58 protein-coding genes and 8 tRNA genes (2 of these 66 only partly in view) are annotated in these 56267 nt (G+C 45.2%); 24 read left to right on the top strand and 42 right to left on the bottom strand.

Translation table 11 applies throughout. The features are described 5' to 3' along the window. A protein-coding gene (gene argB / locus ACZ5V1_RS05235) for an acetylglutamate kinase (RefSeq protein WP_464390942.1) crosses the window boundary here: on the top strand, positions 1 to 429 show its 3' portion. 465 nt of this gene lie to the left of the window's left edge; the window shows 429 of its 894 coding nt (coding positions 466-894); the start codon falls outside the window, past its left edge; its stop codon occupies positions 427 to 429. A gap of 278 nt (positions 430 to 707) precedes the next feature. Here argB and ACZ5V1_RS05230 read toward each other — a convergent pair whose 3' ends face one another. The 8 genes from ACZ5V1_RS05230 to ACZ5V1_RS05195 all read right to left on the bottom strand — a co-directional run bounded on the left by ACZ5V1_RS05230 (position 708) and on the right by ACZ5V1_RS05195 (position 12018). After that, positions 708 to 2036, bottom strand: coding sequence for a hypothetical protein (locus ACZ5V1_RS05230; RefSeq protein ID WP_464390941.1), 1329 nt, complete (start codon positions 2034 to 2036; stop codon positions 708 to 710). Positions 2037 to 2649: 613 nt separating this feature from the next. Continuing rightward, positions 2650 to 5772 carry an efflux RND transporter permease subunit gene (locus ACZ5V1_RS05225; protein WP_464390940.1) on the bottom strand — a complete coding sequence of 1041 codons (3123 nt, stop codon included), beginning with the start codon at positions 5770 to 5772 and terminating at the stop codon, positions 2650 to 2652. Then, the gene (locus tag ACZ5V1_RS05220; protein WP_464390939.1) at positions 5769 to 7142 is read right to left on the bottom strand and encodes an efflux RND transporter periplasmic adaptor subunit; all 1374 of its coding nucleotides are present in this window, start codon (positions 7140 to 7142) and stop codon (positions 5769 to 5771) included. Before ACZ5V1_RS05220 ends, ACZ5V1_RS05225 begins: the two co-directional genes overlap by 4 nt. A gap of 4 nt (positions 7143 to 7146) precedes the next feature. After that, positions 7147 to 7839, bottom strand: coding sequence for a CerR family C-terminal domain-containing protein (locus tag ACZ5V1_RS05215; RefSeq protein WP_464390938.1), 693 nt, complete (start codon positions 7837 to 7839; stop codon positions 7147 to 7149). Positions 7840 to 8064: 225 nt separating this feature from the next. Next, positions 8065 to 8556: a nuclear transport factor 2 family protein gene (locus ACZ5V1_RS05210; protein WP_464390937.1), complete on the bottom strand. Its 492-nt coding sequence runs from the start codon at positions 8554 to 8556 to the stop codon at positions 8065 to 8067. A 393-nt stretch (positions 8557 to 8949) separates the two neighbouring features. Further along, on the bottom strand, positions 8950 to 9801 hold the full coding sequence (locus tag ACZ5V1_RS05205) for a 2-oxoacid:ferredoxin oxidoreductase subunit beta (protein ID WP_464390936.1): 852 nt from the start codon (positions 9799 to 9801) through the stop codon (positions 8950 to 8952). Positions 9802 to 9806: 5 nt separating this feature from the next. Then, complete coding sequence (locus ACZ5V1_RS05200) at positions 9807 to 11495, bottom strand: 2-oxoacid:acceptor oxidoreductase subunit alpha (RefSeq protein ID WP_464390935.1); 1689 nt, start codon at positions 11493 to 11495, stop codon at positions 9807 to 9809. A 166-nt stretch (positions 11496 to 11661) separates the two neighbouring features. Continuing rightward, on the bottom strand, positions 11662 to 12018 hold the full coding sequence (locus ACZ5V1_RS05195) for a winged helix-turn-helix transcriptional regulator (RefSeq protein WP_464390934.1): 357 nt from the start codon (positions 12016 to 12018) through the stop codon (positions 11662 to 11664). Positions 12019 to 12464: 446 nt separating this feature from the next. Here ACZ5V1_RS05195 and ACZ5V1_RS05190 point away from each other — a divergent pair, with 446 nt between their 5' ends. Beyond that, on the top strand, positions 12465 to 13619 hold the full coding sequence (locus ACZ5V1_RS05190; protein ID WP_464390933.1) for an iron-containing alcohol dehydrogenase: 1155 nt from the start codon (positions 12465 to 12467) through the stop codon (positions 13617 to 13619). A gap of 454 nt (positions 13620 to 14073) precedes the next feature. Here the strand turns inward: ACZ5V1_RS05190 and ACZ5V1_RS05185 are convergent, their stop codons facing one another. Beyond that, positions 14074 to 14496, bottom strand: coding sequence for an N-acetyltransferase (locus ACZ5V1_RS05185; RefSeq protein WP_464390932.1), 423 nt, complete (start codon positions 14494 to 14496; stop codon positions 14074 to 14076). A 351-nt stretch (positions 14497 to 14847) separates the two neighbouring features. On the opposite strand from ACZ5V1_RS05185, the gene ACZ5V1_RS05180 reads away from it, so the two are divergent. Beyond that, the gene (locus ACZ5V1_RS05180; protein WP_464390931.1) at positions 14848 to 15411 is read left to right on the top strand and encodes a DJ-1/PfpI family protein; all 564 of its coding nucleotides are present in this window, start codon (positions 14848 to 14850) and stop codon (positions 15409 to 15411) included. Positions 15412 to 15508: 97 nt separating this feature from the next. Beyond that, complete coding sequence (locus ACZ5V1_RS05175; RefSeq protein ID WP_160713514.1) at positions 15509 to 15790, top strand: ribbon-helix-helix domain-containing protein; 282 nt, start codon at positions 15509 to 15511, stop codon at positions 15788 to 15790. 66 nt (positions 15791 to 15856) lie between these two features. Here ACZ5V1_RS05175 and ACZ5V1_RS05170 read toward each other — a convergent pair whose 3' ends face one another. After that, entirely contained in the window at positions 15857 to 16363 is a 507-nt protein-coding gene (locus tag ACZ5V1_RS05170) for a ferritin (protein WP_464386114.1), read from the bottom strand. Positions 16364 to 16640: 277 nt separating this feature from the next. Here ACZ5V1_RS05170 and ACZ5V1_RS05165 point away from each other — a divergent pair, with 277 nt between their 5' ends. After that, positions 16641 to 16847, top strand: a complete 207-nt coding sequence (locus ACZ5V1_RS05165) for a dual CXXC motif small (seleno)protein (protein WP_464390930.1) — start codon at positions 16641 to 16643, stop codon at positions 16845 to 16847. Here the strand turns inward: ACZ5V1_RS05165 and ACZ5V1_RS05160 are convergent. Next, entirely contained in the window at positions 16844 to 17521 is a 678-nt protein-coding gene (locus ACZ5V1_RS05160; protein WP_464390929.1) for a phosphoadenosine phosphosulfate reductase family protein, read from the bottom strand. The genes ACZ5V1_RS05165 and ACZ5V1_RS05160 overlap by 4 nt on opposite strands. A gap of 485 nt (positions 17522 to 18006) precedes the next feature. Between ACZ5V1_RS05160 and ACZ5V1_RS05155 the strand changes: the two genes are divergently transcribed. The 6 genes from ACZ5V1_RS05155 (at position 18007) to ACZ5V1_RS05130 (ending at position 19650) form a co-directional block, all read left to right on the top strand. Then, a tRNA-Arg gene (locus ACZ5V1_RS05155) sits at positions 18007 to 18083 on the top strand. Between the two features lie 242 nt (positions 18084 to 18325). Next, positions 18326 to 18402 (top strand) — tRNA-Arg (locus ACZ5V1_RS05150). A gap of 223 nt (positions 18403 to 18625) precedes the next feature. Further along, positions 18626 to 18702: transfer RNA gene (locus tag ACZ5V1_RS05145), tRNA-Arg, on the top strand. Between the two features lie 277 nt (positions 18703 to 18979). Then, positions 18980 to 19056: transfer RNA gene (locus ACZ5V1_RS05140), tRNA-Arg, on the top strand. Between the two features lie 220 nt (positions 19057 to 19276). Beyond that, positions 19277 to 19353: transfer RNA gene (locus ACZ5V1_RS05135), tRNA-Arg, on the top strand. A 220-nt stretch (positions 19354 to 19573) separates the two neighbouring features. Further along, positions 19574 to 19650 (top strand) — tRNA-Arg (locus ACZ5V1_RS05130). Between the two features lie 483 nt (positions 19651 to 20133). Here ACZ5V1_RS05130 and ACZ5V1_RS05125 read toward each other — a convergent pair. After that, complete coding sequence (locus tag ACZ5V1_RS05125) at positions 20134 to 21276, bottom strand: arginine deiminase family protein (RefSeq protein WP_464390928.1); 1143 nt, start codon at positions 21274 to 21276, stop codon at positions 20134 to 20136. A 511-nt stretch (positions 21277 to 21787) separates the two neighbouring features. Between ACZ5V1_RS05125 and ACZ5V1_RS05120 the strand changes: the two genes are divergently transcribed. Then, positions 21788 to 21864, top strand: a tRNA-Arg gene (locus ACZ5V1_RS05120). 183 nt (positions 21865 to 22047) lie between these two features. Here the strand turns inward: ACZ5V1_RS05120 and ACZ5V1_RS05115 are convergent. The 5 genes from ACZ5V1_RS05115 to ACZ5V1_RS05095 all read right to left on the bottom strand — a co-directional run bounded on the left by ACZ5V1_RS05115 (position 22048) and on the right by ACZ5V1_RS05095 (position 27232). Then, positions 22048 to 22938: a DMT family transporter gene (locus tag ACZ5V1_RS05115; protein ID WP_464390927.1), complete on the bottom strand. Its 891-nt coding sequence runs from the start codon at positions 22936 to 22938 to the stop codon at positions 22048 to 22050. A 236-nt stretch (positions 22939 to 23174) separates the two neighbouring features. Next, positions 23175 to 24146, bottom strand: coding sequence for a class II fructose-bisphosphatase (gene glpX / locus ACZ5V1_RS05110; protein ID WP_160713502.1), 972 nt, complete (start codon positions 24144 to 24146; stop codon positions 23175 to 23177). 279 nt (positions 24147 to 24425) lie between these two features. Beyond that, positions 24426 to 25070: an OmpH/Skp family outer membrane protein gene (locus ACZ5V1_RS05105; RefSeq protein WP_464390926.1), complete on the bottom strand. Its 645-nt coding sequence runs from the start codon at positions 25068 to 25070 to the stop codon at positions 24426 to 24428. Between the two features lie 173 nt (positions 25071 to 25243). Further along, positions 25244 to 26239, bottom strand: a complete 996-nt coding sequence (locus tag ACZ5V1_RS05100; RefSeq protein ID WP_464390925.1) for a hypothetical protein — start codon at positions 26237 to 26239, stop codon at positions 25244 to 25246. A gap of 48 nt (positions 26240 to 26287) precedes the next feature. Further along, complete coding sequence (locus tag ACZ5V1_RS05095) at positions 26288 to 27232, bottom strand: hypothetical protein (RefSeq protein ID WP_464390924.1); 945 nt, start codon at positions 27230 to 27232, stop codon at positions 26288 to 26290. Between the two features lie 110 nt (positions 27233 to 27342). Here ACZ5V1_RS05095 and ACZ5V1_RS05090 point away from each other — a divergent pair, with 110 nt between their 5' ends. From ACZ5V1_RS05090 to ACZ5V1_RS05070, 5 genes are all read left to right on the top strand, one after another. Next, positions 27343 to 27648: a hypothetical protein gene (locus ACZ5V1_RS05090; protein WP_464390923.1), complete on the top strand. Its 306-nt coding sequence runs from the start codon at positions 27343 to 27345 to the stop codon at positions 27646 to 27648. 46 nt (positions 27649 to 27694) lie between these two features. After that, positions 27695 to 28705 (top strand): hypothetical protein, encoded by a 1011-nt coding sequence (locus ACZ5V1_RS05085; RefSeq protein WP_464390922.1) that lies wholly within the window; start codon positions 27695 to 27697, stop codon positions 28703 to 28705. A gap of 683 nt (positions 28706 to 29388) precedes the next feature. Beyond that, a complete protein-coding gene (locus ACZ5V1_RS05080; RefSeq protein WP_464390921.1) occupies positions 29389 to 29799 on the top strand; it encodes a hypothetical protein in 411 nt (136 codons plus the stop codon). Between the two features lie 855 nt (positions 29800 to 30654). After that, the gene (locus ACZ5V1_RS05075; RefSeq protein WP_464390920.1) at positions 30655 to 32346 is read left to right on the top strand and encodes an anaerobic carbon-monoxide dehydrogenase catalytic subunit; all 1692 of its coding nucleotides are present in this window, start codon (positions 30655 to 30657) and stop codon (positions 32344 to 32346) included. Positions 32347 to 32552: 206 nt separating this feature from the next. After that, positions 32553 to 34166, top strand: a complete 1614-nt coding sequence (locus tag ACZ5V1_RS05070; protein WP_464390919.1) for a sigma-54-dependent Fis family transcriptional regulator — start codon at positions 32553 to 32555, stop codon at positions 34164 to 34166. A gap of 227 nt (positions 34167 to 34393) precedes the next feature. Here the strand turns inward: ACZ5V1_RS05070 and miaA are convergent, their stop codons facing one another. Genes miaA through rsmD form a run of 3 tightly spaced genes read right to left on the bottom strand, consistent with a single transcriptional unit; the run spans position 34394 to position 36378 of the window. Continuing rightward, the gene (miaA, locus tag ACZ5V1_RS05065) at positions 34394 to 35314 is read right to left on the bottom strand and encodes a tRNA (adenosine(37)-N6)-dimethylallyltransferase MiaA (RefSeq protein WP_464390918.1); all 921 of its coding nucleotides are present in this window, start codon (positions 35312 to 35314) and stop codon (positions 34394 to 34396) included. A 6-nt stretch (positions 35315 to 35320) separates the two neighbouring features. Beyond that, a complete protein-coding gene (gene coaD / locus ACZ5V1_RS05060) occupies positions 35321 to 35830 on the bottom strand; it encodes a pantetheine-phosphate adenylyltransferase (protein ID WP_160713488.1) in 510 nt (169 codons plus the stop codon). Then, entirely contained in the window at positions 35806 to 36378 is a 573-nt protein-coding gene (gene rsmD, locus ACZ5V1_RS05055) for a 16S rRNA (guanine(966)-N(2))-methyltransferase RsmD (protein WP_464390917.1), read from the bottom strand. The genes coaD and rsmD overlap by 25 nt, the downstream gene beginning before the upstream one ends. 195 nt (positions 36379 to 36573) lie before the next feature. On the opposite strand from rsmD, the gene ACZ5V1_RS05050 reads away from it, so the two are divergent. From ACZ5V1_RS05050 to ACZ5V1_RS05035, 4 genes are all read left to right on the top strand, one after another. After that, positions 36574 to 37239 carry an LOG family protein gene (locus ACZ5V1_RS05050; protein ID WP_464390916.1) on the top strand — a complete coding sequence of 222 codons (666 nt, stop codon included), beginning with the start codon at positions 36574 to 36576 and terminating at the stop codon, positions 37237 to 37239. 3 nt (positions 37240 to 37242) lie between these two features. Beyond that, positions 37243 to 37803, top strand: coding sequence for a tRNA adenosine(34) deaminase TadA (gene tadA / locus ACZ5V1_RS05045; protein ID WP_464390915.1), 561 nt, complete (start codon positions 37243 to 37245; stop codon positions 37801 to 37803). A gap of 64 nt (positions 37804 to 37867) precedes the next feature. Beyond that, positions 37868 to 37962, top strand: a tRNA-Ser gene (locus tag ACZ5V1_RS05040). 192 nt (positions 37963 to 38154) lie between these two features. Then, complete coding sequence (locus tag ACZ5V1_RS05035; protein ID WP_464390914.1) at positions 38155 to 38958, top strand: phospholipase D-like domain-containing protein; 804 nt, start codon at positions 38155 to 38157, stop codon at positions 38956 to 38958. Positions 38959 to 39016: 58 nt separating this feature from the next. Here the strand turns inward: ACZ5V1_RS05035 and ACZ5V1_RS05030 are convergent, their stop codons facing one another. The 13 genes from ACZ5V1_RS05030 to ACZ5V1_RS04970 all read right to left on the bottom strand — a co-directional run bounded on the left by ACZ5V1_RS05030 (position 39017) and on the right by ACZ5V1_RS04970 (position 48366). Then, a complete protein-coding gene (locus tag ACZ5V1_RS05030; RefSeq protein WP_464390913.1) occupies positions 39017 to 39223 on the bottom strand; it encodes a hypothetical protein in 207 nt (68 codons plus the stop codon). A 118-nt stretch (positions 39224 to 39341) separates the two neighbouring features. After that, positions 39342 to 40328 carry a contractile injection system protein, VgrG/Pvc8 family gene (locus ACZ5V1_RS05025; protein ID WP_464390912.1) on the bottom strand — a complete coding sequence of 329 codons (987 nt, stop codon included), beginning with the start codon at positions 40326 to 40328 and terminating at the stop codon, positions 39342 to 39344. Further along, positions 40322 to 40522: a tail protein X gene (locus tag ACZ5V1_RS05020; RefSeq protein WP_464390911.1), complete on the bottom strand. Its 201-nt coding sequence runs from the start codon at positions 40520 to 40522 to the stop codon at positions 40322 to 40324. Before ACZ5V1_RS05020 ends, ACZ5V1_RS05025 begins: the two co-directional genes overlap by 7 nt. Further along, positions 40519 to 40929, bottom strand: a complete 411-nt coding sequence (locus tag ACZ5V1_RS05015) for a phage tail protein (protein ID WP_464390910.1) — start codon at positions 40927 to 40929, stop codon at positions 40519 to 40521. Before ACZ5V1_RS05015 ends, ACZ5V1_RS05020 begins: the two co-directional genes overlap by 4 nt. Positions 40930 to 40950: 21 nt before the next feature. Beyond that, positions 40951 to 42858 (bottom strand): phage tail tape measure protein, encoded by a 1908-nt coding sequence (locus ACZ5V1_RS05010; RefSeq protein WP_464390909.1) that lies wholly within the window; start codon positions 42856 to 42858, stop codon positions 40951 to 40953. Positions 42859 to 42981: 123 nt separating this feature from the next. Beyond that, positions 42982 to 43224, bottom strand: coding sequence for a phage tail assembly protein (locus ACZ5V1_RS05005; RefSeq protein ID WP_464390908.1), 243 nt, complete (start codon positions 43222 to 43224; stop codon positions 42982 to 42984). Between the two features lie 8 nt (positions 43225 to 43232). Beyond that, positions 43233 to 43742 (bottom strand): phage major tail tube protein, encoded by a 510-nt coding sequence (locus ACZ5V1_RS05000; RefSeq protein ID WP_464390907.1) that lies wholly within the window; start codon positions 43740 to 43742, stop codon positions 43233 to 43235. Beyond that, entirely contained in the window at positions 43742 to 44944 is a 1203-nt protein-coding gene (locus ACZ5V1_RS04995; RefSeq protein WP_464390906.1) for a phage tail sheath C-terminal domain-containing protein, read from the bottom strand. Before ACZ5V1_RS04995 ends, ACZ5V1_RS05000 begins: the two co-directional genes overlap by 1 nt. 12 nt (positions 44945 to 44956) lie before the next feature. Then, complete coding sequence (locus ACZ5V1_RS04990; RefSeq protein WP_464390905.1) at positions 44957 to 45430, bottom strand: hypothetical protein; 474 nt, start codon at positions 45428 to 45430, stop codon at positions 44957 to 44959. A gap of 8 nt (positions 45431 to 45438) precedes the next feature. Next, positions 45439 to 46578, bottom strand: coding sequence for a phage tail-collar fiber domain-containing protein (locus ACZ5V1_RS04985; RefSeq protein WP_464390904.1), 1140 nt, complete (start codon positions 46576 to 46578; stop codon positions 45439 to 45441). An 8-nt stretch (positions 46579 to 46586) separates the two neighbouring features. After that, on the bottom strand, positions 46587 to 47141 hold the full coding sequence (locus tag ACZ5V1_RS04980) for a phage tail protein I (RefSeq protein ID WP_464390903.1): 555 nt from the start codon (positions 47139 to 47141) through the stop codon (positions 46587 to 46589). Continuing rightward, positions 47141 to 48031, bottom strand: a complete 891-nt coding sequence (locus ACZ5V1_RS04975; protein WP_464390902.1) for a baseplate assembly protein — start codon at positions 48029 to 48031, stop codon at positions 47141 to 47143. The genes ACZ5V1_RS04980 and ACZ5V1_RS04975 overlap by 1 nt, the downstream gene beginning before the upstream one ends. Next, positions 48028 to 48366 carry a GPW/gp25 family protein gene (locus ACZ5V1_RS04970; protein WP_464390901.1) on the bottom strand — a complete coding sequence of 113 codons (339 nt, stop codon included), beginning with the start codon at positions 48364 to 48366 and terminating at the stop codon, positions 48028 to 48030. Before ACZ5V1_RS04970 ends, ACZ5V1_RS04975 begins: the two co-directional genes overlap by 4 nt. Positions 48367 to 48475: 109 nt before the next feature. Here ACZ5V1_RS04970 and ACZ5V1_RS04965 point away from each other — a divergent pair, with 109 nt between their 5' ends. Next, a complete protein-coding gene (locus ACZ5V1_RS04965) occupies positions 48476 to 49039 on the top strand; it encodes a hypothetical protein (RefSeq protein WP_464390900.1) in 564 nt (187 codons plus the stop codon). Positions 49040 to 49061: 22 nt separating this feature from the next. After that, entirely contained in the window at positions 49062 to 49229 is a 168-nt protein-coding gene (locus ACZ5V1_RS04960) for a hypothetical protein (protein ID WP_464390899.1), read from the top strand. A 47-nt stretch (positions 49230 to 49276) separates the two neighbouring features. Here the strand turns inward: ACZ5V1_RS04960 and ACZ5V1_RS04955 are convergent, their stop codons facing one another. Together ACZ5V1_RS04955 and ACZ5V1_RS04950 are read right to left on the bottom strand one after the other, a co-directional pair. Further along, entirely contained in the window at positions 49277 to 49504 is a 228-nt protein-coding gene (locus ACZ5V1_RS04955; protein WP_464390898.1) for a hypothetical protein, read from the bottom strand. Next, complete coding sequence (locus ACZ5V1_RS04950; RefSeq protein ID WP_464390897.1) at positions 49491 to 50336, bottom strand: phage antirepressor KilAC domain-containing protein; 846 nt, start codon at positions 50334 to 50336, stop codon at positions 49491 to 49493. The genes ACZ5V1_RS04955 and ACZ5V1_RS04950 overlap by 14 nt, the downstream gene beginning before the upstream one ends. Positions 50337 to 50858: 522 nt before the next feature. Between ACZ5V1_RS04950 and ACZ5V1_RS04945 the strand changes: the two genes are divergently transcribed. Then, positions 50859 to 51776 carry a hypothetical protein gene (locus ACZ5V1_RS04945; RefSeq protein WP_464390896.1) on the top strand — a complete coding sequence of 306 codons (918 nt, stop codon included), beginning with the start codon at positions 50859 to 50861 and terminating at the stop codon, positions 51774 to 51776. A gap of 28 nt (positions 51777 to 51804) precedes the next feature. On the opposite strand, the gene ACZ5V1_RS04940 is transcribed toward ACZ5V1_RS04945, so the two are convergent. The 7 genes in view from ACZ5V1_RS04940 to ACZ5V1_RS04910 are tightly spaced (at most 8 nt apart) and all read right to left on the bottom strand, a layout consistent with a single transcriptional unit that may run on beyond the window. Continuing rightward, on the bottom strand, positions 51805 to 52485 hold the full coding sequence (locus ACZ5V1_RS04940) for a phage baseplate assembly protein V (protein ID WP_464390895.1): 681 nt from the start codon (positions 52483 to 52485) through the stop codon (positions 51805 to 51807). Further along, positions 52466 to 53047, bottom strand: a complete 582-nt coding sequence (locus tag ACZ5V1_RS04935; RefSeq protein ID WP_464390894.1) for a hypothetical protein — start codon at positions 53045 to 53047, stop codon at positions 52466 to 52468. The genes ACZ5V1_RS04940 and ACZ5V1_RS04935 overlap by 20 nt, the downstream gene beginning before the upstream one ends. Continuing rightward, a complete protein-coding gene (locus tag ACZ5V1_RS04930; protein WP_464385807.1) occupies positions 53017 to 53550 on the bottom strand; it encodes a hypothetical protein in 534 nt (177 codons plus the stop codon). The genes ACZ5V1_RS04935 and ACZ5V1_RS04930 overlap by 31 nt, the downstream gene beginning before the upstream one ends. Further along, positions 53540 to 53833, bottom strand: a complete 294-nt coding sequence (locus ACZ5V1_RS04925) for a head-tail joining protein (protein ID WP_464390893.1) — start codon at positions 53831 to 53833, stop codon at positions 53540 to 53542. Before ACZ5V1_RS04925 ends, ACZ5V1_RS04930 begins: the two co-directional genes overlap by 11 nt. Positions 53834 to 53837: 4 nt before the next feature. Then, on the bottom strand, positions 53838 to 54026 hold the full coding sequence (locus tag ACZ5V1_RS04920; RefSeq protein WP_464390892.1) for a hypothetical protein: 189 nt from the start codon (positions 54024 to 54026) through the stop codon (positions 53838 to 53840). Between the two features lie 8 nt (positions 54027 to 54034). Continuing rightward, on the bottom strand, positions 54035 to 55909 hold the full coding sequence (locus tag ACZ5V1_RS04915; RefSeq protein WP_464390891.1) for a phage major capsid protein: 1875 nt from the start codon (positions 55907 to 55909) through the stop codon (positions 54035 to 54037). Continuing rightward, positions 55878 to 56267, bottom strand: the 3' portion of a protein-coding gene (locus ACZ5V1_RS04910; RefSeq protein ID WP_464390890.1) for a phage portal protein. 1185 nt of this gene lie beyond the right edge of the window; the window shows 390 of its 1575 coding nt (coding positions 1186-1575); its start codon lies off the right edge, out of view; it ends in the stop codon at positions 55878 to 55880. The genes ACZ5V1_RS04915 and ACZ5V1_RS04910 overlap by 32 nt, the downstream gene beginning before the upstream one ends.

Raw genomic sequence — 56267 nt, 5'->3', positions numbered from 1 at the left:
AAAGTTGGCGAAGTAATAGGTGTAGAATCGGGTCTGTTAACCGGTCTGCTCTCGGAAGGGTACACACCAGTTATCGCACCAGTGGGCGTAGATGCAGAGGGTAACACCTACAACATCAACGCAGACTCCGTAGCCGGTGCAATCGCAGGCGCATTGCCCGCTAAGAGACTTCTGTTACTTACAGACGTTGCCGGTATCCTTGACGCGGATAAAAACTTGCTCGAAGAGCTGACCATAAAAGAAACTCTCGAACTCTTCGAGGACGGAACGCTGCAAGGTGGCATGATCCCGAAAGTGAAATGCTGCCTCGATGCCATCAATGATGGCGTGTCACGCGCTACTATTCTCGATGGTCGTGTAGAAAACTCCGTACTGCTGGAGCTGTTTACAAACAGCGGCATTGGTACACAGATTCTCGGTAACAAGTAGGCAAGACGTTGCGAGAGTAATATGTTGGAGAGCGATATGTAGTTATTGCCTCCGGCGGGTCTCCGACGGGCAAGGGTTCTCCCCCTTGCATCCCCGCAAGAGGAACTTCCTCTTGACTGCGATTAACGAGTCAGTCATCAGGCCTTGCGCAGGCTCCGGCTTATCTGGGTTTCGACTTATCTGGGTTTCGATACTAAACAAAAAAGCGTGGGCTTATGGCTCACGCTTTTTTGTTTAATCAACCTTCGGGAAAAGATATCAAAAAGTTTGTTAAGACGTTAGGCATCCGTGGCAGCATCCTTATAGATAGCCTTTGCAGCTACTTCTTGCTGTTTTTTCACAGTGCTGCCGGCTACAACCAGCTTAGTGGTATTCTCATCCGCATTATGCAACATAGCCTCTCGAACAGCCTTAGTAAATTCTGCTCGATGATCGCCTTTTTCTGCTATTTCACCTTTGAAATCAGGTTGCACATACCCTTTCTTTTTTAGTTCTGGGGGAGTCTCATATTCTTCCACAACAGTAACATTATCTGCACCGTCCTCATTGCCCTTTAATTCGAGATTATAAGCCTTCCCTACGACAACAGAATCCGCGCCAGTACCAGTATCAATGGTGCCGCCAACTTCATCTGTCGGAATATTCGACTCTGAACCGACACGGCTTACATAAATCTGGTCCTTGCCAGCGCCTGTAGAGAGATATGTATCGCCTATAGTCATATCGGAAGATTCTGTTCTGTCCACATTAACAGAATCATCACCGTCCCCGGTACGAATCTTTAAGGCAGCACCACTATCAGTTGTTACAGAGACAGTGTCATCACCACTACCGGAATCAACAACGCCTCTAACACCAACGTCGCCAATCTTTACGAAGTCATGACCAGCGCCTGAATTTGCATCTAAAGATGCGTTACCAGCATTCACATTAATATAGTCATTACCAGCGCCGCCTTTCAGGGTAACAAACCCAGCATCAGTGGTTGAATAGATAATATCGTTACCAGCGCCACTATCTATGGACACACGGCCTTTTCGCCGCAATGTGCTCTCATTCGCAACGGACACAATAAAGTCGTCACCCGCGCCAGAATCTACATCACCTGAAAAATCAACGATGATGTCATCTTCACTTCCGCTAAGTCCTGAGAATTTACTGAAAGATAATGTGCCATCTTTGTTTTCATTAATTATGGTATTCTCGGCAACTTTTGCGTGAAAGTGGTTCCCGTTCGAATCATTAACTTCAATCAACACAAACGGCTTGTTTGCCCTGTCCATTCCATGCTTAAAAGTAAGCTTACTTCCCAGCTTGGTAACCAGTGATGCAACATCTGACGTAGACGATGAATCGATATCCACAACAGTGCGTTCGATCCCTCTACTCGCCTTCTCAGTAAGGCTTTTTTCCAATGCCTGCTTTGACAGCTCTTTTGCTTCAGACGAAATTTCTACGACATACGCAGGAGCCGATGTCGATGCAGAGTTACTACTGGAACTTGCAGAAGCAACTGGCGAACCAGCCTCACGCGATGCCAGTACACGATCCTTTGCGTACCGTGCATCCATTCCCTTTTGAAGTTCAGCAATGCCCATACCTGACATATGAAGTGTCCTCCCTAATTTTTTGAAACTCTACGCAGCTATTCTCAATAAATGGAACATACCTGCGCCCTACTTATTGGATCGTCAATATTGCAGAAACCTTTATTAATACGTTCTTTATATTTATATTTTATCTCTATATTTTAGATACATAGAAGCACAATACATAACCATTGCCGTAGACAATCTCTCGTGAAAATTTCACTTACAATAAAAAACACGCGTCATCCTATTTTTAATTTTCTACATTTAGAAATATCAATCTCTTCTACAGCAACTTAACCCTTTTTGTGACCATGCCCTTGTTCTCCTTAGAACCAGAGACGAGGACACAAAAAATCAGGCTCCCCCATACACTTTGTATGAAATAGCCTGACGTTCTCATTGCTGATGGCAACATACCGATCTTACGCGTTTAATTGCGACTCCCTATGCAATATTAGGTATTGTTTGAATAAGAAAAGGTCTGTTCCAGTTATTCTGGAACAGACCTTTTCTTATTGTATGGTAAAAGAGTATTCATTCTAAGGTGAAAGCCAACTGTTTACCATCTTACTATTTTTCAACATAAGATACTTACCAGACTTTTTGACCACCTAATTAATGATATCAGCTAGTTTACTGAAGTGCTTTGCCGTGCGGTAAGCCCTAGATCATCGAGTATCGTATACAGCGACGGTACAACGAACAAAACGAGCAAGGTAGACGCAAGAAGCCCGAATACAAGGCTTGTTGCCAGTGGAATGAGCACCTGTGCTTGCAAGCTTCGCTCGCTGAGCAACGGCACCAGCCCCACTATGGTGGTAAGTGATGTAAGCAACACGGCTCTAAATCTACTTCTACTTGCAGATGTGGCAGCCTGAGATGCAGATGCTCCTTCACGCAGGCGTATTTTCACAAACTCCACCAATAAAATGGAATCGTTCACCACTACCCCTGCTAGGGATGCAAATCCCATTATGCTGACCATTGAGAGATCCAGCCCCATGAGCACATGCCCCCATACCACGCCAATAAATGCCAGCGGGATGGTGCTAATGACTACAAGTGGTTCTATGTAACTGCGAAACTGAAAACTGAGTAGAATAAAGATACCGAAAATGCCGAACAGCAGCGCGTCGCGCATGGATTCGCCTGTCTTGGCACCTTCTTTTGCTTGCCCTTCCAGATCAAACTCAATTGCGGGATATTTCTGCATGAGAGCGGGGAAGAATGTTGCCTTTGTTTCTGCAAGAATTTCGTTGGAGTTCGCCACAGCCGTATCTATGTCACCCTGTATTGTTACAGTACGAACAGAATCAATACGAGCGATACGGGCATAGCCCCTGCCGTTTTCCAATACTGCCACAGTGCCTAGCGGAATCTGTGCACCGGAAGGCGTGGTTACATGGAAGTATTCCAAATCGCCGAGACTGTTCCTATCTGCATCTGCTAAACGAACGCTCACGTCATATGCTTCTGCGCCATTTTGAATCTGCGCCGCTTCTTTGCCATAAAATGCAGCACGAAGCTGCTGTGCAATAGTTCCTGCACTCATTCCCAAAACAGTAGCACCTGATTTCAAATGCACCTGAATTTCCGGTTTTCCCGGTCGCAGGTCATCTGTCAGATCAAACACTCCTTCAAAGCTAGCAAGCCAGATTTGAAGCTCGCGCGATGCGGCTTTAAGCTGCGACAGATCGTTTCCTTTAATACGGATATCAATAGGAAGCCCCGCTGGCCCCAGCGCCGGTTCCTTATATGTAATAGTGACTACATCCGGAATATTTTTTGCCTTCTTGCGCCATTCTTGTGTGAGTTCATCGATAGATGTTGTTCGCAGCTCTGCACTCAGTAAGTCGAGCGTAAGCGTCACTACATGCGCCCCCACTTCGTTGGCATCCGTATTCTTATTGTATTGAACCGCAATATTCTGCACCAGTGGCTGTCCATCCGGTTGCTGTGGGCTGTAATGGCTATTTATGACATCCAGACTGCTGATGAGTTTTTCTACAACAGATTCTGTACGTTCTAACGGAGTTCCCTGCGGCAACAGCACACGAGCTTGCAGCACATCGCCTTCTACATCGGGAAACGCACTTGTTTTAAGCACGCCGCCCGCAAGCATAGCTACAGAGATAAGAAGCAAACAGAATACGCTACTTACAAACAGATAACGCCACGAAATGACGGTATCTACAGCACGTCCCAAAACATCTTCGCGAATGCGTTCAAATTTTGTATCGAACCATGCACGGAAGCGAGTTTTGGTTTCCGGTGCATGCTCCAAAGAATGCACAAGGTGACTCGGCAGTATAAGGAAGGCTTCAATTAGGCTTACAAAAAGGGTTAAGATAAGCACAGCGGGCATTACCCATAGCACTCTGCCGATATTACCGCTCACCTGAATTGCAATGGCACCGAAGATAAGCAAAGTGGTGGCGAAGGAAGAGAATACCCCCATTGCCACTTCGCTTGTACCATCCACAGCAGCACGCAACGCACTTTTCCCTCGTGCCATATGCGCCGCAACGTTCTCGGCGATAACAATGGCATCATCCATCACCAGCCCGAGAGACAGCAGCATACCGACCATGGTAATCATATTCAGCGTCAGCCCCGCTGCATCTATGGCAAACACAGCGCCAAGAAAGGACACAGGCAGCCCCATAACAACCCAGAATGAAAGCCGGATGGAAAAGAAAAGCCACATGACCAAAAACACCAAAACAAGTCCTTCTATGCCGTTGATAACAAGCATTTGCAGACGATCGCGTACAATGGTTGTGGTGTTGTCTGTTAAGGCTAAAGACACGCCCTGCGGAACCACTGACAGTTCTTCGTTCATAATTTTTTGAACAGAATCGAGAATTCGCAGCGAATCCTGTTCTACAGTCTTTTTAATAACCAGCTTGCCTGCACGATTGCCGTTGAAGATGTACTTATCCTCGTCGAGCTCAAAGGTATCGCTAATGTGTGCAATATCACCGAGTCGAATCTCTGCTCCGGTTTTACCGGATGCGACAATCAGGTCTTCGAACTCATAAATTTTTCTACGTTGATCAGCGAAACGGATTAGAATGTCTGCGTCGTGTGTTTGTACTGTACCCGCTGGTAAATCAATACTCTGACGGCTGATGACATCGGTAATATCCGACATGGAAAGCCCGAACTGCATTAACGTTGCCGCTGGCACTTCAATACGAATTTGATGCTCCGAAAAGCCTTCAACATCCACAAGCGTAATGAGCGGATCTTTCAACAAGCGGTCTTTCAACTGCTCGCAGTACAACTTCAAATGCGGCAACGACATAGGACCACTGACAGCTATGGATACCACATTATGTTTACGACCAAGCCGTTGCACTACAGGCTCATCCGCTTCCATTGGAAAGTCATCAATAGCGTCGATCTCTGTTTTCACATCATCAACAAACTGCTTTACGTCGCCGCCTTCGAGCATTTTTACAACAACTCTGCCCCTGTTTTCGCGGGCTTCGCTTCGCACTTCCTCCACGTTGGCAACGCCATCCACGGCATCTTCAATTCGCTGACAAATAGATTCTTCCACATCTTCCGCAGTAGCACCGGAATACTTAACTACAACTTCCACTTCTGAAGGGGAAAAGTCTGGAAACGTTTCGCGCACCAATTTTGGCGCAGTGACAATACCAAGTACCAGCAAGATCAGCATAAGCAGATTCGACGCAGTAGGATGCCCTGCAAAATACCGGATAAATCCTATCTGCCGGCTCATTTTACGCTCCCTTCACCTGTTGCCTCGGCAACAAGACGCTGGAGAGCTTTAGCATCGTCCACTGTTTTTAAAAGCATACCGTCGATGGCTGGCACTACGTCACTCAGTACGATTACATCGCCAGCTTTGATGCCGCTTGAAATAGAAACAAATCCGGACTGCGGAGAATGCGTTACCACTGTGCGCAAACGCAAACGGTTCTGTGTATCTACCACATACACAATCTGGTCGTGCACGGCAGAGCGGGGGACAATGACAGTATTCGGACGCGGAGCACCGCGCAGTTCTACTTCTGCATAAATGTTTTTAAGCAAAGGAGGTCGCTTGCCGCCTTCTACTTTTAGGTACGGATCATCCACCGCAACATAAATACCTATGGTGCGAGTTGCAGTATCCACGGCATCACTCAAGCGCACAACTTTGCCTGTCCATTCCACAATGCTATCCGGCAATTTTAGACGAATAATAGCATCCAGCTTAACAAAATCGCGCACAACTTCTGTAGATTTCCCGCCTTCGAAATTTGGCCGTTCTCCGCGGGGCACTACGTTTTTGAAAAGATACAACGGAACCTGCGCAAGAGCTTCAGAGCGTCCCATGCTATCCAGCGTTGCCAGCAGCTCCCCTATTTTTACTGCTTGACCAATTTCCACTTTCTCGTCTGCAACACGGCAATCAAACGGAGCACGGATAACAGTCTTTGCTTCGTCGTGCTTTGCATCTGCCACCTGCGAACGAGCTGACGAAAGACGCGCACGCAACTGTTGGCGTTCCGCAGGAATAGTATTCAAGGTAGAAGAGTAATTCTGCACAGCATTGCTCTGTGTCAGGTAATTGTGTTCGACCGTGTCCTGTTCTGATTTAGAAATTACATTGTTTGCAAACAATATAGAATTACGATCAAGCTCACTACGACTTAGTTTCAGCTTGTCTTGCTCAATTTTCAACTTGCGTCGGGTATCTTTTTCGGTTTGATCCAGTCTGCGAATCTGCGCGAGAACATCCTGCACATTGGCTTCGTCACGCTGCCGCGCGTTTCCTTGTTCAACAGGATCTATGCGTAAAAGCACTTCACCCTTGCCGATAATATTACCTTTCTTCAGCGCCGGATGCACAGCTACAATCTTGCCACTCGTTTCAGCAACAGCGTCCCACACCTGCCCCGGCTGCACATAGCCATAGCCCAGAGCACGCGGCACAACACTCACCGCCGGAACAGTAAGAGTGCGTACAACCTGCACTCGCTCCTGCGGCGGCACTCTTTGTGGTGCTTTTTTTGTCTTAACCATGCCCACAAAGACCAGCACACCAATGAGCAGTACTGGCACCACTACAAGCTTTCTCGTCTTCAAAATATCGAGCACCCGCATGATATTAATCCTTCAGAGCACTGTTCAGACACAGCATATTCAACGCCATTTCTGTTACCGCTGTGTTTATCTTAGCAATATTCTGCGGGGTGTATTCATCCCACCCTGCCCGCTTCAGCACTACAGGACGACCAAACAAATAAATGAGCATCATACCCGCCAGGGAGTTTGCCCGCAGCTTGGCTTCTTCGGATTCTTCCAGCAGCGAGAAGCATGTAGATACCAATGCTGTGAGAAATTTGTGCACATGCTGAATCACTCGTTCATAAATGATAGTGAACCCATCACTCGGGCGCAGATATTCCTGATTGATAAACTGGAACCGCAGCTCATTCACAGAGTTCCCCAGAACCGTATTCAAAAAGATATTAATAAAGGCAGTAAGTGTTTCTGCAATTGCCTTCTTGTCACCATTTGCTGTGTGTAGATCTTTATTCAACATTTCCACCATGGAACCAAACTGCTTCGAAACATCTTCCACAATGCTTTCTGCCACAGCGATGTAGAGTTCTTTCTTGCCGCCAAAATGATACGGGATGGCAGCCTGATTCACTCCGGCTTCTTCAGCCAAAGCCCTAGTTGTCACATTTTTATATCCATCCCGACCAAACAGCATAAGTCCTGCATCCAGTAGAGACTGGCGAGTTTCTTCTGGTGTTTTTCGTACTTTTCGTTCTTTCCACACTTTTGCAGACATATATTCATCCTTAGAATTAATTCACTTGATTCATTCATTTGATTTATTCATTTGATTTATTCATTTGATTAGTTTGATTTCAACTTTTCGTCAACACTCTTTCACAACACTCTTTCTGCAAAGACATTGTGTCTCAGAAAGCACAAAAAAAGGCTCCTGCATTTTGTATGCAGAAGCCTGATTCATTTTTTCCGAGAAATATTTGTCAATCAAAGCAATACGTTTCTACTCGTTCATATTGCATTTTCCTTTTTTATCTACCAGCTCCCGAGCTTTTTGAAGAATATCCCGTTTGCCTTTTTCGCTCTCAAAATTAAATTGCAGTTTGTTAATCTTCCAGCCATCTGCGGTAAAGCGACAGCCGAACACATAGCGACCTTTGCCTTCCCATATGTGTTCATTCAAAAAATATGTGGCGGTGGCATCAGCCTTTACTGTGGCTTCCTGCCCTTTTAATTCTACAATAATATTTTCTATTTTATGCTGTGTAGCATCAAACCCGCACAGAGATTCTTTCCAGCGACGGATTACACCCTTTGGTGTTTCCTCGTGTGGTTCTCCACCGACCAGCGAGGTGTAATCAACAACAACCTCATCTGTAAGCAATGTTTCAAGCACGCTGAATAACCGTAAATCCGGCAACACAGCCATGCTTTGCACAAGGGTTTCGATAAGTGCAATGTCTGTTTTTTCTCTGCGCTCTATATAGGTAAGCATACACACCCGTCCTTTCGTTTATGTCTTTCAACTTCCCGCACCATAAAAAGTACGTTCAGTATATCCAAAATGAAGAAGGAAAGAATGGATATATTATTCTTCCAAAGAGACAACACGCGCATCCCACTATGTTTTAACAATAACCGAATTACTAAAAAATATAGACGGGGTTAAGGAGATAGTATCCATGTACGGGGCGTTGGGGACAGGGGCAGTCAACCGTTCGCGAATCTAGAAGCGTTACGGAAGCAATTTCCGTAGGGTGAACTTCCGACCTTCGGAGACATTTGCATGCTTCGTCAGAGACCTACGAAAATCTCGTCGAGGAAAAACGGGGAACAAAAAAGGCTGCCTCCCAATATGGAAAGCAGCCTGTATGTATTTTATCTGACTCTAGGAATACTTTTTCACGATGCTATCAAACTTTTCATTGTTAACTTCGCCGGAACCAAGCGGATACTCGAGATCTTTAGGAAGATGTCCACCGTAGGAAGGACGATCATTAGTGTAGAGCACACCTATAGGAATCTGCTCATCAAACTCGTTTGCTTTTTCAATAGCAGCATGCCAGTTTGTTGAATCGTACTCTTCACCCAGCTCGTAACAACGTTTTTTATACCAACCAAAGGTATTCACCTTGTTAAAGGAAACACATGGCTGGAACACATCCACAAGAGCGAATCCCGGGTGCGCAATAGCGGCCTTTAATGTTTCCACCAGATGCGGCACATTACCGGAGAAAGAACGTGCAACAAAGTTTGCGCGCATGGCAATGGCTACTTCCACTGGATTAAACGGTGCATTTGTTACACCAAACGGCTGCGTCTTTGTTATCTGCCCTTCTAGAGTTGTCGGGCTTGCCTGCCCCTTGGTGAGTCCATACACCTGATTATCGTGCACGAGTGCTACCATATCCACATTGCGTCTGATGGCGGCAAGAAAATGGTTACCGCCCTCACCGTAGGTACAGCCGTCACCGCTGGTGGCGATAACTGTGAGCTCCGGATTAACAATCTTTACCGCCTGTGCCGGTGGTAACGCTCTGCCGTGCAGCCCGTTAAATCCGTTGGCGGTTATGTAATGCGGCATTTTGGCAGCCTGCCCAATTCCTGAAATAATGGCCGCTTGATGCGGTGCAATATCCAGTTCAGCAAGTGTCTGCTTTAATGCCTTTAAAATATCAAAGTTACCACAGCCGGGGCACCAAGCTTCGTTGTAATGACCATATTCGTTGATATCGCGCATAGTGCCTACTCCTCGTACATCTTACGGATAATGTAACCAGCGGTTAGCGGACGTCCGTCGTATCTGCTGACTATTTTCTGAATAGGAACACAGGTAAGCCCTTTCAACAGCCATGCAAACTGCGCATTGGAGTTTCCTTCAATGCACACCCGTTCTTTGGCATTTTCCAGATACGGCATAAACTGCTCCACATCCAATGGCCAAACTTGTGAGAAGCTAAGCACTGCGACGTGTTCGCCACGTTCTGTCATCTCTGCTGCTGCCTCACGCACGGCGCCTTCTACTGAGCCCCAGCAAATAAGCAGCCTATCCGCATTTTCGTTTCCGAAATACCGCGGAGGAAGCACATCTTTACGGATACAGGACTCTTTCAGCAGCATTTTTTCCACCATCACATTGCGGAGCTGCCTATCTTCCGTAATATTGCCACGTTCGTTATGTGCATGGCTGTCTGCCAGAACAATGGATTTACCGTAGCCTGGAATACGGCGCGGTGAAATACCATCGTCCGTCAGCAAATAACGTTTGTAGCCTTCTGAATGAGTATCAGAATAGTCCGGTCGTGCCACTTCCGGCAGATCGTGCAGGTCGTATGTTTCTAGACTCTGCAACCCATCTGCGAGGAATTGGTCCGTAAGAATAATAACCGGACTTTGATACTGTTCTGCGCACCTGATGGCGCGATGCCCCATTTCGAAGCATTCTTCGACTGTGCTTGGGGTCAAAATTATACGCGGAAATTCACCGTGTCCGCCGAACATGGCAAACAGCAGGTCACCCTGCTCTGTACGAGTCGGCATACCTGTTGCGGGGCCTGGACGCTGTGCAATAACAACCACAATTGGCTGTTCCATGATCCCCGAAAGACTCACGGCTTCCGTCATAAGTGCAAACCCGCCGCCCGATGTAGGAACTATCGAGGCTGCGCCAGCGTATGAAGCACCGAGTGCCATATTCAACGCTGCAATTTCATCTTCCACCTGCTCAACCACGATACCCATTTCTTGGGAGTGGTTAATGAGCGTTTGTGCGACAGAAGATCCCGGTGTCATAGGGTAAAATGAACAAAACTTTACGCCTGCCGCCATAGCACCCAAGGCAATGCTGGTATTGCCGTTGATAAGGATACGTTCCGGATGCATGTGCATTTTAGGTAACTGTGAACATTTGTCTGTGAAGTTTAAACTCCAGTCGTACGCGCCGCCGAGTGTTTCAATATTATCTGCAACAACTTTTTCCCCCTTAGGAGTAAAGCGTTCAGACAACAATTGTTCCGGCAACGAACGATCCAGTCCAAGCAATGCACACAAAACACCTAAAGCCACCACGTTTTCATATAGGGGTTTAGAAGCGAGCGTATCAAAAGGGATGCTTACGCACTGCTTGTTCATGGCATTAAGCTTATCGCTTAAAATAACGGTTCCGCTTTCGTGCAGCATTTCAAAGTGCTGTGCGACTGCATCCTGATCGAATGCAAACAAAATATCGCATTCATCTGCTGAAGCAAACTGCGGCATATCGCTTATACGGATTCGAAAGGAGTTATGACCTCCACGAATGCGCGACATGTAATACTGTGTTGCAAATACTTCATACCCTGCGCGGGTCAAAATCTTACTGAGCAACTCACCAACAGTGACCAGTCCCTGACCAGCCGCTCCGGCGATTATGATTGTTCTGTCGAATGTGGGCACAAAACCTCCAATACAGGAATAACTGAGGTTGTAGAAAATGTAGTCTCCACGATAGCAGATAAGTCAACTCGGCAAAAGATATTATGAAAAGACATATTTCCGTAACATTCAGCCAGCTCGGAAAAAAACTGTTCAGCGTGCAACTTGCGGAATTATAATACTCTTTTTATTCAGCCTGCCCGTCTCTATTTTTCAAATACTCCACAGCCCATGCATCAAGGCTATCAAATGAAGGTATTAACTTTTTTCCAATCTCCGTAAGTGAATACTCCACCACGGGAGGAACTTCCGGATAGGCTTTTCTGTTGATAATGCCATTCTTTTCCAAACTGCGAAGCTGCTGGGTGAGCATTTTTTGCGTCACTTTCGGCATCAACTTTCGTAGCTGCCCAAAACGCTGCTCTCCTTTAGCCAAATGCCAAATAATTTGCGGCACCCATTTGCCTGAAAGAATTTCAAAAGCAATTTCAAGTTCGTACGTATAGCTGCTGCAACTAATCTTATTCGTTCTATCTTCAGGCATTAAACCAACCTTTACATAAATATCGTAATCAGCAATCGCGAAAGGGGCTGATCATTCATTGACTGCAAGTTCATTTTACTACGCACATGACGTTCTACATCCACATGCTTATCGGGATATCAATAGCATATTCGCCAAGTATTGGACACCCCCACAAATGCATTTCTAGGTAGTTACCTTTTGTAAACCAGTATCTAAATGCACACTACTGCACCGAAAAGTGCGTACTTTACAGAAAAATCGAAATACTGTTTATACAACTTGGCTGTGTATCCAAGGTGGGTACAGCACCTATTTCTCTTTGTGCATTGTTTTTGTATTGCCGACTCTTTCCCCCTGCAAGCAGCAAGATAATGTGATTCACTAAGCGCATCGACAATGCAATTGGCACAAAGAGAAACATAACTAAATTTACAATACTATTTATACAATAGGGAGACTTACACATGGCTCGTTTTACTATTCCTAGAGATGTTTACTTTGGTGAAAATACTATTGAAGAACTTAAAACACTTGATGGTAATAAAGCTGTTATTGTTATCAGCGGTGGCTCCATCAAAAAAAATGGTGCGCTAGAAAAAATTGAAAGCTACCTTAAAGAAGCCGGTATTGAGACTCGTCTTTTTGAAGGCGTCGAAGCTGATCCTTCTGACGAAACCGTTATGCGCGGCGTTGCCGTGATGAACGAATTCCAGCCGGACCTCATTCTCGGTATCGGTGGCGGCTCACCTATTGATGCTGCTAAAGCAATGTGGATTTTCTACGAAAACCCTGATTTCACCTTTGAAGAGGCAGCAATTCCTTTCAACCTGCCGCAGTTACGCCGCAAAGCTCGCTTTGTAGCTATTCCTACAACTAGTGGAACAGGTACAGAAGTTACTGCATTTTCAATCATTACTAGTAAAAAAACTGAGTTGAAATACCCTATTGCGGACTTCAACATCACCCCTGACATGGCTATTGTAGATTCCAATCTCGCACAGACAATGCCCGGTCAACTGGTTGCCCACACCGGCATGGACGCGCTAACTCACTCATTGGAAGCCTACGTTTCCATTATGGCAAACGAACTTACTGATGCCCTTGCTATGAAATCCATCGAAATGGTTCAGGATCATCTTGTAGAGTCTTACGAAGGTGACGAGAACGCACGCGCAAAAATGCACCTTTCACAGTGCCTTGCAGGTATGTCTTTCTCCAACGCAATTCTTGGAATCGTTCACAGCATGGCACACAAGACCGGTAAAATGTTCAGCATTCCTCACGGCTGCGCTAACGCAATTTATCTTCCGGCTGCTATTCGCTTCAACGCAGAAGTTGCTGGTGAAAAATACGCAGACATTGCAAAGCGCCTTGGCCTTGAAGGCAACACAACGGAAGAACGCGTTAACGCACTCATCGGCTTTGTAGAATACTTGAACAACGCACTCCACATTCCAACTTCATTGAAAGAATTCGGCGTACCGGAAGAAGCTTTCCTTGCAAGCCTTGATGTTATCTCTGAAGGCGCTGTAGGTGACCCTTGCACCAGCACTAACCCAAGAGAAATCTCTGTTGAGCAGATGAAAGAACTCTTCAAAACAGCATACTACGGCAAATAAACAACAGACGTAGTTTCCAAAACACATAGAAAAGCCCCTGCATAGTTCGTATCAAACTGCGGGACATAAATGCTGATTTTGGGATCAATTAAAACTAAAGCCCCTGCTATCAATCGATAACAGGGGCTTTAGTTTTAAGAAAATCATCTTCAGATATGGTGCGAAATAACTTCATTGCATATTCGGACTGTTAGCAAAGCTCCAACCCTATTCTTAAAACTTGCTTTTATGCTGACGGTTAAGCTCTCTAGCATTGCCGGAAACAGTTCTCAGCCTAAGTCTATCGGTATAACATCTCAAATTCATATTTCTACGAGCATCTAAAATAACCGGCCAAACACGTTACATGTGTCTGACCGGTTTTCGAAATCAATGTCCCACAACGTATCTGAAGTCACCCTCAGTTTATTGTGCTGAGGTATTGCGAAAGCGTTGAGGGTAGCTCGTAAGGAGGTTATGGAAAACTCATTAAAAATTCAGAAGCTCCGGTATGAGTATCAACTTGTTCGCGTATAATTTCAAAACCGCATTCCTTATAAAAAACAATGCTGTTGTGGTTCTGTTTGTAGACAGAAAGAGATAATTGCGAACGAACGTCCTTAGATTTGGCAATAAGTTGCTTGCCAATACCTAGTCTTTGATGATCGGGGGAAACAAAGATCGAAGCAATCGTATTTTCATACAACGCAACAAAGCCTTTGATTGTCTCATTTTCTTCATAAACATAGGTTTCAGCAGATGGAATATATATTTCACGCATATCGTTAATCTTAGATTCCCAGAATGTACGCGCTATAAAGTCATGAGCTTGGATTGAAGCATCAAGCCATATTGCTATAACCTGATCCATGTCAGCTTGTTGAAATGCTCTTATCATTGTCCTTACCTGCATTGTTTATCTTACCCCATACAGTGTTATCTGTGTTGTACAGACACAATGGGATGGCTAGGAGTAAAGGTGATTGAGCAGATTAGCCCTTTCCCTTTTAGCTGTCTATCCGCTGTGAGCCTTTCACCATTATACGTATCTTAACCAGCTCAAACCGAATAGAAGTCTCCCCCGCCCTTCAGAAATACAAAAATCTCAGCAACACTTTTTACACTGTGTCCCTAAGATTTCTTATCTGTGTAGTACTGGAATATTACCACCGCATCGCAAAAACACTATATACATGTTGCAAATCACAAGAGCTAAGCACCACCAGAACATGGAAACTAGGAGAGACATATGGAAAAGAAATTACTTCTTATTTGCGGCGACTTTGTTGAAGATTACGAATTGATGGTTCCTTTTCAGGCATTGCAGGCTATGGGTTTTCAGGTAGACGCTGTTTGTCCTGACAAGAAATTCGGCGATTTTATTGCAACCGCTATTCACGACTTTGAAGGGCATCAGACATACACTGAAAAGCCCGGCCACAACTTTATGCTGAACAAAGATTTTGCTTCTGTTGTTGTTGAAGAATATGCCGGTTTAGTCGTCCCTGGTGGCCGTGCGCCTGAGTATCTTCGCCTTAATCCTGAAGTGCTCGCCATGGTACGCCACTTTGACAGCACTAAAAAGCCGATTGCAGCTATCTGCCACGGCCCACAGATTCTTGTCGCTGCTGATGTTCTCAAAGGACATAAAGTTTCAGCATACCCTGCTTGCGCCCCTGAAGTGGCAGCCGCTGGTGGTGAATACTGCGAAATCGCGCTCGATTCCGCGCTTACTGACGGCCATCTCGTAACTGCGCCTGCATGGCCTGCACACCCAGCATGGCTCAAGCAGTTTGTGGCGCTTCTTAGCTAGCAACCGTTTTTACAGACAAATAGACAACCCAATCGGGGTAGATAATCCACATAAAAAGCGATACAATATGTTCACATCCCTAGATGAGGAAAAACATATGTGCCTAATTTATGCGTCTACTCCACCACAGGAATACATGCAACAGACCCGCTCCATACGCCTAAACGGAGCAGTTACAAGCATACGCCTAGAAATGCGTTTTTGGAGCATTCTCGAACGCATTTCACAACAGGAAAACACCACGATTGGTCGGTTCTTATCGACCTTGCATAATGAAGCCACGTCTATCCATGGGGAAATTGACAACTTTGCCTCATTACTTCGTGTTGTTTGTACTACATCCCTTGAGCCACTGCTTGCAGAGCAAGCGACCGCATAAAAAAATCCCCGCATACAGTCTGTATGCGGGGATTTTTTAATAACTATTTTTTGAAAGAGAAGGCGCTTATTTTACAGGCGGAGTAAACACGCGCTGTCCAAGCTCTCTATCGAGCATAAGCATGCCCTGACCTTCACCACCAATCATTTTAAGCTGACCGAGAACATCGTTCACAGTATCTTCTTCTTCAACCTGTTCGGAAACGAACCACTGGAGGAAGATGTTGGTTGCGTGGTCACGCTCATCGATCGCAAGGTTTACGAGATTATTGATGAGGGAAGTAACGCTCTGTTCGTGCTTAAGAGTCTCTTCAAACACGTCGATGGTGCCTGCCCATTCGTTCTGAGGCGCATCAATTGGCTGAAGAATAACACGGCCGCCGCGTTCATTAATGTAGTCATAAAATTTTGTTGCATGGAAGAGTTCTTCCTGAGCCTGTGCACGCATCCATTTTGCAAAGCCGCCCATGCCTTTATCAGCAAAGTAAGCGGACATGGAGAGATACAGGTAGCTGGAGAACATTTCCCATTTCACTTGGTCATTCAAAGCTTGGTTCATTTTTTCAGACAACATTAGAATTCTCCTTATGGTAACTGGAAGTGCAAAATATCATTTTTTAATGAACCAGTCTTGTTGTGCAATGCAGGTTCATCATCAAAACGGTTAGACGAACTTTTTGGCATGTTGCTATCTAAAAAGCAACAAGCGAGGGATATTGTGATGGCATGAGCAATAATTCATCACATAAGTCAATTGCAGTGTGAAAAATTATGCGGTATCAGCGTGTTTCGCAAACAACCATCAAATATTCAGACCAAGGCGTACTTTGGGTCTAATCAGGAGTTTACATATGTGGGGATCTAGCTGGAAGCGAAGCGCTGAGACAACTATTCCATGCAAAAAATGCAAAAAACCGCTTACTGTAAAACGCAGCTGCCAGCATGTGTATATGGAATGCACCCATTGCGGTGATAAAAGCGACATTGCAGCTTATCTGCGTGAAATGGATGACGCTTTGGAAACCTTTATGGAAGGTGTTTACTGCGACCGGATCTAAAAGTATCCGAGGCTTCGCAGCATATCCATTTTAGCTTCTTTTTCACCATCACGTCCGGCACGTTCGCCAGTTTGACTACCAAAACCGTCACACGGTTTGGTACATGGCACACACCCTAATGAACGGTAGCCGGAATCGTACAGCGGGCAGTACGGTAGATCATGCTGCATTGTGTACGCCCAGATATCCATCTCACTAAAATCCAGTACTGGATGCATCATAAGGCAGTTGGGCCGATCTCTTTGCTCGCGCATAGGGCGGTCCCTGTCCGGATGCTCATCCTTACGGATACCGGTCAGCAACACTTCAATATCCTGCTGTTTGACACCGCGGCTTAGCGGTTCAACTTTCAAATCTGCACAACAAGTAACCTTATTCTGCGCCACTGGATATTGTGACATATCCACTTCCGGTCGCACGATGGTGAGGTCAATACCCCAGTCCTGAGCCAACGTATCACGCTGATCCAGCACTTCCGGAAATTTACAGCCTGTATCGATGTTCAGAGCCGTTACGCGCTCCACACCCATTTCAGCCAAAATATCCTTCCAGATATGGAGGGTAACGGTAGAATCTTTACCGCCTGTCCATGCCACGGAAATGTTATCTGCACCGTATTCGGCAGCTATTTGTCTCAGCTCATTCCGAGCTGCTTCTATTTTTCTCTCGAGCATATTTTTCTCTAGTTGATATCCCATAGTGATTGAATGTCGCGCTACACTGTAACACAAGTAATCGTACAATCAAGATGTGATATTTGATTGATAACAGACCGGCATTATAATGCGGGCTGTTTCTTTTTAAGCACTATGTAATTAGTGCCGTCTGCGTGCTTTAGTATATGCACAAAGCAATTTGCTGCATTATAATTATCGGCAACAGCGCCGATACAAAGATAGTTTCTACGGGAGACACAACAAAAGCATTGTTCCCCTACCCACTTCTGCCGTAGTAGGCAATAGACAAAAAACGTAAAAAAAGAACTGTACACACAAAAAATGTAGTACTCCTTCTTCACGCCGTCGATTCTGTATCATTATATACGGCTTTTAGTGTCACTCACTCTTCAGAGAACATTCAATTTTTTTAAAATTTCACCTTGACTGGCTGAACAATGCTGCATATAACCCTCCTCACGTTGTTAGCAACGCTTTGTTGTGGGGATGTAGCTCAGTTGGATAGAGTAGCTGGCTACGAACCAGTTGGTCGGGAGTTCGAATCTTCCCATCCCCACCATTTGCTTATAAGGCCTGTCAGTTTTTTTCTGACAGGCGTTTTTCTTCCAAAGAAAAACAAACAAAGCTAGCAACACAGAGGCAGTCGGTTTTAGAAAAAAAACTTTTTTTTCAAAAAGCACTTGACCTTGCAGAGGGTTGAACATATACCCCCTCTCGCTGTGACGAAAGTCACTTCACAAAATTTTGATTGAGTCGGATTGAGGCACCTAGAAGTGAAGAAATCAGGCATCAATATCTAGTGGGGATGTAGCTCAGTTGGATAGAGTAGCTGGCTACGAACCAGTTGGTCGGGAGTTCGAATCTTCCCATCCCCACCACTTTGATTATATGCGGCTGTTTACGCAGACGTTTTATACGAGAGTTATCCAAGCTCTCGCCAAGTGATGATTTAGTTCATCACACATATATATTTGGATTGAGACAAGTTTGTGCAGCGCAAGGCACGAGCAGTGATCAAGGCCGAAGCATATCTAAACATATGTGAGGGTTTGAGAACTGCGAAGTAACGCAGCGATGTGCAAGGTTGGCATCAATACAAGTGGGGATGTAGCTCAGTTGGATAGAGTAGCTGGCTACGAACCAGTTGGTCGGGAGTTCGAATCTTCCCATCCCCACCACTTTGATTATATGCGACTGTTTACGCAGACGCTTTATACGAGAGTTATCCAAGCTCTCACCAAGTGATGATTTAGTTCATTACACATATACATAGAGATTTTGATAGTTTTGCGTAGTGCAAGGCACGAAAAAATGACAAGGTCGAAGCATATCTAACATATGTGAGAGTTTGACGCTTTTGAAGTAACGCCAGCAAGCCGTAGGTGAGGTAACGAACCGTACGGATGCAAGTGCCCTAGGGGTGCGCTGCAATACGCGAAAATAGCAAATCGAAGTGGGGATGTAGCTCAGTTGGATAGAGTAGCTGGCTACGAACCAGTTGGTCGGGAGTTCGAATCTTCCCATCCCCACCACTTTGATTATATGCGACTGTTTACGCAGACGCTTTATACGAGAGTTATCCAACACTCTCACCAAGTGATGATCTTTTTCATTACACATATACATAGAGATTTTGATAGTTTCGTGTAGTGCAAGGCGCGAAAAACGACAAGGTCGAAGCATATCTAACATATGCGAGAGTTTGACGTTTTTGAAGCAACACAGCAGTACGCGAAAATAGCAAATCGAAGTGGGGATGTAGCTCAGTTGGATAGAGTAGCTGGCTACGAACCAGTTGGTCGGGAGTTCGAATCTTCCCATCCCCACCACTTGATTATATGCGACTGTTTACGCAGACGCTTTATACGAGAGTAATCCAACGCTCTCACCAAGTGATGATCTTTTTCATCACACATATACATTGAGATTTTGATAGTTTTGTGTAGTGCAAGGCGCGAAAATACGACAAGGTCGAAGCATATCTAACATATGCGAGAGTTTGACGTTTTTGAAGTAACGCCGCAATACGCAAAAATAGCAAATCGAAGTGGGGATGTAGCTCAGTTGGATAGAGTAGCTGGCTACGAACCAGTTGGTCGGGAGTTCGAATCTTCCCATCCCCACCATTGAGAATATAGGCTGCTAGTTTTTTAACTAGCAGCCTTTTTTTTATGCAAAATACCCTACTCACCAAATCTCAAAATACCTCGTCACCAATCCGCACCAAAAAATCCACTTTGCGCCCTTGTCTGAACGTTTCATTTAAGCAAATAAAAAAATAAATCGAACACTAACCAAGCACTAAAGTGTTTTTTGCACGAGACGCTGCCTTATCACCCATCAATTGGAAATTGACTTTTTCCAGCAAAAAAATGGCTGCTTTTCTCTATCCCCCCCCTGCACTCAGTTACCAGTATTCGTGTTGTCATGAATAAAATTCAAAAGACGTGCTTCAGTTCGACAACACATCTAGTCAGATTGAAAATACTGATGACTCTCATTGGCATTTTCCCACTGTCCACGAATTACTAAAACCGACATCTAGCATCTGCGTTACGACACGCCTGTACCCTACGCTATCATTCGATCAAAATTCTAAGACTCAAATTCTAAGACTCACGGATGAGCGGATGATGCCAACATCTAAATGCACCGGCATATTGATATACAGCATCGAACGGTGTTTCAATAACCTCCTGCCCTGCTTCACGAAGCCCTTTTGCCAGATAATCGAGTCCTGATGCTATTAAAATAGTTTTGTCATCGAGAACCAGTCCATTACAAGCCAGCTTTTCTTTGGCGTCCTTGAATGGAACATCAATAAGATCCCATCCATTCAAAAATTCAGGCAGGCCATCAATAAACGCTTCTCGACACACAATGGCTAAACCATGCCTCGGTGTTGCAAGACAGCAGTCAAGGTGCAGGAATTTATTGGACAACTTGATTTCGTGAACATTGTAACTGTCGCCGAGATACTGTGCTAACCACTGCACTCCTGCTGTGTTACTTGCGTTCCCGGTGTTGCCCACATAAATATCTTTACCGAGAAGGAATACATCTCCCCCTTCAAGGAAAGGCCCAGCCCCCCATGAACCATCTTGCTGTTCTTGAACAGGATCAGCTATCGGAACTGAAACAACCTGTGCATCACTATCGGCCAGTCGCTTTGCTAATGCACGCCGGACACCAAACCGTTCCCGACGCCTCAGGGGTAAAAAAAGCTCTGTTTCAATAAATTTGTTTCCAATGACAAGCATTGGATCTCGAGGAAAAAACTGTACAATGCTTGGTGGGAAAATTCTGGACAAATACGCATTCTCATCATCGGTAACCTCTTTGAGCCTATGCACCTTTATGCCGCGTTTTTCCAAAATTTTAACTGCACCATCCATCTGTTCGGAAATAACGTTATAAACGTCTGGATCGGCTTCTTTAAGATTCTTCCCAAGATTTGCTTCTAGAAATTTAATTCCGTCGGTGGGGGCATATTTGTAAACGGCATCCGGTAGCTCTGTGGGAATTCGAATATTAGGAATGCCACACACAACCTCTTTCAATGTCCCCCATTCGTGATGAACTGACACCTTGTTTGCGCCTACCTTACTGGGGGTCGCCGCATGAGCTTTTATTCCGGCATTAACAAAGTTATAGCCAGAAGCTGTTACTGCCGCGGCAATCACAGTCTTTTTGCAAAAATCGCGGCGCGGATATGTGTTACTCATTATATTGTTGTTTGTCGCATTACTCATATCTTCCCTCAACGGTTAGCATTCATTAAAAAACGTGGTGCATTAAAAATGTACATATTTCCCAGCCTCTATGGTTCCATGCAAGAACAATAGGGGTCAGTTTAAGCCAATAAAAGCATATGCGAAATGAGACTAACGCCGCTGCAAATCCCCTTTCCAGCCAGTAATTACCAAGCAGATACACTCTGAAAATAAAAACAACCATCTATCTCACTGAAACAAAACACTTATCTAGTGCGAAACACAATTTGAGAAATGACAAGGTGCTACTTTCATCGTCGGCCTTTTCTCGATTATTTTTTGCAGTTACATCAAACAGTACAACCGCCGAACAGGTAATCATTACCCAATTTCGAAGAGAACGGCATACTGTACGCTGACTAATTAGCTTGATTGATCCATTTCAAGGTCTGAAAAAAACTCAGTGGCTTGAATGAAAACATTACCTGCATTTTTTTTATAAAGTGCTTGACGATCACGGCTTACAGACATATACCTTTTTTCGCACTGAGGGGATGTAGCTCAGTTGGATAGAGTAGCTGGCTACGAACCAGTTGGTCGGGAGTTCGAATCTTCCCATCCCCACCATGCTTATACAAGCTGCTAGTTTTTTAACTAGCAGCTTTTTTTGTGGGCAATGCTTTCTTCCAGCATCACTTCTCCCCCCTTACAATCCTCGCATCCCATCATAAGATATTACAAAAGCCCCCTGTTGGAACTTCCACAGGGGGCTTTGTTTGTATTCAAAACAATCAGGCAAGCGCCCAATTGCTATTTCTGCTTTAGATAGCTCATGGCTTGCAGCAAAAAGGTTGCCACCATAGAAAGCACAATACCGAATAAAATGGTGTTGGACAGTGTGATGCCGTTAACAACATAATCGAGCACTGCCACACATGCCGGACTTAAATAAATGTACGCGGTAACATTGTTCGGGGTCAGTGTAATGGAGGCTTTTTGAAAAAGGTAGGACGTAACCAGCGTTGTACCTATTGCAAGATACAGCAAGTTTACATAGTCGCCAGCTGTCAGCAAATTCCATTGCAATGGAATACCGAATGCCATCGCAGCGAGAGCCATCCAGATTGTTCCGCCCATCAACGTGCAGCATGTAAGTACAACCACGCTGTCCTGTCTGTACAGTAGCTTCAGCGCAAGCGTATATCCACACATGGAAAGAACACCCAGCATAAAGAGCATATCGCCAGAGTTAAGTGAAAGACTTTGGAATGCTGCCAGATCACCTTTGAATACAACCCACAGCGTTCCCACGGCACCCAGAATATATACCAGCGTGCGTTTCAGACCGATAGACTGCTTAAGCAGCACAACACTCAGTAAGGCCGTAATAAACGGAGTAAGAGTGTACAAGGTTCCCGTGTTAATTACGGTGGTGGTCAACAGCGCTGCAAACAGGCATACAAAATAGCCACAGTAAAAAAAGCTGATGATAAATGAACGCGGAAATACCGAGGGTATTTGCTTACGGTATCGCTTATTCAAAAGTACTGCCGGTAATGAACAGGCGCTTGCGATCACAAATCGGAGCAAGTTCAATGAAACAGGATGTACCTGCCCTGTCACATTCGCAGATGCGATGAATGATCCTGCAATCAAAAAAGTTGCTAGCAGAATCAAACCATGAGCTTTTAAGGTTTCCATTATTTCGGTTCCTTCAATGAATATTAGGCATCTTGAGCCTACGGAATACACAGCTCTCTATGCAACTCACTGCATATAGGTTCTGTGCGCACCTATTGCAACAAATCTAAGACAATTCAAACTTTCTACGTAGCCCTTCATTCAAGAATACCATCGGGAAAACTGGTTACTAAAATTTCAGGCACAAAAAAAAAGGCTACTCTTTCGAGCAGCCTTTTTTACAAACAAATATAAGACTATAAGCCTTCTGGACGAACGCGATCCCAGTTGTGGATGCTTTCGAGGTAACGGATAGATCCACTATGGCCTTTAATAACCATGGAGTGAGTCACAACGCCGTTTCCGGTGTACTGAACACCGCGAAGGAATGTGCCGCCGGAAATACCGGTTGCAGCAAAGTATACTTCGTCACTACGTACGAGAGTATTTACTGTGTGGATTTCACGAAGGTCGATGCCTGCTTCAAGGATCGCTTCTTTTTCCACGTAAGACTGCGGGTCGAGACGGGCAAAAATCTGGCCGCCGACACCTTTAATTGCACATGCAGCGATTACGCCTTCAGGTGTACCGCCGGTACCCATCATTACGTCAACTTCGCTACGTGGATCAACTGCCATGAGTGCGCCTGCAACGTCACCATCAGTATGCAGCTGAATGCGTGCGCCAGCTTCACGAATCTTAGTAATAAGCTGTTCGTGGCGTGGCTTATCAAGAACAAACACAACAAGATCGTCAACGTCTTTGCCGAGAGCTTTTGCGATGTTATTCAAGTTTTCTTTAACAGGAGCGTCGATGTCTACAACATCTTTCGCTGCTGGCGGCACAACAAGCTTCTGCATGTAGTAGCTTGGGCCAGGGTTGTACATGGTGCCTGCCGGAGCAGTACCTACAACAGAAATAGCGTTAGGACGACCGTATGCAAGAAGGTTGGTGCCTTCGACGGGATCAACCGCAACATCAACCTGCGGTCCTTTGCCCATGCCGAGCTTTTCACCATTGAAGAGCATAGGCGCGTCATCTTTTTCACCCTCGCCGATGATAACTGTGCCGGAAAGGTACAAGTTATTAAAGGCGTAACGCATTGCATCAACGGCTGCACCGTCGCCCTCGTTCTTCTTACCCTTGCCGAGCCAGCGGCCAGATGCCAATGCTGCTGCTTCTGTAACGCGAACAAGGTCTAAAGCAAGGTTTTTATGGGCGGCTTCCATCGGGTCTCCTCCAAATATGAGTTGCGGATACACATAATATATATGTGTGGCGGATTATTAGCTAAGTTTGTGAAACATCACAAAACTTCAAACTGCAAAAAATAAAAAACTAACACAGTATACCTGCGATTAGCAGTCTTCCTGCGGGTTGTGTACCCTAGGTAGCACACACCATCAAGCATTTACCGCTTGAATAAAAAAAGGGAGACCGCTTTGTAGCGATCTCCCTGTCGTATACTATTAACCTACTGTAAATACCAGTACGGTTTTTGTACAATATTACTGCTTTTTAACGTCTTTTGCGTCAGGCGTAGTTGCTGGCTTGTCAGCTGGAGCTACTTCGTCTTTTTTCTCTTGTGCCTGTTTCATAGCATCGTCTTTCATATCAGCAGCTTTGTCTTCCGGCTTAACGGTTTTGTCAGCAGGTTTAGCATCGTCCATTGCTGGAGATTCAAAAGTTACATTCTCTTTATTCATGATTGCTACGATAGCTGCGGTTGCGTCTGCAGATTCGTCAAAGCTTAAAGCCTGTTCAGCAGGAATTACCAAAGCTACGCCGTTTTCTTTACGGTACTGCTCAAGCACTTTCTGGAAAAGATCGTTCAGCTTGGTAACAACCATCTGCTGTTCTGCTGATACACGTTCCTGAATTTTAGCAACCTGTGCCTGAAGATCATTCACACTTGCAGGGTCCTGACCTTTTGATTCAGCAGCTTCTTTCTGTAAATCTTTAAATTTCTGCTGCACTTCTGCGCTTACTTTTTCCAAGTACGCCATGCCGTCTTTACCTGGCTGGCTATCCTGAAAAACTTTTGCAGGGTCTACTACAGCAACTTTAGGAGAAGAGTCCGACTTCATTTCCTGATTACAACCTACAAGCGCCAAACAAAAAACAGCAGCACACAGTAAAACTAACTTTTTCATCGATATCTCCGGATGTTATTGAAGTCACATTTATTTTCGTTATACACACACCAAGCACCACATTCTCAGACGGTGCTGTTAAAATAGAGCAACTTTCACTTTTTCCCAAGGATTAATTGCACTATCGCGGCTAGTTAACGAAAAAATAACAGGTGGTTAAAGTTATAGACGTGTTATTCTGGAAAAACAAAGGTGCCGAGCTTCTTTAAGTATTCCTCGACAGTGTATTTTTGGATGGTTTGTAACTGCACTTCATCTGGATCACACCGCGCTAACGATTTACCGAACGTTTCGCGCAGATACGTGTACGGAACTACGTCTGCTTTTGCCAGCCGCTTCCCGTCCATTGATACGACGTAATGCAGATCAAAATCCGCTGTAATTTTGTTCTGACCGTTTTCAGGGGTAATGGTAATCAAAGGGGTATCACCCCAAAAAACTCCATTTTCCGTCACGCGTAGTTCAGAACGCTTTGCGGGTACATGCCGTCCCAACATCTGCTGAATATATGAATTCTCCAGTGATGTTACGATCTCAGCATGATAGTTTTCTATTTTTTTATAATGGATACTGTTATTGAAGAAGGAGCGATACTCCTTGTCAAAAAGAGACAACACCTTCTCGTCCTGCTCTTTTGCAGACGGAGGCCACATAGATGCATTCTTGTACCTGTTGAAAACATTCTCAGGCTCTTTCGCTCTCACTTCTACAGCCATGTCGTTTACAGTACAGCGCACTTCGTACACAGACTTCGAGGCGTCATGCATATATTCCAGTGTGAAAAAGTATGTAGTTTTCAGTACGTCTATTGCCTTACCATTTTTATATAAAGATTGCACAAGCGTGACTGCGGCACTGGTATCACCTACCCACGCTGTTTTCATTTCTTTAAATATTGAATAGGCCTTGTAACGTACAACCCCGATGCCATTTTTGTACTTCCACACCATCATAGCAACAAATGCATTCTTTAACTGCTCTCTAGTTACAGGAGAGTTATCTTTATATGCATCCAAAGAAACAAATGTTGTAACAAGTGGCTTATTGAATAAGGTTCTAAACGATGTAGTGTCTTGCGCGGCATGTTCCACCTCGGCAACCGAGTTGACAACACGTACACAGAAGATTGTAAGCACGAGAAAAAACAGGCTGAATATGATCTTCTTCATGGATAATCTCATTATTTACTAACGTGAAAAAGGAGAGCTACACACGCACTACAGTGCGCTTACATATTTCTTTGTTGCAGCGAGGATAGACCATTCATAAAAGAAATTACGATGCGTCACCTCTTCAAGCCCGACCTCTTGTTGCAACTTCACGTCCCACATAAAGGTCACGGAATTAGAAGAATCGATGATATGCACAAGCTGACTGCTTGCGTAAAAGACGCCTTTTCGGGTTACGACAGCGTTCTCTTTTTTATCTGCAAGATAGGCAGTAAATGCCCTGCGGATTGCCTGTGGATTGCCCGAAACAGTTTTTGAAAATGAATATGTACCAAGCTGGGTGTAATAGATGGCATTTTCATTCTCATCCATAAAATCCTGCAGGGTACTTTTAAAAGCTGAAACAACCGCAGAGTCATGATTACCCCACGGGGCTGGAGATACGTTACTCAAATTGCATTTGGAAGGCACATACATGTCATCCGGCATATATTGGTAATATTCCGGCGAGGTGCTCTCTGTGACAATACTGTCCGGAGTAATACGCACCTCGAACTCATTCTTTTCCATGTCATGAATACGCTGCACTTCAGCAATGTAGGTACGCACCAGCCACTGAATTTCCTGTCCATTTTCACGTAATGACTTTTTTACTTCAATTTGCAGGGTGTCATCATTTTTCCATTGAACACCGGCATTGCTGAACACATACCAGTCCTCTTCGTCATCTATCCTGCTCATTGCATTAATCTTCACTTCTAACCTGCGAAGAATAGCGTCATTAATCAGCTGTTCTGTCACTGGCGTCTCGTCGCAAAACACGTCTGCGAACCGTGCCACATATGTTTTAGAAGCTTCTTCAGAAATTCTTGATGTTTTAGACACTGATGGTGATGTTTCAGAAAGTGTCGGTGAAGTTTTTTGATGTACCGCGCTACACCCCGTCCACAAAAACGAAAGCATAACAATAAGTAGAGTAAGAAATTTGCGCATACATTCCTCTATGAAGACCAGTAAGATTTATACAAACCATTCCAACATCACAAAAAAACATAGGCGTCAATATATTTACAATATCTACTAACTGTTACAATATATAACATATGAACACATTCTCTTCAGTATTAACGGAACATATCGAGTTAACTATTCTTGCTATCCTGATCCTTGTTTTCATCGCTCTATGTCAATTTCTAAAGCAGAAATACGGAACTACCCGTAAACGTCATTACAAAAATGCATGGTTTGAACTGATGGTTGGCATTCTACTTATTTACTACTGGCGAGTACTTGAAGGTGAATGTCTTATATGGGGACTCCCGGGCATCATGTCCTTGCTTTATGGAACAAGACTGCTTCTCAAATTCGCTCCCAAAAAAGACCCCAATGACGATACTTCGTTCCGCTAACAGATCTTCCACATGAACATACTCTCCCCTAGGACAAAGATTCCCTATGCATGACACGACAGCACAAGCAAATCATCCACATCCACCACAAGCAGAATCACCAAAAAAAAGTTCTTTCTATTTCATATTAATGCCCTTTATCGGGATAATAGCTTGGTTTTTGTCTGCATATTTTCATCACATAACGACAGATTTTTATGCTACACAAATAGCAGCCAATGGTAGGCTTTGGAGAGATGAAATATCTGTTATGCCCTTCGTCTTTTTCTATCTTCCTGTATGCCTTATTAGCCCAACTCTAGCTTCTCACAAAAGATTTCGATTATTGCTGCTGGCAATTCCTATGTGGTATCCAGTGATGCTCCTCCTACATTGCCCACTGCGATCCATCCATCTCATAATCACATTTCTTTTCGGCTATGCAGTCATCTACGCTTACGACAACATCAACAGCTTGCATTCAGCAAAGAAAATACTCTTCAAGGCAACACAAAGCTTCACACTCTGGGCAGTGCTTTGCATCAGCCTATTGCTGTTAACTGGCAATTATACAAATTTATTTACCCCGACCGTAAAACCTGATGACCAAAAAGTATTTATTCTCCAAACAATGGGAGTCATGCTTCCATTCAGCTTTTTTTATATCTTCCAGCAAAAAAGAACCCACCGCATTGCAACTGTAGCAGCCTTTCTAATTATTGCCATGTTCCTTAGCTATGGACAAACAGCCCCGCTGACAGCTCGTCCGTTACCAGTCGTCAAAAAGATCACAAAAAACCCCTGCGACGTAACCATCACAGGGGGTGACATTGATTTGATAGACCCTGTCATATCCTGCGGCGAGAAAGAAATTACAGAAAATCTCAAAGCAACAGTACGAGCTGATGGAACTACAGAAAAAGCAGCTAGGACATCAAATTTTGAAAAAGAATTATCCATTTGTGTGGAAGGTCGAGACAATAAAATTTTACGAATGTGCAAAACATCATCCATCAGAATCAGTAACGTAGAAGAAGGGACTCTATACTTTTGTTGGACAGCCACCGAATTGAACTAGCTCCACCTTACAACACATGAAATTTTTCGCTCAAAAATATGAAGAACAATCGCATAACGACTGACATACCTTACATAAAATCTAACAAGCACTCTCTTTTGCCAGAGAAACATACAGACCCTGCATTGCCAGAAAACCATGTCATGAGTTGGCTGAATAGTTTTACATTCCTATTCAAAGGAATTGGCATCTGCATAATAATGTTCCTTGTTGGACTAAATTTCTATCGATATTTGCCTACACTATATTTGGATACAATCGCGGCCGCGGGGTCACAATGGAAGGATTACAGTTTTGCATACTGGGAACTACCCCTCTTCTTTTTCGTATGCATTGCTGCTTCGCAATTGCACAACGTTCCCCGACGCAGATCAGTCCTGTTTTTGCTTCCTCTTATACACCCCGCCATGGAATTTGGGCATTCACCTGTGCATGCTTCAATTCATCTCATATGTTTTCTGTCAGGGTACGCCGTATTTTATGCCTGTGAAAACCTTACATCACTTCAACGTGCTAAAGAACTTATAAGCAATCTGGCCATAGCCTTATGCCTATATGTACTTTGCTTCCTCCTGGTCATTCATACTGTTAGTACCCCCGAAACCTTTTTTGCTCCCACCCTTGTAGCTGACGAACAAAAATCATTTTGGGTTGTTCTACTTGTCCTTCTAATCCCCTGCTGCATGCTTGTAACATTTGCCAAACAAGCTGTTGCTCAAATCATTCTTGTATCCAGCTTTGCCATTTTTGCCGTATGGCACGGTGAAAACATTGAAGCACCTTTTACAGCAACCCCAAAGAGCATTATGATCCGCCAGACACAGGAACAATGCACTGCGAAACTTAAAATGAGTAATCCTGATATTGATGGCATGATTATATCTTGCGGTGATGAAGAAATACAAAAAACGACAGATGCATACTTTAACAAGAAAAATGCTCCCATGACCTACGGTAAAACATTCAAATTTAAGGACACTCGCATAATTTGTGTCAACGACATGGCTGACATTACTATTGGTAGCTGCGTTGCAAAAACAATTCGAGTAAGCAACATGTCATCAATCCAATCCATCGGAATATTTACCCGATAAAATTCCAGCACGACTTTTAGCTAACACAAGCCCACCAGAGCACAAAAAAGAGCACGAAAACACGTGCTCTTACTGCCTATACACAACAAGCAGCATCCCAGCTAAAACCGAGCAACCTCACGGTTCATAATCACACCTTATTTGAATTCCGCCCGAATAATATATGTATCCTTTCTACATCTTTCAGATAGTACTTTTGCCCTCACTTTGTGTTTTTCTACCACAACGCCATACCGCTCTCCAAAAAAATTGTTCCACAACAATTCAGAGACAGCCCTGCCTTCACCAGCAACTACCTATTCTTATTCGTTTCTCAAAATTATTTGCATTTACTTATCTGTTATTCGCCCACCCGACATTCAACGTTCGCTGATTGGCAGATTATATAGAGCAGAAACGCCGCAATGGACTGTGTAACAGCCCGTTTCAAAATCACGCGAAAGCTTTTCTGAACATTTTGTAGTTACAGGTGTCGGGCACAGCTAACGACGGCAACGCTTTTTTGTTCCTCTATACCTTGCCCTCTTTCACCTTGCTCCTTTCACCGTGATCGTTTTCAAAATGCTTCAACACGGGAACCTGAGAGCTGTTCAGCGTAATCGCAACGGAATTTCGTTAACAAAACAACGGCATTCCGTCCTAATCACGGGATTCCGTTGAAAGACGTAGGCGTCAAAAAATTTAGTCACATTATTTTAGCAAGATAGGTATTGAGAAATTTTGGTTCACCTCTTGCTTTGTAAGAACCGCCAAATCAAATTTTTTCCCGCGGAGTGTATGGAGTAACAGGCAATCATCCACATAGCGCCATCTATACCGCCGCTTGCTACCATTCAGTTTTAAAAGGATCTATACATGAAAACAGAAAGCCATATCCATAACGACTGTGATTCTGCCAACAATAAAGCTGCCAGCGATTTACTCCGCTCTGCAGCAAAAGACGTTGCTGCCCATGAAGCACGGACACGAGAGATCATTCTTACCCTGAAAAAAGCTGCGGAAGATGACACGACTCTTTCCATTGTCGGTGAAAGAAAACTGCGTAAAATTGCAGTCGAGTTCGACATCAGCACCAACGGTAAAGAAACAAACGCCATTGCTGCTGAACTTGCGGACGCACTCCTTAATAATCTTAACTGCACAGGGCCCGGCGCCTGCTCCACCCTTAGTGTGGTTGCCCCGCCTGAACGAATTCAGATGTGGCGACAACTTGATCTGCTGCCTGTCAGCTCATCATTTGACGTTTCCACCGCACTGGAACAAACCGCAGACGAGAAACAGGAAGACTGGCAAAAAATCATGAATGCTTCCTTCCGCCTCGGTGGTACATTCTTACTCAACAGTATGGCTGGAAACTCCCTTGCAACTGACTGTCTTTGCGGCCCAGCAGAACGTACTACGACTAAAATTCATCTTGAATCATTGCAGGCTGACACAGTCAACATTGCTCTGTACGAACACATCCCAACCCTTGCAGCTTCGGTAGACGCAACAGCCAAAAGCGAGAAGTTTACCGCTATGGCTAAAGAAGCAGGCGCAACCGGAATCCAGGCGTATGGCATTCGCAGTACTGATGAACCGTCCACAGACACCTCGGACGTCATACTGCCCCTCGCGACAACAAACGGCATCAGCATAGCTCTCGAAACAGGCGCAATTGATGTACTGCTTGCGGATACACAAAAGGTTCAGCCTAAAATTGCAGCCCTTGCCGACTGCTATGCCACCGCCATCGTAACAACCAATGAATCAAGTCATTTTTCCAATGCTGAATTCATTGGCACCGCAAATGAATCACTCGATGTTTTGGCAGAAGCCATTGTCACGCGCGCAATTGAAAGCTTCAAAAACCGTCGTGCTATCAAAAGAGTCCTTCCTGCGGAAGTTATCACCGCTCAAGTAGGTTTCACCCTTGATACAATCGATAAACATTTTGGGTGCATAGAGGTTATCGCTTCCGGTGTAATTAATGGAAGAATTAAAGGTATCGTCAGCCTTTGCGGCGGTTCTCCTACCGACGCTGAATCTGCAAAAAATCTTGCCACATTCGTGAATACCTTGCTTGAAAACAATGTACTGGTCTTCGCAAACGGCTACCCTGCCTTCTCTATGGCGGTTCAAGGTTTCTGCTCCAGTAAAGCACGCGAAAAATGCGGCGATATGCTTCAGCTCTTCCTTGATGCAACCATGCCGCCAGTATGGCACTTTGGCGAAGGCACTGATGTCGCACAGCCTTTGGCAACTTTTAGAGAGATTGCTAAATATGCCGGTCATAAAATGAAAGATCTTCCTTTTGCTGCTGTCATTCCAGAATGGCCTTATGAAGAAGGACTTGGCGCAACACTCGCATTCCGCATGTCAGGATTTGACACCTATCACTTAACTTCTCCTGCATTAGAGCAGGCAGAAGATGTTCAGGATTTTCTGTACAATGGTGCAAAGGATCAACTCGGATCATCCATGCATGTAGTTCCTACTCCTGAGGAACTTGCAACCATGATCATTACTGACTTTAACAACGCGAGATCCACGCTTTGCTGGCGATAGTCCCCACCAGCAACGCGATCACATAGTCCTTTTGTCAGCAGACTCTGCACTGCCTGCCCTTGCCCACCACTTAAGGGCGGGCAGTGCCATTTCACCATCACTCACACTATACGTCATTGCTCTATGCATGAAGCCATCATCTTTAATACCCCCGCAATACCTAACTTACTGTTGTTATGTAGCCCCCTTTGGTTTAGCGTTACGGGATGACTGGTAAGCAAACATTCCACTTAAAAAATATGGAACTACAATCACTTCTTCTGGAAATGGGCGAGCAGCGATCAACAAGCTCGCTCTTCAGTCTTATTGTTAACAGGCTGTTCCAGTTTGATGATGTATCACTCGTACGCATATGGCTCGTAAAAAAAGGCGACATATGCTCATCGTGCCGAATGCTCAAAGAATGTCACCAAAGGGATACCTGCCTACATCTTGTCGCCAGTGCGGGACATTCTGTCGTCAATAAAAATGAAGATTGGTCACGCCTGAACGGAAAATTCAGCAGATTCCCCATGGGCTTTAGAAAGGTGGGACACATTGCTGCATCCGGCCAGCCAGTAATCGTGAAATCCGTCTCGGAAGACTCCAAGTGGATCGTTGACAGGGAATGGACAAAACGAGAGGGAATTAATGGGTTCGCGGGGCATCCCATGCAGTTTCATGGCGAGGTTCTTGGGGTTTTAGCTGTATTTACAAAATCTCAAATAACCCAACCCATTCTCGATGAGCTGAATATCATCACAAACCATTCAGCCACAGCACTGGCTAACGCCAGAGCCTTCGAAAAAATTGAAGAACTCACCACACAGCTTAAAAAAGAAAACAAATATTTACGCGAAGAGCTTTCTGAATCCAGCCTCCACGGCGGGTTTATTGGACATAGCGCAGCACTGCAAAGAATCGTTCAGCAAATCGATCTTGTAGCGCCTACAGAAGCAAACGTGCTCATTCAGGGAGAGTCTGGAACAGGGAAAGAACTTGTAGCCAGAGAATTGCATAGAAGAAGCAATAGAAGCTCAGAGCCGCTTATTAAAGTGAACTGCGCATCGATCCCTAAAGAACTGTTTGCCAGTGAATTCTTTGGACACGCAAAAGGAGCTTTCACCGGCGCGCACACCCACCGTGAAGGAAAATTTGGTGCTGCCCACAATGGAACGCTATTTTTAGATGAGGTAGGCGAAATCCCACTTGAACTTCAGGCTCAGCTGCTTAGAGTCTTACAGGAAGGGGAATACGAACGGGTAGGTGAAGAAAAAGTCCGCAAGGTAAATGCACGCATTATTGCTGCGAGCAACCGCGACCTACTGGAAGAAGTTAAGGCGGAAAGATTTAGAGAAGATCTGTATTTTCGACTCAATGTATTTCCAATCACCGTTCCGCCGCTTCGAAAACGTAAAGATGACATCAAGCCTCTTGCTAATCACTTCCTGCAACGCTCACTCACTGTCATGAAGCGCCCTGTCGTTCAATTTTCTCCAGACCAGCTTGCTACCCTTTCCACATACAACTGGCCGGGTAACATTCGGGAACTGCAAAACATCGTAGAACGATTTGCGATTTCTTCCATCTCAGAATCTGCACAGCTGGACCTTACAGACGGCTTTACAAAAACGCCGCCTGATAGTCCTGAAACAGGTACTGTAGATAACGATCAGTTGCTTACAGAAGAAGAGATGGTTCAACTCCAAGTTAACAACATAAAAAAAGCCTTGAAGCGTTGTAACGGAAAAATCTACGGAGAAGCCGGAGCAGCGCACCTGCTTGGGATGAAGCCGACAACACTCGCAACGCGAATAAAAAAGATGAAAATTTCGCGCTAACAAATTTTCTGATTTTATATGATCCTCAAATGGTAGACGCAAAAAAGGGTGAAGTTACATACTTCACCCTTTTTACATGCGGTCATCATGAATTGTTGCGAAATGAATTGCTACTAAGCGCTACTGGCACACCTGAAACCTGTTCAGGATCAAGGTAATTCTCCTTTACGGAAAAAGTGAGGACGACCTCATCACCCCCCGCCGCAACGTCGTAGACAAAAAACTCTCTACTCAGCTAAAAACCGAGTAACTTCACGATTCATGGTTTCAAAATCTTTGGGTTTAACCCAGATAATTTCTTTATCTTTTCTAAACCAAGTAAGCTGTCGTTTTGCATACGCTCTGGTGTTTTTCAACCACAACGTTTTGCAATCATCCAAAGACATAGCGCCGGTAATGTACTGATACAGCTCGGCACAACCAATGCCCGACCAGCCTGAGGATTCTGGATCATTGTTATGCTTTAACGCTTCACGGGCTTCTTCAATGGCTCCGGCTTCAATCATAAGATCAATGCGTTTGCCAAGCAACGGCGTCAGCTCGTCCAGACTTACATCGATACCGAGGCGTATGCCGCGGAACGGTGTCGGAGTCATCGGTTGAGCATGCCACCACGTAAAAGTCTTACCTGTGGCTCTATACACAGCTAATGCACGACAAATTCTCTGGCTGTCATTAAAGTGAATCTTCGCAGCGTAATCCGGATCAATCTGCGTCAGGTCTTCATGCATAGGCGCTGAGCCACGTTCTGCCATTTCCGCTTCAGCAACATCTGTGTAGGACTGGTCGATTCGAGGAATCTGCGCCAAGCCTTCCAGCAATGCTTTCAAATAAAAGCCTGTTCCGCCTACAAGCAGCGGCAGCAGACCTTCTTCGCGGGTTTGGAGAATTGCTTCAGTCCCCATATCCATGAACTTGCCCACATCAATTTTATCTTCAGTTTTTAAAAAACCATAGAGTTTATGCGGACACACCTGCTGTTCTTCTGCTGTCGGCTGTGCTGTGATTATTGGAAAATCGCGGTACACCTGACGGGAATCCAGATTAACCACACCGCCGTTAAAGGTACGGCTAAGGTTAAAGGACGCAGCAGTTTTACCTGCTCCGGTAGGGCCTACCAGACAGACAATAGGAATTTTTTTAGACATATATATTTAGTTCAGCGGGTACGGGTACCCATATTTTTCGCGAAGCTTACGGTAGACGTTATCCGGCACAAGGCCTTTGATATCGCCGCCCAGCTTACCTGCTGCTTTAATGATGGTAGAGCTGATATACAGCCATTGGTAATCCGTCATCAAAAAGACAGTTTGAATATGCTTTTTGAGTTTACGGTTCATCAATGCAAGCTGGAACTCGTATTCAAAGTCGGACACAGCTCGCAGCCCACGCAATACTACGTGTGCGCCGCGGCGTTCTGCATATTCCACAAGCAAACCGGAGAAAGGTTCCACAGTTACTTCCGGAGTATCTTTAAATACTTCCTCCGCCATCGCCACTCGTTCTGTAATTGAAAACAACGGCGACTTCGGAGTGTCGTTAGCCACCGCAACAATTACACGATCAAAAATTTCGCAGCCGCGTTTAATAAGACTCACATGTCCCATAGTCATGGGATCAAATGTGCCGGGATAAACGGCTACTCGCTCTCCCCTGTTGTCCATAGCAAAATCCTTGTCTGGCCATATGCTTTGTTAGCAATGAGTTCGAGGTCTGAATGGTCTGCTTCCGGCGGGAGCGGGAGCTTAGCTTCAACTTCAGCACAAAGAATGCCGCCTTCTGCCAACCAACCATTCCTAAGCACAGCTTTCAGAGCGGGTGTTAAGAAATTTTTTCCGTATGGAGGGTCAATAAAAATTACATCAAACGGTTCAGTTGCTCTGCGTGAGATCACTTTGAACATATCGTCTGCGATAACACGGTAGCGATGTGATGGAATACCAATCTTTTCCGCATTTTCGGTAATCAATTTAGCAGCGGTTTTGTTCATTTCAACAAACCAAGTCTGCTCTGCACCACGGCTTAACGCTTCAAATGCTAAAGAGCCGCTACCGGCGAACAAGTCCAGAATTCTAGATTCCGGCCAGTACACGCCACGTGACTCAAGCATGGAAAACACTGCCTGACGCACCTTAGAAGTTGCTGGTCGATACCCCGGTGCACTGGTAGTTTTGAGTACTCGCCCTCGGTACTCACCTGAAATAATGCGCATAACTATATAATATCCTTACACTACCCTAAAACTTAAGCAGAAGGGTATATTTACTTTTTCTTTCTTGCCATACTATAAACAACAATTGCTAGCCGATACAGAACCGGTTGCGCGTATTCACGTAGACTACACGTTGCGAAAACAATTTCCAAGTCTGACGAATACCTATTCCCCAGACCTACTTACGGAGCTACTATGAGCACAGCAAAACAATATGTGATTGATTCTCTGTCCACGCAGGAGTCATGGCGACTTTTCCGCATTATGTCTGAGATTGTAGACGGAATCGAAAACTTAAGCGACCTAACAAACTGCGTATCCATTTTTGGTTCTGCACGTACCCCGTCAGACCACCCTATGTATCAGGAAGCCGAAGAAATTGCACGGCTCCTTTGTGAGGGTGGTTACGGTGTCATCACCGGTGGCGGCCCAGGCATTATGGAAGCAGGGAACAAGGGCGCAAAAGAAGCAGGCGGCGTATCTGCCGGACTATGCATCCACCTGCCGATGGAGCAGGACTCCAATCCATTTATAGATGTTAAGTGTAATTTCAAGTACTTTTTTGTACGCAAGCTCATGTTTATCAAATACTCCATGGCGTACGTAGTAATGCCTGGTGGCTTTGGCACACTGGATGAGCTGTCAGAAGCCTTTGTTCTGCGCCAGACAAACAAAATTAAACCGTTCCCGATTATTCTGTACAAAAGCAAATTCTGGGAAGGTTTATTAGACTGGACACGCGAGCAGATGGTTTCTGCAGGCTACATTAGCGAAGAAGAACTGGATGCCATGGTTATTTTAGATACACCGGAAGAGGTGGTTCAATACATCATGGAACATTCACCGAGCCTGCAAGGGTAGATAATGACGACCAGACGCGAACTAGACCATTGTTACGATGCCCTGACCGCCCTGCCGCAAGGCTGGGCAAGCTGGGACGACTTAATGCGGGTAGCCATGGAAGAGGCGCACAAAGCCGAAGCCATAGACGAAGTACCCGTAGGCGCGCTGCTTGTGGCACCGGATGGAACAATTGTGGCCAAGGCATACAATAGAACCATCACCGACAATGACCCTACAGCACACGCAGAGATTCTGGCATTACGCAAAGCAGGCGATCTACTGCAGAACTACCGCACAGAAGATTTAGTGCTCGTAGTAACATTGGAACCCTGTCTTATGTGCAGCGGCGCACTAGTTCATGCTAGAGTAAGAGGCGTAGTGTACGGCGCACCGGATCACAAAACCGGCGCACTGGACTCCCAGCTGAACAGCTTTGAACTGCCGTTACACAACCATGCAATATGGCACACTTCCGGCATCTTGTTAGATGAATGCAGCAGCATGCTTTCCGCCTTTTTCAAAAAACGCAGGAACCAAATAAAAGCTGCCAAGGAAGCCCAAAAAGCTCAGAGCCCATCGTAACAATTCGCAATTGTGCAGTTAACAACTTGCAATGCTGCATAAAATTGCATAAACAACCATCAACGGAGAGGTAGCGAAGTCCGGCTGTAACGCACACGACTCGAAATCGTGCTTAGGTCTTAAAGCCTAACGAGGGTTCGAATCCCTCCCTCTCCGCCATATAATGAATAATAAAAAGGCTTTAGTCTATTGACTAAAGCCTTTTTTGCGTTCATTTTTTGACTCGAAATATTTTTGTGACTCGATTTACGACTCGATTTTGTAAAAAGAGTCACGTCAATTCATCGCTTTATTCCTCCTACAAGGCACAAAACAACAATGAAACTTTCTTAAAAATCAATAGAAGCACTTGTGGGCTTAATTACAGCTGATAGCTCTTCTGTGCCTTCGCCTTCTCTATCTGGTCCTAAGCTAATTAAGCTCTTCAACCTCTTTGGTGTTAACGATGAATACACATCTGAAGGGCTGCCCGGAAACGTCAGCAGAGCGATGTATACCGAGAACACACTTAACAAGCTCAATAACTCAATTGAATTCAGAAATCTTATTGAGCACCTCGTAGAGACCCGCCGGATTGACAACGCCGATGATGTGGCAAAAAAAATTAATAGTATTATTAGATACGATGGTTACGAGCTGAAAAAAAACTCAAAAGAAATCTACAAAGTTATCGGTGGCAACCTCTCAAGCCCTGCGGATATAGAAGCTCATTTCAAGAATATTCGCTGTTGCATCATAGAACAAATTAGAAAAGCGCGCTTTACCATTTGGGTTGCTGTTGCTTGGTTTACTGATAAGAAAATTGGAAATGAGCTTTGGAAAAGACACCAGCAAGGTCTTAACATTCAAGTTATTGTCAATGATGACGACACAACCAGCCAACGTGGGCTCAAATTCAATGAACATGAAATAGAATATTATACAGTTTCCCCAAACACTTCCTTCGGAAAAAAACTTATGCATAATAAATTTGCAATATTTGATTTCGAAACGGTTATCCACGGATCATACAACTGGACAAATAATGCTCAATACAATGATGAAAACATTACTACTACAATAGACCGTGCACTTGCTCAGGATTTCGCAGCTAAATTCATTGAACTAAAAGTTTCTGCACGAAAAACGCTCACCAAACAGAAGAAACTTATTTAATTCACATCATATTTAGATGTATAAAAGGAAGCTACTCAATGTAACTTCCTTTTATACGCTATGCTGCGACTTTTATAATCTTAGCTAACTCTTGTTCCAGAATGTCAGCTTTTCCTTTTGCAAGTTCTTTAAAGATTATTAAAACTTCTTTTGTATCATCATCGTCACTTGTGTTTTTAATTACATAATTCAATCCACTCTCAAGTTGGCAGATATAGGTAATTGCTTGCTGAATTGTAACTTCAGAATGTCCTTGAGTCGTCATGTGCACCTCTATTCAACAGAGTAGTTAAAAAGTAAAAGAGACGGACATGGTAACAAATTATTTACAATGAGCAACAATTTAATTTTTTTGTATTGCACAATACAAAAAAAATTTACACCTATGCTAGGATCTCACCCTCAACATTAGTCACCCCACCACTACTACTCATTGCATGTGTTGCCTTGGTAACGCTCCATTCACCATCGATGCCAGTGCGGAACTGTTGCAATATTAGACGGGATTCTGCGACCAGATCCGGCGTAAAGGGAAGTGATAGAGATAGAGTTGATTTGCCCCGCACAAAAGATTTAAGCCGCTTCTGCACTGCTGTAGTTGCGGCTTTTTTATCGGCATACATTCCTTTAAGGCGAAACACTGGTTCACCAGCTCCGGCGTGTACTTCTATGTCTTTGGCTGCTGCTGTATCTCGATACGTTGCAGTTACACTTTTGTATGCTTGACGTTGGGAGAGTTTCACAGAACCGCTCGTTATTTGCTGCTTTGTAATCGCGATAGTAGGCATCAGCTGCCCTCTAATGTTCTTACCCTCACCACGCTCTACAAATAACAATTTGCCGCCGTTAGCTTTGGCTATCGCGTCGTGTTCTTTTGCTATTCGAGTAAGCACGTTCATGTCGGATTCGTCGATCTGGTCAATGTGTGGCAATGGCACGTTTGCCAAGCTAGGAGCCACAGCCGGAGTAAGGGCGTGATCATTTGCAATAGCACTTACTAAATCGCTGATGGTGCCAGCAGGAAAAGAGCGGGACTTTTGAGACTGTAGCGGAGTAAAGCCGGAGTTGCTTTTTTTAAGTGGTGCAGCATTGGCGGTAATCGTCATGCTGTCCGGTGGAAAACTTAACGTCACCTCATCAACAACATACTTACCCATAAGCCGTAAGTTATTCCTGTAACCCATGTACACGGTCAGTTCTGCGCCGGAGTCCGGCAACGCAATTCTTGAATCGCTTAACGTGATACTCAACTTGTCGGACTTGTATCCGGCCTCATCTGTAATTGTGATCTGTCCGCTCTGCCCTTTTAGTAGCTGGGTAATGTCGTTCCCGTTCGCTTCCACGCGGTAATCAAGCGCGTAATCTACCATAGCGTTACACTTTCTTTCTGACTGGGCTTCGGCAGATCCGGAAGGACAACGGCAAGTCCTGCAGGAAGTATCGGGCCGTGTTTAACAAGTCCTCTGTTTGCTTCCAGCACTTGCTCAAATGCTCCGGCCTGTCCATCGTAATACTTGAAAACAACAGCATCCAGCACATCACCTTGCTTGGTTCTATAGATCATATCTTTTCACCAAAATATTTTAGTTCCAGCGTAAACTCGATCTTCTGCGGAATACCAGCAGGAAGAAATTCACTGGCTTTTTCTTTAACTGTTGTGATGCACCAGTAACCAAGAATATTTCGATTCGTTTCTGCAAGGCCAAAAAGATCTACCAGCAAAAGCGGCTTGCCCGTTTGGGCTTCGGCGCGCATGGCTTCTACTTGCCCAAGTCCACCTTTAAAGGTGGGATAAATTACCCCCGGCAAGCTCAAAGAATCTGCGCCTGTTCCTGTGAACTGCAAAGAAGGATTTCTACCTAATCGAGCCTGTTCTGCCCAAATGTACTTACTTGTACGAGCCATGCTCTGATATGCCGCAGTATCAAGAGAAAATGTATACTCACCAAGCTTCATCATAGGGACTGCCATAACGCCTCCAACCAAATAGAATTAAATAGGATCATAAAGTGCAGCAGAGTCGGCAGCAAACTGGTGGTGCACGGCTTGTGCTATTTCCTGCGAGCTTTGTCCCTCTGCCGCCTGTACATGAATGGTAATTTTTCGGTTATCTGTAATCTGTTTAGACTCGACCGGAGCCGCAGAAGAAAGCGGCATTGTAGGCAACGGAATTGGTTGACCTGCTGGGACGTTATCGGGCTGCTGTCCATATTGTGCATATGCGCTGCCCACTGGCCTTACATGCTGACGTGTTGGTGTACTTGCACCTTTCTTTTTCTTTTCTGCGTCCTCTTCATCACCTCCGAAGCCAAAGAACGTAGCTACAGCACTACCGATTCCACCTGCTGAAAACGACTTGTACAACTCGTCCCACATTACAGCCAATCGACCAACAGCAAGAATTACAGCACCGATGACAAGCCCCATTGGGTTCGCCATAACAGCCATGCCTACAGCTTTAATGCCAGCAATCAGAGCCGGAAACTGTGCCGAGACTAACGGTGCAACAGCACTCCCTACATCCCAAATTGATTTCGCCATCATAAAACCGGAGTACGCGAACTTTGCGCCGATGATCGCACCGACAATTCCCGCCATATTTCCGAACCCACCAACCGCATCGGAAACCCATACGATTGTACTGCCTACAGTGGTCAATACGTTAAGCATAGCGAAAGCAAATTCGCCTATTTTCGGTAAGGCTTCGCCTAAGCCTTCACCAAAGGCTTTGATCTCGTCTCTATGTTCATCAAACATAGCCCCAATCTTAGGAGCCAAGTTTTCAATATATGGAGCCAGCACACCACCGATTAGGCCGGAAAACTCACCAGCAGCACTTGAAACAACGCTGCCCAATTTCCCTACGGACTGCGAATATTGAAGCGCGCCTTCACGCCCTTCATCTGTCATCAAATTCAGCTTTTTTTGCTGATCTAGCAGCTCATCCACACCCTCCTTACGGGTACGAAGGAAGCCGAAAAACTTGTTAGCTTCGCCGCCCATTAAAATGTCAGCCGCAGACTGTGCCGCCTGTGCATCGTCCATATTCTTAATGGCGGACGCAATGGTTTTAAACTGCTGCTCTGGAGAAAGGTTTTCGAGATCTTCAAACGCAAGCCCGAGCATCTGGAGAGATTCAGTTACGGGCGTAATCTCGCCAAGCCCTTTGGATTCACCAAGCTTATTTGTCATCTCTTCCATGAGATCACCAACAGCATCGGCCTCGAATCCTGCTTCCTTGGCTAACCCACCCCATGCGCCAAACGCTTCACCGGAGACACCAAGAGCTTTTGCAAGCCTTACCTGTTCTGCGGTCTGCGTATTTACAACGGTAACACCCGCAGTGAAGGCCGCTACAGAAGCCCCAACACCTACTGCCATGCGTCCAGCTTGTTTACCTGTGTGGGCAAATTTATCGCCCACGTTCTGCATAGCAGCACTTGCTTTCTGCATGGCCTTCATTTTGGCCTTAGCTTTATCAAGAGACTTTGCCAGCCGCTTTTGCTCCGAGGCAAGCTTGTGTGTATCTACACCAGCATCTTGCAGCTCGTTGCCTAGTGCATCCAACTTAGTTTTTTGATGCTTATATGCAGAACCCGCCTTGTCAGCAGCACGGCGGGCTTTAAGCATATCCCGTTCCATTTCACGAGAGGGCTTTGCAACACTTTTAAAGGCACGCTCGAGCTTGTCGGCTTCACGCTTGAGAGTCCGGTATTCACGCCCAGCTTGTCGCACCTGATCCGGATTAAACTTTTCCAGCATGTCCTGCTGTTTTTTGAGATTGAGAATAGAATCCCCGACCTCGGAAAAGTCACCCTTCACCGTCTGTGTTACAGACTTGAACGAGGACGCAACTGCGCCCCCGATCTCAATAATTGCAGAATGTTTTTTAACTGCCATCCGCCCTCCTAAGCTCATGCACCCACATTGCAAGCTCTTCGCACGACATTTCCATTAAATCGCTGTGCCCCCAGCCTGTAAAATGGGCGAGATACAGCACATAGTTACGCACGAGCTCAGGCGTTAGGATAAAAAATCGCTATAAGCCGCCATTAACTGGTTATAGTCTACAAGCTCAAACTCTTCCAAAACTGTTGTTGAAATCTCGCACAGGTTGGAAAAAAGAGTCAGTTCCATTTCTTCTTTCCCTGCTGCTTTCTGGGCAACAATCTGATCGCGTACTTTAGGCGCACGCATGGTAATCACTTTGTATTCGTGGTTCTCAACAGTTACAGGATACTTCAGTTCAATCTGTGTTGTTCGCATAGAGACTCCTACAAGCCGAGATTAGCGCGGTGCTGTGCAAGCTGATCCACACCGTTAATAATTCGTTTCATGTTCAGCACGTCAATTTCGTGCACTTCTTTACCGTCCTGCGTGTACTTGTAGTAGCCTAAGTTTACGGTATATTCCGTTGCGCTCTCGCCACCTTCTGACCAAGCACCAGCAGCAATCTTAGTAACCTTGCCAGTCATGTTGATCACTACAGGTGTTACTGTACCGTCATAGCTTTCAAGGCTGGCCCGTGCTGTAAGCCGCACTCCACCGTCTTTACTGACACCAAACAAGCTGAGTGTTTCCACGCAATGCTTTGTAGTGGAAAACGTAACAACAAGCTCTTCCATGCCCTTATCAAGCGAAACTGGCGCATCCATGCCACCAGCACGAAAAGACTCAAGTTTTAAGCTCAGCTCCGGTAATTTCACTTCTTTAATATTGCCCGCAAAGCCTTGACCATCAACAACCAGATTTGCACTTTTTAATACATTTTCAGCTACACCCATTACTTGAATACCTCCTCAACATAGCCATTTGTCATACGACTGCGGAATGTCACACGCTCTGCCGTGTATGCTGGAGTAAAGTCAAAATCAAAATAAGTATGCCCCTGCTCAATTTCGCTTGCACTGTTAATTTCTGTATCAACCCAACACTTGCCACCCAAAATTGCGCCCTTTTGCTGCATAGTGCGTAAAAACTGGTTTACGGATTCTTGCACAGCTTCAAAATAAGTACGCCCTACAGGTCTATCTACAGCCCATAAGTGCGCTTGCTGAATAGACTCGTTAATCATATCCGCAATACGTCGGGTAGAGAGGAACGACCAACGCGCATCGCTGGACGTGGTACGGTTGCCCCATAATCTGTAGCCATCTTCGCAAATAATGGTAGCAATCTTGTTTTCGTTCAGGACATTCGATTCACTGACAGTATCGCCCAACTCAAACGGCATAGGCCGCGCAGTGCCTGAAATACCGCTAATCAGCTTATTAGAAGGCGACCACCAGAAACCTTTTTCTGCATCGGTCCGCGAAATAACACCCGCCACACGCGCGGAAGCAGGTTCATCTACAAACACGCCGTTACGATACACAGTAACGAACGGATCTACGATGTAGACACGAGCGGAGCCAAACAACTTGGCATCCTGCATTGCTGCTTCTGAGTCCGTATTACAACCATCTTTGATGGAAATAGCCTTGAGTCTATCGGCAATAGATTCAAGCTCAGCAGCTACAGGGTTTTTAAAGTAGGTTCCAACGTTCTCCGGATCTTCATAACGCTGATGCGTAAAGCCCGGAGCAATCAAAATTTTTGGTTTGACGGCGCATTTAGATTTAGCACCAAGCAATGCATGTACGCCCTTCATGCCTTCGTTAGTCGTGCCACCCACAACATTTGTCATGGTAGCGGCATCGTCTGCGCCTTCTGCAACACGAACAACAACCACAAGCCCGTGGTGCTGGTCAAAAATCGCATCCATTGCATTAGGAAGCGTTCCGGCACGACTGCCTTTTGTATCCAACTTGGCGACTTTCCGCGGGCTTCCATATATCAATACTGGAGTATCAAGCGGAAACTCTATTTCATCCGCATCTGGAGCAGTGCCGACAATACCGATAACAGAAGAACGCACCACCTTAATCGGGCGACCGCCTTCATCAATCTCGATAAACTCGACACCATGTAAAAAGTCTGTACTCATGGGTTACAATCCTTACTCTGTAGTTTGGTCTGAAAGTTCTTGTAGTTTGGTGGTGAGCGTTACGAGTTCTGCACGCAGAGCTTGTGCTTGCTCTTCAAGCTCTGCAAGGCGGTTTTCGTCAAATTCGGTTGCTGTGCCTGCTACTTTTGCGCGTAGGGGGCGCACGGAAACAAGGTCATTTGTAGTAAGTTCTTGCTGAATTTCGGCAATGCGTTGCGCTACTAACTCCAGTTCAGTTGGCTCTGGTGGTACCATAGCGTCAAGCCGTGCTTTTTCAGCGTGCCAAGCATCTACGTAAGGCTGTAATTCGAATGCTGATACAGGCGCAGCACTCACACCGCCGTCCTGTGTTTGAAATTCAATGTGCCCTTGCAGTCCGTCAAACTGGATAGCATGAAGGTTTTCGTCAAAATTAAATCTTGAAAGTTTAAGAGCCTCGCCATTAACCAATACTAATTTGTCTGGTGCAATAACTGTAATGTGCATAATGGCTCCTAAAGGCGTTTAATGAGGAATAAACCAATATATGGGGGACGGTTTTCATGAGCTTGCCCCTCTCCGATAGAATCAGTTGAATATGAACTCTTTATCGACGATTTACTTGTGAAAGGTGTAGTTCCGCCTATATTGGTAGCATTGCCATACGCTATATTATGTACATGAGGTGCTGAGGTAACATTTGTAACCGTAACGCTATCTGCACCACCTGCGCTTCCAACAACATATTTTCCACCAGCAACAACAATAAACCGATCTCTTGCATTGAAGGTTGCAACCTGCCGCCCATCTGGAGCCCCATACGTGCGCCCATCACAAACACCATAATTTAAATCTGGAAGCCCTGTTTTCGCATCAAGCGGCCTGCCGTCCGCATTCACAGCACCATCAAACCAAATACAGCCGCCATGAATGCCCGTTGAATGCGCCTCTACGTCATTTTTATGCAACGCCAAAGCGTCCTGCACACTCTTTACCGCCTGACTTGTCGCAAGCCTCAACGAACTGGCAAGGTCAACCGCATCACTTTTAAGAGCTTCAATCAGCTTCCACACGCCCCAAGGGGTAGCAGCAACGGTTTTGCGCTGATGCGCTATGTGTTCTGCATCTGTTGCGAGACGTACAAAGCCGGTTGCTGCTGTGGTTGCGAGTCGGTGCGCTTGCGGATCTAAATTGTGATCAAGAACGTCCTGCTTAGTTGCCAGTGCAATAGCAGCGTTAATTATCAGGTTCACTACGTCCGCATTTTCAAAATGCAGAGGCAAACGAACAACCAGATCACGCACAGAACCATTTGCGGCAACGGGCTTTTCGGTATCTGGAAAATTGCCAATGCAGAACAGCTTCCCACTCTCATCCATCAAGCCGACTTCTCGAATAGTAAAGCCGCCTGTATCGGCAGGAATGGCAAATTCAAAAATGTAGGTATTTGGTTCTTTAGGATCGACTTTGATCCCTGCAACCCTACCCCGCCATACTTCGTGTACAAGCTTTGTCATTCCCTTATTTGGAACAACAGCAAGGTCGTTTCCGTCACCAACAACCGCATGAGTTAGAGAAAGGCTCTGTCCCTGTGTGGAAGCTAGCCCCAAGGCTTGAAGTCCTGTGTCTGTAACTACGGTGTAAAAATCAGGCATTCTGTTTCCTAGTTCGCTTTAATTCGACCAAGCTCATAAATGGTCACAACTTCACCGCAGTACACAGCACCGGATACAATCGGCTGCTGTGTCAACGCTGCTGGAGTAAGAGAAATTTTGCCAAGGTGAGAGCGGCAGTTTTTTGCCGAGTTCACAACACGTTCAACCTCTTGATAGGTAGCCTCGTCTGCTTTGTATCCGGCTGGGAGCTGCACTTCTAAATCGTATGTCGCGGGTACGCCTTTCGGCTCAGTTTCCCACCATTCAATTGCACGAATTGTGATACCCAGCGCACCTAGAGCCTCTTCTACAGCTCCGCATGTGCCTTTCTTTTTATGCACACTGATAGAACGAGCCGTTACTTGCCGCTTTTGCTCGTCGCTCCACGCCTCGTTCCATTCATCCACAGAACGTTCGTAGGCCAACCACGGAAGCGTTGGCAGAGGACAATTATAGGGGTTACGAATTCTGCCTATGAGCACAGGCAAGGAGAACGAACGAGCACACGTCTTTTCGAGAGCACGTTCATATTTGGTGGCATTAGCTGGAAGTAATGAAGACACTAGACCGTCTCCACTTCGCTATGCAGCGTAATTTTTGTGCAAAATGCAGCCTCATGCTTATCGTTCATAATATCTGCGGCTGGGTGAGTAACTTCCACGCGGTGCACGCCCGCAATATGCAAGGCAGCATCAATGCCAGAACGAGCAACACACATACCGAGTGCATGGCTCTTTGCAACGTAGACTTCCAGATTCTTCCGAGCTTCAACAAGAACGGACTCAGCAGACGGCCCCGGCATAAAATGCAAGGTTGCGTCTATCTGGTACTCTGTCACTACCGCTGGTTTAATCTGTAAATGGTCTGTGAATGGACGAACATCACCGCTAAAAACAGTATTCACCTCATCAAGCAACGCCTGATCCGGCACGCCGTTTCCTACTTTAGAAAGGATATACAAATGCACTTCTACCGGAGCCGGAGAAGCTGGATAGGCATCCTTTACGCCCACAACAGACATTGCATGAAAGATGTACGCGCCGTCCGGCCCCGCTGTGCTGAATCCTTCCGGAGCAAGCACAACGCGCTTTCTAAAATCGTCATTGGATTCATAAGTAGGTGGTACAGGCGGGTATGCTGTAGGATCGCCAGCATCCACTATTTTACGTTTAAGCGGAACACCAGCGGCGAGATGATCTAAATCTTCACCTTCAGCATATGCAACGAGGACGGCTTTAACCGCCTCATTAATACGCTGACGCAGCAAAAACTCACGATAGGCATTTGCTTCAAAGATTTTGTATGCAGGATCGGAAGGCAACGGAGCCGTAAATTCAGAATCAAGCTCCGCATGGTAAGCAATCATCTCTTGTAAGATCTGCTCAACACTCAGCTCTTCAATAATTTTAGGCGGCGCAAGAGTAGAAAGATCGATAGCGTTGAATGCACTCATTTGATCTCTACCCCCTCAAGCGTGATCTGCTTGCCGTTCGGCAGGTATATACCCACCAAATCAAGCACAACAACGCCCTCAAGAGCAGACACAATACGTACGCTCGTAAGCTTGAAACGCGGCTCCCAACGGATTAATGCTCCCGCTGTCGCAGCATAAAATTCAAGGGATGTTTCGGCATTAACTGGCGCATCAATAAGGGAGGGCAACCGAGAACCGTACTCACGATTCAAAACACGAGTACCAATTCTGGTCGAAAGAATATCGGCAATAGACTGCCGTAAATGCGCTATGCCGGAGAGTCGTGCTCCGGTTTCCTTGTTAATACCATTCATACGCCCAAATTATCAGGGCGAGGTGGGTGGTTCCAGTGTGGTTTGAAACTTTCAAATCTTCTTGACCTCAGGCTATATTTACTTTTACCTTTTTCTACAGGAGGTTACCATGGGCAACTTTCATTTTAATGCATACAGAGAAGATTTAAAACTGCTTACCGATAAAGCCCACTCAGAATACGTTCATTGGGGCACAACGATCCACAACCAGCAATTATTGTTCATTCGAACATATATTTGGATTTCTTCAATTTTATTCGCAGCTGAATTTTCATTTTTCATAAAAATGGTAACCTCAAAACTTCCTATCACAATCAATCAGTCAACATATTCCCCACATTTTAATTGGGTTTTTGGTGTCCTGTACGTACTTGCCCTACTCTGCTCTGGTTTCTGTTTTTTGGTTGGGACTGATGCGCTACGAGGACGTGAAGACTTTAAAGTCCCCTACAGCGATTTTTCAACCCACGCTGACCATGCTCGTAATGACGCACTAAATAACACGGTCACATTCTATGATACATTGCTTCGCAACTTAAATAAGTCAGTAGAACAGCACCAAGATCAAAGGCACTATACTGCTAATAAGCTCCGTAGAATGGCATGGCTACTAATAAGCTCTTTCATATTATTTGTATTGGCATGTTGTGTTCTTTTTATAGAGAGCACTTAAAATCAAACTAAAGGAGTTAAGGATGTCTGAAAAGGACAGAGGAACACCACCACCATCAGGAAGTGGTGCGCAGGATGTTCCAACACGTAGCATAAGAACAAGCTCAATTGCGGAAGATAGAAAATCAATCAACAAAAAACCATCTCAACAGCCTTCTTCTACCTCATCCGACAAATCCAAAAAACAGTAACCCAAAAAAAGGCTTCCCATATATCTTATGGAAAGCCTTTTTTATATTTACACTAATGCATTAGTTGGAATCATTTTCTCGTCTCGCCCTTTTAGGAACATCACGGCAAGATCAATCATCCCTCGTGCTTGTTCTGCACGCTCCATCATATACTCTGCATCATCGCCATGGATGTCATCAACTACTTGTACCGTTGCTTCTAGCATGGCAAGCATAGCCTGATTTGCCCGCAGCTCCTCTCGGAGCATTTTTACCACTTCTTTATGGTTGGACATGGCGCACCTCACGAGAGACCTGCATCATGGCAGCTTGTGTCATTCGGTTCTGTTGGGCTTGAGCAAACTTATTGATAAAGTAGGTCTGCCCTTTGCCTGTCACTTTTGGTGTGCGGGTAATGCGGGTTCCGGTTGGTGTGGTGTGCGTTGTTTCTTTAACAACAAACACTTTTAAGTCCATGCTGCGCTGAGTCGGCAAGTTGTAGTTACTTCCAAACTTATGCAGAAAGCCGTTTTCGCGCATCCATGCAAACAGCCTTTGCTGTCCAATCTGGAAGCCCGTTGCTTGCTGAATCAGTTTAGCGAGATCACCAACAAGAATGGTATCTATGGATGTTTCGATAGAGTCTGCAAACAGTACCTTTGGGCGATTTGCTTCGATCTGCTCTGTTGCTTCCACAACTAAAGCTTCTGCGGCTTGTCGCTTTTCCTGTTCGTCTTTCAAATTGGTAGCAAGCTGAATAAGCGTATCTGGCGTAAGCAATGCTTCTTGCAGCTTCTCAGGTGTGAGATAGCCGCCATGCTTACGAATGGACGGAAGAATTTCTCCGGTTACCCATTTTTTAAAACGCTTAGCTTCGGTTTTGCGGGAACGAAGGACAAGGGAATACAAGCCGGATTCATTGATACAATTGGCTTCACCTTGACGACCTATGCTAAACATAGCCCGTTCATCTTCGTCTAAACTGCTTAGAGCTTGTGATGTGTTTTTAATATCCAAGACGTTGCAAATATCTCGTGCAACAAACCAAGGCTCATCATTCTTAACGATGGTTCGAATATCACCGAAAGTAGGATGGGAAAAAAATTGAGGGGAAAGAGAATTGGGCATGATGCCTCCTAGAGTTTTCTCGATTGGGCATCCTTAAAAAAAAGATGCCGGGAGTTCGAACCTCACTCTAGGTAGAGGCTGGCTATTTTAGACTTGCGCCTTGGACATTTCACCACTCCCGGCAAAATATGCGTGTGAAGAGTACCCTTATTCACAGCAAGATACAATCTTGACAGTTGAAAAAAGGGCGCAAAAAAACCGCTATTTCGGAAAGTGGGCGGTGTCCGCCTAGAGTTTAGAGTTTCGACGCTCCGTACTTAAAGAACGCCACAATCTTTATTTTTTGTCAATAGAATATTTCAAGAACTAATAAAGATTATGGTATATTAAAGTGGCGGGGATATTCCACCACAGTTTGAAACTTTAGAAATAAACGACTCTTGACTAAGACATTCTGAAATGAAATAAGCAGCATGTCATTTTCATCACGCAACCCCTCAATATCGCTATTTATTACTTGCTAGCCATGTAGTAACCAACTTATTGATGGTTTTTTTCTATTTTTATTTATGTGGAGAAGTTATGCCTGTTGAGCAACAGAGAATTTTCAATCATGGTTATGTGTTAGCAGAAAGCTCATTACGACGCATTGTAGACACAATGAAAGAACAAATTTTAAAAGTTGACCCTTCTTTTAACGATTCTGAAAAATATATAGTAAAGTTTAAAAATGGTGTTATTGCTGACATTTATTCGTTAGAAGACGTTTTAGGCTTAGAAAACGGTGGCTCTAGAACCATTATTGAGCTTAGCATCTGCCTTGAATCACCTGATCAGAAAACAAGAATTCAAATTTCCTATATAAATATCGACAACAAAGAGAGCAGCGCGAGTAAACCAATTGAATTAAAGATATTAGGTGAAGAACGAGATTGGGTTTTCGTAACATCTTCTTTATTAGAAGAACGATTGGGAGCAACCAAAAAATTTTCGTGCCGCCATTTTTTTGGAAAATCTGGGTATGGAAAGACTATTTCATACTTAACAATGATGTGCATGTTGGGATTCATGTTTTTTACGATTATTTCCATCGATCCCAACGCATCACAAAATCAAGCTCATGTTCAGTTGATAGAAAAATTAGATAAAATAGAAAAGCTATATAATGAAAAAAAAATCACTGACCCAGTTGCAGTCATCCTCCAATTAAAAAGAATCGACCTAGCTGCTAGTGACTTTCTTGCTGAAAAAAAAGTACCTCCCGCATTTAAATACTTCATGTTCGCTATCATACCATTAATGTTAATTGTTTTATTACCTGAAATATTAGGCAATAGTTTTCAAAATATCTTTCCACGATATATTTTTTCATGGGGAGAAACAGATGATTTATATCAAAAAGCGGAAAATAAAAAAAAATTCCTATGGGGTGGCATCGTTCTTAGCCTTGTCATTTCCTACTTTGGAGGGGCCCTTGCCAATATTTTCCCTTTGCCATAGCCCTCTACCTTGCCAATTTTACAAAATATTATTCTGCAAACTCTGTCCCCCCATCCCGACAACCATGGGTATGCCCATTCAAAGAAACACGCGCTACAACGTCGCTATCGGTCGTAATGTCGCCTGTAGTATGCAGTGAACCATTAAAGGACGCATTGCCGCCATTGCTACCGCCACCTTGAGAGAGGGGACCATTCAAAATAATTATGCCGTTTAAGGTAATCTTCGGCGCGGTAATGGTCGCTGTAGTTCCAGCCTTTACAGAGACAGCCTTGGTTGCCTTGACTGAAATATCCTTTTTCGCTTCTGCTTGAATGTCACCAGTAGCAAGCACTTTCACATCGCCCTTAATATCGGCAGTCAACACATGTGCTGCTCTATCGTACGAAATTACAGAGCCGTCTTTATAGACGGTTTTCTGTATTTCGGGACTGTGATCCGGAGCGGGGAACGCGGTTTGATTCAGCACACCAATAATTACACCAAAAGCTTGACCGGGGGGAGTTATTACGAATACCTGCTCGCCCACTTCTAAGGAGTCATACGTGCGGTTCCCTGCGGCTCTGGTGGTGAGCCACGGCAGATAGTCCGTAACTACAGTTCCGAACTCCACGCGCGCGGTGTTCTGCTGGTAATCAACAGAATGCACCGTGCCGATCCGTACAAGGTTATTGAACTGGCGTTGTAGCTCAGCTAGCGGGAAGCTCATCTATTACATCCTCTGTTACGCACTCATATTTCCCGATATTTTCAAGCCCTATTTCTGGAGCCATAGAAACATACACTTCATCCGGTGTAAGAAAATCGTCGTCAAAACATGAAGTGCCAAGACACACGGACTGTTCAAACTCCACTAACCACGGTTCCAGTCCGACCAGCTCCGGTGAAAATTGATCTTCCCCCGCCGCAACGAATTGTGCGCCCTTAACTTTGAGTTCAAACCGGTTGCCATTGAGAAAACTAGCGGCATGGGCTGCAAGCTCTCGCACTTCAACTTCTGCTTTGCCGCCCTTTTTAGAACACACAATACGCAACTCCCACCGAAGGGTTACGGCAAGCTGTTCCGTAGCTGTCGGCACATCATATTCAAAGGAGCCAAGCGACAACACCAAAGCAGGTAGGGAAAGCTTCTTTCTCCCTGCTCCTTTCCTTTGCGTAAGGGCTTCGTATCCACACACGTTTGCTTTCAGAAAGGCTTTGCGTAAGGCTTCCTCTATGGTTTCTTGCAAGCCTTCAATTGTTATTTCTTTTGCTTGTACAGAATTCGCCATTTTAGTTCGTGCTCCAAAAGGTCATATAGTTTGTCGGAAAGTTTCGGCAGAATATCGCCTTCAATAATGCGCTGTGCTTCTTTTTCTATGTCTCTACGTTGGTACTCAATCGGATACGCGCGATCTGTAACACGCTTAAACACCGGATTCGATTCCATAGAATCCACAACAAATGCACCTTGCACATGCAGCCCGCCTTTTGCCTTAACGCCCGATTTAGTCTGCCTTGGCTGCAAGCGTGAGACAGAGACAGGATTCAACCCTATAAAAACCTCTCCCTTGATCGAGATCCGCGAGAGCACCACCCTGTTACGCAATACGCTTGCGGGTATCTGCGTCTCTTTACTCAAAGCACGCACAACTTGCGTACGTAACCATTTTGCAGCTTTTCTACGGGCAGAGATAATGCTTTTCTGCACCACCTTGGGCGAAGCAATCAGGTCTGCAACAAGCTCGTTAAAATCGTCCGCTCTGCCCTTTTCGATTGTGAGATTAATCTGCATAGCCAAGCTCTACTGTAGCGAGTCCTGTACCGTCCGGCTTAATGCGCGAAACGATGAAGTCGCCAGCTTGCGGCACAGTAACCACTGATTCATTCCAGACCATTTCGGACACATCCACCTCACGACACCACAGCGTAGGCAAAGTAGTTTCAAGCTCTGCACCGCCTATAGTTACCACTTCCCCCTCATTATCAAAAATTGCCGCAAAGGTAGTCCCGTCTTCACGGGACACCTCTACGGCAAATTCATCTAAATCAAGGAAGTCTGAAAAGTCTTCCTGCATGGTCTTACTTCTTCTTAGTGTTTTTGGATTCGGAATACAGCTTAGCACGCCCTCGGTTAATCAAGTTATGTGCGGTCTGTTCATCCAAAGTCAGCAGCTCGCCGTTACCAACAAATTCACCATCTACAAGAATCCCTGCGGACTCTTCAGCAACGATCTTAATATTCACCATTACTTTTTTCTGTTTAGCCATACGTACACCTATGCCTTTGTTCCAACGCAGAAGGATTCCGCACGACGAACGGCAAAATCAAAATCCTGAAACGCGGTAATACGGGTTACGCCGCTAGTAGATTTAGTAAACGGATCTGCAATAATATCCAGACCGCCCCATAAGCCAATCAACATGTCGGCCCAGTTGCCAAAAAACACATCACCGTTGGCAACGTGGTTAGTGGTAATGGTGTTGTAGCCGTTCACGGTATTGCCCGCTTCCCAAATCATAGAAGGTGTATTCGGCATTTTCTGAGTAGATTTGCAGTGCCCACGCATACGGGCATTCAGCACATAGGCCATGCCTTCAATGTCGGCATCATCTGCGGCAATCTCAGTTTCAAGCGCAACCAGTTCTTCAAAAGTCGGCTTACCCGCTAGGGCAAAGGACACGGCATTTACACCTGTGAAGTACTTAACGCCCTTGGGTAGATCGTCCGCACCGTCGGCATACAACGCAAGTTGGTTAAGCTTCTGCGCCTGTGCTGTTGCAAGCATCTGGCGTACAAAGGCTTCAACATCAATGGAAGACTGAATAATAAAACGGCGGGAAAGCTCTGCTCGAGCTGCCAGTGTGCGAGGATTAAGCTTGATCTGCCCGAAGCCTGCAACGGACTCGTCCGGAACTTCTTCTTCATCCACAATGTGAGCTGCACCATCCCCTAGCTGTTTAGGGATAGTCACGTTACCCACAAGGCCAGTGAGCTTTGTGCCTACATTCATAATGAAACACTTTTTCTTGAGTGTTTCGATGAACGAACCCGGCATAAGGTTATCCGCAATAATGTTTGCGCTGGTGCCTGCTGTAGTCATGGCACGACTACCGGAATGGGTAAGTACGTCCACAGGAACAAGAATACCATCCGGCTCTTTACCAGACAGATCCGCAGCAGCTCGAGAAGCTTCTCGCTCAAACGCTGCTGCTTCCTGATAACGCTTGTTCTCTGGAAACGCCAATGCGCGAATGACATTCAGGAAAGAATACTGCTGCAAGTCACGTTCTGACATCCCAACAGGTTTATGGATCTCTTCCTCTGTCGGAGTATCTTCTTTCTTGCCCTGCCGCTCAACTAGATGCGCGTTAAAAGCATCAATAGAACGACCTTCCAGAATAAATGTATCCGCATCTTCAGGACACTCAAAACGGCTACCCAAACGGGTAAGCGCTGCAATGCGCTCACGCTCCGCTTTTTGAATATCTGCGGTGCTGTACTGAGGCGTTGCAGGTACTGGCGGTGTTCCCTGCTGACGGGTTGCACCATCTCCGGTTGGCTCTTTAGGGTTGTTAGGGTCAGGCATAGCTCTTTCTCCAGTTGGTTGATTTGTTGTTATCGGCTCGGGAGCAGATCGCCCAACGCCTACATTTGTATCTGCCGGAATAGTTACCAGGGAAATTTCGTACGGTGTCCATTTGGTCGCGCGGTATACGTCCACACCGTCCTCGCGTTCTTCCATCAATTTGATTTCGTCTGTATTAAACCCAAGGGAGACATTGCAAAGAATGCCATCCTTAACGTCTTGAAATTTTTCTTCTGCCAGCGCGGAACGCCCAAACTTAACCGTAGCACGCGCTTTGCCGTCTGCATCAACATGCGCTGCAACCACAACGCCTATGTGCTTATCTCGGTTATGGTTGAACAACAGCGGCCCACCAGAAAGCAAGCGGGTTAGGTTACACGCTTCCGGTGTATGCTCGAGCACAAGCAGCGTTCGCCACCATTGTTCAATAGGAGCATCCGAGGAGAACGAAAGCTCTACTGTCCGACCTTCCTCACTGAGAACACGCGCTCCCGTTATCGGAAGATACGCCCGCGCCTGTTGCGAAAGCAGGTCAGCTTTTGTTGGTTTGACTTGTGTTGTCATTTGGTTTTCCTTTGTTCACAACAAATCCGAGCAAGATGGCTGCCGCCTCTGAAGAAACGCCTATTTCCTTGGCAACGCGCTCTATGTCTTCTGCTATCTCTTTGAACACTTCTTCCGGCTCATCCCCACGTTCGCGGATAGTCTGCGAAATACTTTTGAGCATTCCTTTATGCTGCAAGCGTTCCGCGTTCACTTCCTTAATCGGGTCCACATACTTCCATCGTCTGCCGTTGTACTTGGCTTGCTCGTACTGATCGATACGCTCAAGTTTGAGCGGTGTAGCTCCAATACGAATGGTCTTATGCAGCACGGCCTGTTCTACCCAGTCCCGATACACAACAGAGTAAAAACGATCCTT

This window comes from Halodesulfovibrio oceani subsp. galateae, assembly GCF_055397225.1.
Note: the sequence above shows the minus strand (reverse complement) of the source record. Positions and strands in the feature narration are given on the sequence as shown.

Coding starts and splice junctions, on each gene's coding strand:
- ACZ5V1_RS05085 (WP_464390922.1), top strand. CDS start 27,695: ATGCATGACACGACAGCACAAGCAAATCATCCACATCCACCACAAGCA.
- miaA (WP_464390918.1), bottom strand. CDS start 35,314: ATGTCTAAAAAAATTCCTATTGTCTGTCTGGTAGGCCCTACCGGAGCA.
- ACZ5V1_RS05185 (WP_464390932.1), bottom strand. CDS start 14,496: ATGATAAGAGCATTTCAACAAGCTGACATGGATCAGGTTATAGCAATA.
- ACZ5V1_RS04940 (WP_464390895.1), bottom strand. CDS start 52,485: ATGAGCTTCCCGCTAGCTGAGCTACAACGCCAGTTCAATAACCTTGTA.
- rsmD (WP_464390917.1), bottom strand. CDS start 36,378: ATGCGCATTATTTCAGGTGAGTACCGAGGGCGAGTACTCAAAACTACC.
- ACZ5V1_RS05225 (WP_464390940.1), bottom strand. CDS start 5,772: ATGAGCCGGCAGATAGGATTTATCCGGTATTTTGCAGGGCATCCTACT.
- ACZ5V1_RS05220 (WP_464390939.1), bottom strand. CDS start 7,142: ATGCGGGTGCTCGATATTTTGAAGACGAGAAAGCTTGTAGTGGTGCCA.
- ACZ5V1_RS05090 (WP_464390923.1), top strand. CDS start 27,343: ATGAACACATTCTCTTCAGTATTAACGGAACATATCGAGTTAACTATT.
- glpX (WP_160713502.1), bottom strand. CDS start 24,146: ATGGAAGCCGCCCATAAAAACCTTGCTTTAGACCTTGTTCGCGTTACA.
- ACZ5V1_RS05050 (WP_464390916.1), top strand. CDS start 36,574: ATGAGCACAGCAAAACAATATGTGATTGATTCTCTGTCCACGCAGGAG.
- ACZ5V1_RS05165 (WP_464390930.1), top strand. CDS start 16,641: ATGTGGGGATCTAGCTGGAAGCGAAGCGCTGAGACAACTATTCCATGC.
- ACZ5V1_RS04955 (WP_464390898.1), bottom strand. CDS start 49,504: ATGTCCAACCATAAAGAAGTGGTAAAAATGCTCCGAGAGGAGCTGCGG.
- ACZ5V1_RS05105 (WP_464390926.1), bottom strand. CDS start 25,070: ATGAAAAAGTTAGTTTTACTGTGTGCTGCTGTTTTTTGTTTGGCGCTT.
- ACZ5V1_RS05095 (WP_464390924.1), bottom strand. CDS start 27,232: ATGCGCAAATTTCTTACTCTACTTATTGTTATGCTTTCGTTTTTGTGG.
- ACZ5V1_RS04990 (WP_464390905.1), bottom strand. CDS start 45,430: ATGCACATTACAGTTATTGCACCAGACAAATTAGTATTGGTTAATGGC.
- ACZ5V1_RS04935 (WP_464390894.1), bottom strand. CDS start 53,047: ATGGCGAATTCTGTACAAGCAAAAGAAATAACAATTGAAGGCTTGCAA.
- ACZ5V1_RS04925 (WP_464390893.1), bottom strand. CDS start 53,833: ATGCAGGAAGACTTTTCAGACTTCCTTGATTTAGATGAATTTGCCGTA.
- ACZ5V1_RS05230 (WP_464390941.1), bottom strand. CDS start 2,036: ATGTCAGGTATGGGCATTGCTGAACTTCAAAAGGGAATGGATGCACGG.
- ACZ5V1_RS05115 (WP_464390927.1), bottom strand. CDS start 22,938: ATGGAAACCTTAAAAGCTCATGGTTTGATTCTGCTAGCAACTTTTTTG.
- ACZ5V1_RS05175 (WP_160713514.1), top strand. CDS start 15,509: ATGTGCCTAATTTATGCGTCTACTCCACCACAGGAATACATGCAACAG.
- ACZ5V1_RS05070 (WP_464390919.1), top strand. CDS start 32,553: ATGACTGGTAAGCAAACATTCCACTTAAAAAATATGGAACTACAATCA.
- ACZ5V1_RS05190 (WP_464390933.1), top strand. CDS start 12,465: ATGGCTCGTTTTACTATTCCTAGAGATGTTTACTTTGGTGAAAATACT.
- ACZ5V1_RS05020 (WP_464390911.1), bottom strand. CDS start 40,522: ATGATCTATAGAACCAAGCAAGGTGATGTGCTGGATGCTGTTGTTTTC.
- ACZ5V1_RS05015 (WP_464390910.1), bottom strand. CDS start 40,929: ATGGCAGTCCCTATGATGAAGCTTGGTGAGTATACATTTTCTCTTGAT.
- ACZ5V1_RS04985 (WP_464390904.1), bottom strand. CDS start 46,578: ATGCCTGATTTTTACACCGTAGTTACAGACACAGGACTTCAAGCCTTG.
- ACZ5V1_RS05180 (WP_464390931.1), top strand. CDS start 14,848: ATGGAAAAGAAATTACTTCTTATTTGCGGCGACTTTGTTGAAGATTAC.
- ACZ5V1_RS04965 (WP_464390900.1), top strand. CDS start 48,476: ATGGGCAACTTTCATTTTAATGCATACAGAGAAGATTTAAAACTGCTT.
- ACZ5V1_RS04915 (WP_464390891.1), bottom strand. CDS start 55,909: ATGACAACACAAGTCAAACCAACAAAAGCTGACCTGCTTTCGCAACAG.
- ACZ5V1_RS04975 (WP_464390902.1), bottom strand. CDS start 48,031: ATGAGTGCATTCAACGCTATCGATCTTTCTACTCTTGCGCCGCCTAAA.
- ACZ5V1_RS05005 (WP_464390908.1), bottom strand. CDS start 43,224: ATGCGAACAACACAGATTGAACTGAAGTATCCTGTAACTGTTGAGAAC.
- ACZ5V1_RS05030 (WP_464390913.1), bottom strand. CDS start 39,223: ATGACGACTCAAGGACATTCTGAAGTTACAATTCAGCAAGCAATTACC.
- ACZ5V1_RS05170 (WP_464386114.1), bottom strand. CDS start 16,363: ATGTTGTCTGAAAAAATGAACCAAGCTTTGAATGACCAAGTGAAATGG.
- ACZ5V1_RS04930 (WP_464385807.1), bottom strand. CDS start 53,550: ATGCAGATTAATCTCACAATCGAAAAGGGCAGAGCGGACGATTTTAAC.
- ACZ5V1_RS05125 (WP_464390928.1), bottom strand. CDS start 21,276: ATGAGTAATGCGACAAACAACAATATAATGAGTAACACATATCCGCGC.
- ACZ5V1_RS05195 (WP_464390934.1), bottom strand. CDS start 12,018: ATGCCTGAAGATAGAACGAATAAGATTAGTTGCAGCAGCTATACGTAC.
- ACZ5V1_RS04950 (WP_464390897.1), bottom strand. CDS start 50,336: ATGCCCAATTCTCTTTCCCCTCAATTTTTTTCCCATCCTACTTTCGGT.
- ACZ5V1_RS04945 (WP_464390896.1), top strand. CDS start 50,859: ATGCCTGTTGAGCAACAGAGAATTTTCAATCATGGTTATGTGTTAGCA.
- ACZ5V1_RS05210 (WP_464390937.1), bottom strand. CDS start 8,556: ATGCTTACCTATATAGAGCGCAGAGAAAAAACAGACATTGCACTTATC.
- ACZ5V1_RS05100 (WP_464390925.1), bottom strand. CDS start 26,239: ATGAAGAAGATCATATTCAGCCTGTTTTTTCTCGTGCTTACAATCTTC.
- ACZ5V1_RS05205 (WP_464390936.1), bottom strand. CDS start 9,801: ATGCGCGATATCAACGAATATGGTCATTACAACGAAGCTTGGTGCCCC.
- ACZ5V1_RS05080 (WP_464390921.1), top strand. CDS start 29,389: ATGCTTGTAACATTTGCCAAACAAGCTGTTGCTCAAATCATTCTTGTA.
- ACZ5V1_RS05160 (WP_464390929.1), bottom strand. CDS start 17,521: ATGCTCGAGAGAAAAATAGAAGCAGCTCGGAATGAGCTGAGACAAATA.
- ACZ5V1_RS04970 (WP_464390901.1), bottom strand. CDS start 48,366: ATGAATGGTATTAACAAGGAAACCGGAGCACGACTCTCCGGCATAGCG.
- ACZ5V1_RS04995 (WP_464390906.1), bottom strand. CDS start 44,944: ATGAGTACAGACTTTTTACATGGTGTCGAGTTTATCGAGATTGATGAA.
- ACZ5V1_RS05075 (WP_464390920.1), top strand. CDS start 30,655: ATGAAAACAGAAAGCCATATCCATAACGACTGTGATTCTGCCAACAAT.
- ACZ5V1_RS05010 (WP_464390909.1), bottom strand. CDS start 42,858: ATGGCAGTTAAAAAACATTCTGCAATTATTGAGATCGGGGGCGCAGTT.
- ACZ5V1_RS05025 (WP_464390912.1), bottom strand. CDS start 40,328: ATGGTAGATTACGCGCTTGATTACCGCGTGGAAGCGAACGGGAACGAC.
- ACZ5V1_RS04960 (WP_464390899.1), top strand. CDS start 49,062: ATGTCTGAAAAGGACAGAGGAACACCACCACCATCAGGAAGTGGTGCG.
- ACZ5V1_RS04920 (WP_464390892.1), bottom strand. CDS start 54,026: ATGGCTAAACAGAAAAAAGTAATGGTGAATATTAAGATCGTTGCTGAA.
- ACZ5V1_RS05000 (WP_464390907.1), bottom strand. CDS start 43,742: ATGGGTGTAGCTGAAAATGTATTAAAAAGTGCAAATCTGGTTGTTGAT.
- tadA (WP_464390915.1), top strand. CDS start 37,243: ATGACGACCAGACGCGAACTAGACCATTGTTACGATGCCCTGACCGCC.
- ACZ5V1_RS05215 (WP_464390938.1), bottom strand. CDS start 7,839: ATGTCTGCAAAAGTGTGGAAAGAACGAAAAGTACGAAAAACACCAGAA.
- coaD (WP_160713488.1), bottom strand. CDS start 35,830: ATGGACAACAGGGGAGAGCGAGTAGCCGTTTATCCCGGCACATTTGAT.